General features: G+C 59.1%; 55 protein-coding genes (2 of these 55 only partly in view). 25 read left to right on the forward strand and 30 right to left on the reverse strand.

Annotated features, from left to right (window positions below; genetic code table 11):
- On the forward strand, positions 1–225 hold the 3' portion of the coding sequence (gene grxD, locus H8B20_RS06180; protein ID WP_042560740.1) for a Grx4 family monothiol glutaredoxin. 117 nt of this gene lie to the left of the window's left edge; only the last 225 of its 342 coding nucleotides appear in the window; its start codon lies beyond the left edge, outside the window; it ends in the stop codon at positions 223–225.
- A gap of 177 nt (positions 226–402) precedes the next feature.
- Here the strand turns inward: grxD and bfr are convergent, their stop codons facing one another.
- The gene (bfr, locus tag H8B20_RS06185) at positions 403–876 is read right to left on the reverse strand and encodes a bacterioferritin (RefSeq protein ID WP_042560739.1); all 474 of its coding nucleotides are present in this window, start codon (positions 874–876) and stop codon (positions 403–405) included.
- 200 nt (positions 877–1,076) lie between these two features.
- Positions 1,077–1,295 carry a bacterioferritin-associated ferredoxin gene (locus tag H8B20_RS06190; protein WP_003227725.1) on the reverse strand — a complete coding sequence of 73 codons (219 nt, stop codon included), beginning with the start codon at positions 1,293–1,295 and terminating at the stop codon, positions 1,077–1,079.
- Positions 1,296–1,608: 313 nt separating this feature from the next.
- On the opposite strand from H8B20_RS06190, the gene H8B20_RS06195 reads away from it, so the two are divergent.
- Positions 1,609–2,211, forward strand: coding sequence for a peroxiredoxin (locus H8B20_RS06195; protein WP_003227723.1), 603 nt, complete (start codon positions 1,609–1,611; stop codon positions 2,209–2,211).
- A gap of 71 nt (positions 2,212–2,282) precedes the next feature.
- On the opposite strand, the gene rnt is transcribed toward H8B20_RS06195, so the two are convergent.
- Both rnt and pyrC read right to left on the reverse strand, forming a co-directional pair.
- Positions 2,283–2,960, reverse strand: coding sequence for a ribonuclease T (gene rnt / locus H8B20_RS06200; protein ID WP_042560738.1), 678 nt, complete (start codon positions 2,958–2,960; stop codon positions 2,283–2,285).
- The gene (pyrC, locus tag H8B20_RS06205) at positions 2,957–4,003 is read right to left on the reverse strand and encodes a dihydroorotase (RefSeq protein ID WP_042560737.1); all 1,047 of its coding nucleotides are present in this window, start codon (positions 4,001–4,003) and stop codon (positions 2,957–2,959) included. Before pyrC ends, rnt begins: the two co-directional genes overlap by 4 nt.
- A 160-nt stretch (positions 4,004–4,163) precedes the next feature.
- Between pyrC and H8B20_RS06210 the strand changes: the two genes are divergently transcribed.
- Both H8B20_RS06210 and H8B20_RS06215 read left to right on the forward strand, forming a co-directional pair.
- Positions 4,164–5,072, forward strand: coding sequence for a flagellar protein MotY (locus tag H8B20_RS06210; protein WP_210622641.1), 909 nt, complete (start codon positions 4,164–4,166; stop codon positions 5,070–5,072).
- 129 nt (positions 5,073–5,201) lie between these two features.
- Positions 5,202–6,419, forward strand: coding sequence for an argininosuccinate synthase (locus H8B20_RS06215; RefSeq protein WP_042560735.1), 1,218 nt, complete (start codon positions 5,202–5,204; stop codon positions 6,417–6,419).
- Between the two features lie 132 nt (positions 6,420–6,551).
- Here H8B20_RS06215 and H8B20_RS06220 read toward each other — a convergent pair whose 3' ends face one another.
- Positions 6,552–7,268, reverse strand: coding sequence for a hypothetical protein (locus H8B20_RS06220; protein WP_210622642.1), 717 nt, complete (start codon positions 7,266–7,268; stop codon positions 6,552–6,554).
- 179 nt (positions 7,269–7,447) lie between these two features.
- On the opposite strand from H8B20_RS06220, the gene H8B20_RS06225 reads away from it, so the two are divergent.
- Entirely contained in the window at positions 7,448–7,609 is a 162-nt protein-coding gene (locus tag H8B20_RS06225; protein ID WP_210622643.1) for a hypothetical protein, read from the forward strand.
- Positions 7,610–7,784: 175 nt separating this feature from the next.
- The gene (locus H8B20_RS06230) at positions 7,785–8,411 is read left to right on the forward strand and encodes a response regulator transcription factor (protein WP_042560733.1); all 627 of its coding nucleotides are present in this window, start codon (positions 7,785–7,787) and stop codon (positions 8,409–8,411) included.
- A 90-nt stretch (positions 8,412–8,501) separates the two neighbouring features.
- On the opposite strand, the gene H8B20_RS06235 is transcribed toward H8B20_RS06230, so the two are convergent.
- The 8 genes from H8B20_RS06235 to metG form a co-directional block, all read right to left on the reverse strand.
- The gene (locus tag H8B20_RS06235) at positions 8,502–8,675 is read right to left on the reverse strand and encodes a PA3496 family putative envelope integrity protein (RefSeq protein WP_115147783.1); all 174 of its coding nucleotides are present in this window, start codon (positions 8,673–8,675) and stop codon (positions 8,502–8,504) included.
- A gap of 108 nt (positions 8,676–8,783) precedes the next feature.
- Positions 8,784–9,422, reverse strand: coding sequence for an endonuclease III (gene nth, locus H8B20_RS06240; protein ID WP_047302889.1), 639 nt, complete (start codon positions 9,420–9,422; stop codon positions 8,784–8,786).
- Positions 9,419–10,000 carry an Rnf-Nqr domain containing protein gene (locus tag H8B20_RS06245; protein WP_210622644.1) on the reverse strand — a complete coding sequence of 194 codons (582 nt, stop codon included), beginning with the start codon at positions 9,998–10,000 and terminating at the stop codon, positions 9,419–9,421. Before H8B20_RS06245 ends, nth begins: the two co-directional genes overlap by 4 nt.
- Positions 9,997–10,602, reverse strand: coding sequence for an RnfABCDGE type electron transport complex subunit G (locus tag H8B20_RS06250; RefSeq protein WP_210622645.1), 606 nt, complete (start codon positions 10,600–10,602; stop codon positions 9,997–9,999). Before H8B20_RS06250 ends, H8B20_RS06245 begins: the two co-directional genes overlap by 4 nt.
- A complete protein-coding gene (locus H8B20_RS06255) occupies positions 10,599–11,582 on the reverse strand; it encodes an RnfABCDGE type electron transport complex subunit D (protein WP_210622646.1) in 984 nt (327 codons plus the stop codon). Before H8B20_RS06255 ends, H8B20_RS06250 begins: the two co-directional genes overlap by 4 nt.
- Positions 11,569–12,777 carry an electron transport complex subunit RsxB gene (rsxB, locus tag H8B20_RS06260; protein ID WP_210622647.1) on the reverse strand — a complete coding sequence of 403 codons (1,209 nt, stop codon included), beginning with the start codon at positions 12,775–12,777 and terminating at the stop codon, positions 11,569–11,571. The genes H8B20_RS06255 and rsxB overlap by 14 nt, the downstream gene beginning before the upstream one ends.
- Positions 12,774–13,343 (reverse strand): electron transport complex protein RnfA, encoded by a 570-nt coding sequence (locus H8B20_RS06265; protein WP_047302879.1) that lies wholly within the window; start codon positions 13,341–13,343, stop codon positions 12,774–12,776. Before H8B20_RS06265 ends, rsxB begins: the two co-directional genes overlap by 4 nt.
- Before the next feature lie 130 nt (positions 13,344–13,473).
- Positions 13,474–15,525 carry a methionine--tRNA ligase gene (metG, locus tag H8B20_RS06270; protein WP_210622648.1) on the reverse strand — a complete coding sequence of 684 codons (2,052 nt, stop codon included), beginning with the start codon at positions 15,523–15,525 and terminating at the stop codon, positions 13,474–13,476.
- A gap of 133 nt (positions 15,526–15,658) precedes the next feature.
- On the opposite strand from metG, the gene apbC reads away from it, so the two are divergent.
- Positions 15,659–16,753 (forward strand): iron-sulfur cluster carrier protein ApbC, encoded by a 1,095-nt coding sequence (gene apbC, locus H8B20_RS06275; RefSeq protein WP_042560723.1) that lies wholly within the window; start codon positions 15,659–15,661, stop codon positions 16,751–16,753.
- A gap of 130 nt (positions 16,754–16,883) precedes the next feature.
- On the opposite strand, the gene H8B20_RS06280 is transcribed toward apbC, so the two are convergent.
- Positions 16,884–17,642, reverse strand: coding sequence for an SDR family oxidoreductase (locus H8B20_RS06280; RefSeq protein ID WP_210622649.1), 759 nt, complete (start codon positions 17,640–17,642; stop codon positions 16,884–16,886).
- Positions 17,643–17,803: 161 nt separating this feature from the next.
- On the opposite strand from H8B20_RS06280, the gene H8B20_RS06285 reads away from it, so the two are divergent.
- From H8B20_RS06285 to groL, 4 genes are all read left to right on the forward strand, one after another.
- Positions 17,804–18,535 (forward strand): HugZ family pyridoxamine 5'-phosphate oxidase, encoded by a 732-nt coding sequence (locus H8B20_RS06285; RefSeq protein WP_210622650.1) that lies wholly within the window; start codon positions 17,804–17,806, stop codon positions 18,533–18,535.
- A 65-nt stretch (positions 18,536–18,600) separates the two neighbouring features.
- Entirely contained in the window at positions 18,601–19,077 is a 477-nt protein-coding gene (locus tag H8B20_RS06290; protein WP_042560720.1) for an FxsA family protein, read from the forward strand.
- Positions 19,078–19,335: 258 nt separating this feature from the next.
- Positions 19,336–19,629: a co-chaperone GroES gene (locus H8B20_RS06295; RefSeq protein ID WP_007916610.1), complete on the forward strand. Its 294-nt coding sequence runs from the start codon at positions 19,336–19,338 to the stop codon at positions 19,627–19,629.
- 50 nt (positions 19,630–19,679) lie between these two features.
- Positions 19,680–21,326: a chaperonin GroEL gene (gene groL, locus H8B20_RS06300; protein WP_210622651.1), complete on the forward strand. Its 1,647-nt coding sequence runs from the start codon at positions 19,680–19,682 to the stop codon at positions 21,324–21,326.
- A gap of 200 nt (positions 21,327–21,526) precedes the next feature.
- On the opposite strand, the gene H8B20_RS06305 is transcribed toward groL, so the two are convergent.
- Positions 21,527–22,270 carry a phosphatase PAP2 family protein gene (locus tag H8B20_RS06305; RefSeq protein WP_200612414.1) on the reverse strand — a complete coding sequence of 248 codons (744 nt, stop codon included), beginning with the start codon at positions 22,268–22,270 and terminating at the stop codon, positions 21,527–21,529.
- Between the two features lie 218 nt (positions 22,271–22,488).
- Between H8B20_RS06305 and colR the strand changes: the two genes are divergently transcribed.
- The 5 genes from colR to H8B20_RS06330 all read left to right on the forward strand — a co-directional run bounded on the left by colR (position 22,489) and on the right by H8B20_RS06330 (position 26,216).
- Positions 22,489–23,172: a response regulator transcription factor gene (gene colR, locus H8B20_RS06310; RefSeq protein WP_210622652.1), complete on the forward strand. Its 684-nt coding sequence runs from the start codon at positions 22,489–22,491 to the stop codon at positions 23,170–23,172.
- Positions 23,162–24,445 (forward strand): sensor histidine kinase, encoded by a 1,284-nt coding sequence (locus H8B20_RS06315; protein WP_042560716.1) that lies wholly within the window; start codon positions 23,162–23,164, stop codon positions 24,443–24,445. The genes colR and H8B20_RS06315 overlap by 11 nt, the downstream gene beginning before the upstream one ends.
- Positions 24,446–24,597: 152 nt before the next feature.
- Entirely contained in the window at positions 24,598–25,266 is a 669-nt protein-coding gene (locus tag H8B20_RS06320; RefSeq protein ID WP_210622653.1) for a class I SAM-dependent methyltransferase, read from the forward strand.
- Positions 25,267–25,269: 3 nt separating this feature from the next.
- On the forward strand, positions 25,270–25,986 hold the full coding sequence (locus tag H8B20_RS06325; RefSeq protein ID WP_210622654.1) for a lipopolysaccharide kinase InaA family protein: 717 nt from the start codon (positions 25,270–25,272) through the stop codon (positions 25,984–25,986).
- Positions 25,987–25,988: 2 nt separating this feature from the next.
- The gene (locus tag H8B20_RS06330) at positions 25,989–26,216 is read left to right on the forward strand and encodes a hypothetical protein (protein WP_042560713.1); all 228 of its coding nucleotides are present in this window, start codon (positions 25,989–25,991) and stop codon (positions 26,214–26,216) included.
- A 196-nt stretch (positions 26,217–26,412) separates the two neighbouring features.
- Here the strand turns inward: H8B20_RS06330 and H8B20_RS06335 are convergent, their stop codons facing one another.
- The 10 genes from H8B20_RS06335 to H8B20_RS06380 all read right to left on the reverse strand — a co-directional run bounded on the left by H8B20_RS06335 (position 26,413) and on the right by H8B20_RS06380 (position 40,516).
- Positions 26,413–29,442, reverse strand: a complete 3,030-nt coding sequence (locus H8B20_RS06335) for a multidrug efflux RND transporter permease subunit (protein ID WP_210622655.1) — start codon at positions 29,440–29,442, stop codon at positions 26,413–26,415.
- Between the two features lie 13 nt (positions 29,443–29,455).
- Positions 29,456–30,604 carry an efflux RND transporter periplasmic adaptor subunit gene (locus H8B20_RS06340; protein ID WP_210622656.1) on the reverse strand — a complete coding sequence of 383 codons (1,149 nt, stop codon included), beginning with the start codon at positions 30,602–30,604 and terminating at the stop codon, positions 29,456–29,458.
- Positions 30,605–30,784: 180 nt separating this feature from the next.
- Positions 30,785–31,885, reverse strand: coding sequence for a DUF1513 domain-containing protein (locus H8B20_RS06345; protein WP_210622657.1), 1,101 nt, complete (start codon positions 31,883–31,885; stop codon positions 30,785–30,787).
- 14 nt (positions 31,886–31,899) lie between these two features.
- Positions 31,900–32,964: an imelysin family protein gene (locus H8B20_RS06350; RefSeq protein ID WP_210622658.1), complete on the reverse strand. Its 1,065-nt coding sequence runs from the start codon at positions 32,962–32,964 to the stop codon at positions 31,900–31,902.
- Between the two features lie 27 nt (positions 32,965–32,991).
- Positions 32,992–34,419 (reverse strand): di-heme oxidoreductase family protein, encoded by a 1,428-nt coding sequence (locus H8B20_RS06355; protein WP_200612405.1) that lies wholly within the window; start codon positions 34,417–34,419, stop codon positions 32,992–32,994.
- Positions 34,420–34,711: 292 nt separating this feature from the next.
- Positions 34,712–36,064 (reverse strand): imelysin family protein, encoded by a 1,353-nt coding sequence (locus H8B20_RS06360; RefSeq protein ID WP_047302845.1) that lies wholly within the window; start codon positions 36,062–36,064, stop codon positions 34,712–34,714.
- Between the two features lie 234 nt (positions 36,065–36,298).
- Positions 36,299–38,350 carry a putative bifunctional diguanylate cyclase/phosphodiesterase gene (locus H8B20_RS06365; protein ID WP_210622659.1) on the reverse strand — a complete coding sequence of 684 codons (2,052 nt, stop codon included), beginning with the start codon at positions 38,348–38,350 and terminating at the stop codon, positions 36,299–36,301.
- A 384-nt stretch (positions 38,351–38,734) separates the two neighbouring features.
- A complete protein-coding gene (locus tag H8B20_RS06370; protein ID WP_042560704.1) occupies positions 38,735–39,331 on the reverse strand; it encodes a superoxide dismutase in 597 nt (198 codons plus the stop codon).
- 175 nt (positions 39,332–39,506) lie between these two features.
- Positions 39,507–40,109, reverse strand: a complete 603-nt coding sequence (locus H8B20_RS06375) for a LysE/ArgO family amino acid transporter (RefSeq protein WP_210622660.1) — start codon at positions 40,107–40,109, stop codon at positions 39,507–39,509.
- A gap of 5 nt (positions 40,110–40,114) precedes the next feature.
- Positions 40,115–40,516 carry an ACT domain-containing protein gene (locus tag H8B20_RS06380; protein WP_210622661.1) on the reverse strand — a complete coding sequence of 134 codons (402 nt, stop codon included), beginning with the start codon at positions 40,514–40,516 and terminating at the stop codon, positions 40,115–40,117.
- 96 nt (positions 40,517–40,612) lie between these two features.
- On the opposite strand from H8B20_RS06380, the gene H8B20_RS06385 reads away from it, so the two are divergent.
- The 4 genes from H8B20_RS06385 (at position 40,613) to H8B20_RS06400 (ending at position 44,579) form a co-directional block, all read left to right on the forward strand.
- On the forward strand, positions 40,613–41,512 hold the full coding sequence (locus H8B20_RS06385; RefSeq protein ID WP_047302841.1) for a LysR family transcriptional regulator ArgP: 900 nt from the start codon (positions 40,613–40,615) through the stop codon (positions 41,510–41,512).
- A gap of 94 nt (positions 41,513–41,606) precedes the next feature.
- Positions 41,607–42,599: an NAD-dependent epimerase/dehydratase family protein gene (locus H8B20_RS06390; protein WP_042560700.1), complete on the forward strand. Its 993-nt coding sequence runs from the start codon at positions 41,607–41,609 to the stop codon at positions 42,597–42,599.
- Between the two features lie 125 nt (positions 42,600–42,724).
- Positions 42,725–43,579 (forward strand): ATPase, encoded by an 855-nt coding sequence (locus tag H8B20_RS06395; RefSeq protein ID WP_210622662.1) that lies wholly within the window; start codon positions 42,725–42,727, stop codon positions 43,577–43,579.
- 151 nt (positions 43,580–43,730) lie between these two features.
- On the forward strand, positions 43,731–44,579 hold the full coding sequence (locus tag H8B20_RS06400) for a cache domain-containing protein (RefSeq protein WP_042560698.1): 849 nt from the start codon (positions 43,731–43,733) through the stop codon (positions 44,577–44,579).
- 94 nt (positions 44,580–44,673) lie between these two features.
- Here the strand turns inward: H8B20_RS06400 and H8B20_RS06405 are convergent, their stop codons facing one another.
- A complete protein-coding gene (locus H8B20_RS06405; RefSeq protein ID WP_210622663.1) occupies positions 44,674–46,191 on the reverse strand; it encodes an MDR family MFS transporter in 1,518 nt (505 codons plus the stop codon).
- A 72-nt stretch (positions 46,192–46,263) separates the two neighbouring features.
- Positions 46,264–47,457, reverse strand: coding sequence for a 4-hydroxybenzoate 3-monooxygenase (pobA, locus tag H8B20_RS06410; protein ID WP_200612391.1), 1,194 nt, complete (start codon positions 47,455–47,457; stop codon positions 46,264–46,266).
- Between the two features lie 178 nt (positions 47,458–47,635).
- Here pobA and H8B20_RS06415 point away from each other — a divergent pair, with 178 nt between their 5' ends.
- The gene (locus H8B20_RS06415; protein ID WP_042560695.1) at positions 47,636–48,520 is read left to right on the forward strand and encodes a helix-turn-helix domain-containing protein; all 885 of its coding nucleotides are present in this window, start codon (positions 47,636–47,638) and stop codon (positions 48,518–48,520) included.
- Between the two features lie 135 nt (positions 48,521–48,655).
- Here H8B20_RS06415 and H8B20_RS06420 read toward each other — a convergent pair whose 3' ends face one another.
- Both H8B20_RS06420 and H8B20_RS06425 read right to left on the reverse strand, forming a co-directional pair.
- Positions 48,656–48,832, reverse strand: a complete 177-nt coding sequence (locus tag H8B20_RS06420; protein ID WP_164488116.1) for a hypothetical protein — start codon at positions 48,830–48,832, stop codon at positions 48,656–48,658.
- A 133-nt stretch (positions 48,833–48,965) separates the two neighbouring features.
- Positions 48,966–49,871 carry a LysR family transcriptional regulator gene (locus H8B20_RS06425; protein WP_210622664.1) on the reverse strand — a complete coding sequence of 302 codons (906 nt, stop codon included), beginning with the start codon at positions 49,869–49,871 and terminating at the stop codon, positions 48,966–48,968.
- Between the two features lie 115 nt (positions 49,872–49,986).
- Between H8B20_RS06425 and H8B20_RS06430 the strand changes: the two genes are divergently transcribed.
- Together H8B20_RS06430 and H8B20_RS06435 are read left to right on the forward strand one after the other, a co-directional pair.
- The gene (locus H8B20_RS06430; RefSeq protein ID WP_210622665.1) at positions 49,987–50,865 is read left to right on the forward strand and encodes an MBL fold metallo-hydrolase; all 879 of its coding nucleotides are present in this window, start codon (positions 49,987–49,989) and stop codon (positions 50,863–50,865) included.
- A gap of 45 nt (positions 50,866–50,910) precedes the next feature.
- Positions 50,911–51,525, forward strand: a complete 615-nt coding sequence (locus H8B20_RS06435) for an NAD(P)-dependent oxidoreductase (protein ID WP_210622666.1) — start codon at positions 50,911–50,913, stop codon at positions 51,523–51,525.
- A 202-nt stretch (positions 51,526–51,727) separates the two neighbouring features.
- Here the strand turns inward: H8B20_RS06435 and H8B20_RS06440 are convergent, their stop codons facing one another.
- Positions 51,728–52,609 (reverse strand): LysR substrate-binding domain-containing protein, encoded by an 882-nt coding sequence (locus H8B20_RS06440; RefSeq protein WP_210622667.1) that lies wholly within the window; start codon positions 52,607–52,609, stop codon positions 51,728–51,730.
- A 228-nt stretch (positions 52,610–52,837) separates the two neighbouring features.
- On the opposite strand from H8B20_RS06440, the gene H8B20_RS06445 reads away from it, so the two are divergent.
- Both H8B20_RS06445 and H8B20_RS06450 read left to right on the forward strand, forming a co-directional pair.
- Positions 52,838–54,475: a 5-guanidino-2-oxopentanoate decarboxylase gene (locus tag H8B20_RS06445; RefSeq protein ID WP_210622668.1), complete on the forward strand. Its 1,638-nt coding sequence runs from the start codon at positions 52,838–52,840 to the stop codon at positions 54,473–54,475.
- Positions 54,475–55,766, forward strand: partial view of an aldehyde dehydrogenase family protein gene (locus H8B20_RS06450; RefSeq protein ID WP_210622958.1) — the 5' portion only. 157 nt of this gene lie beyond the right edge of the window; the window shows 1,292 of its 1,449 coding nt (coding positions 1–1,292); its start codon is at positions 54,475–54,477; the stop codon falls past the right edge of the window. Before H8B20_RS06445 ends, H8B20_RS06450 begins: the two co-directional genes overlap by 1 nt.

A 55,766-nucleotide genomic window follows, 5' to 3' on the forward strand; every position in this document is an offset into this window, starting at 1 on the left:
ATGGCGTGTGGTGAAAAGTTTGCGTACGTGGACATCCTGCAGAACCCGGAAATCCGCGCCAACCTGCCAAAGTACGCCAACTGGCCGACTTTCCCGCAACTGTGGGTCGGCGGTGAACTGGTCGGCGGTAGCGATATCATGACCGAGATGTCGGCAGACGGTTCGCTGCAAAGCACCATCAAGGCTGCTGTCGAAGCCGCCGCTGCGAACAAGTCCGAAGCCTGATGGCTTGTAGGGAAGCAAGCTTCTTTGCTTCCCCGCCGGTTCATTCGACACACGCTCCCCCTATAGGGGCTGTCGAGTGAAACGAGGCTGCGATCTTTTGATCTTCAGCCAATAAAAAGCCCCGCACCTCGAAAGAGGGCGGGGTTTTTTAATGTCTTGAATTTGGCGAGTGTTAAATCACTCTTCGCCCATCTGCGATTGCAGATAGTTCTCAAGACCGACTTTGCCGATCAGGCCCAGTTGGGTTTCCAGCCAGTCGATATGTTCTTCTTCGGATTCGAGGATATCTTCGAGCAGCTCACGGCTGCCAAAGTCGCCAACGGTTTCGCAATGCGCGATTGCAGCTTTCAGGTCAGCATGGCCGGTCTTCTCGATACGCAGGTCGCACTCCAGCATTTCCTGGGTGTGCTCGCCGATGTGCAGCTTGCCCAGGTCCTGCACGTTTGGAAGACCTTCGAGGAACAGGATGCGCTTGATCAGCTTGTCCGCGTGCTTCATCTCGTCGATGGATTCTTTGTACTCGTGCTTGCCCAGCTTGTTCAGGCCCCAATCTTCATACATGCGCGCATGCAGGAAGTACTGATTGATCGCGACCAGCTCATTGGCAAGGATCTTGTTGAGATGCTGGATGACTGTAATGTCGCCTTTCATGATCGGAGTCCTGCCCTGTAATAGCTGTATATAAGGCGGAGTTTGAGCTTCGTACTTATAAGTGTCAAACCTAAGTTGTTGAATAATATATGAAAATTAATCGGAATAAGAATGTTTGTGTTCCGCGTCTGGAGCCTAAGCGCTTGATTTACAGGCATAAAAAAACCGGACATAAGTCCGGTTCTTTGGAATAGGGGTAGTTACGCAGCAGTAAATTCTACTGGATAAGGAATCGCGGCCTGGGCGGTTTGCAGCTTGGTCAGGGTTTCGCGAACCACTTCCTTGGCAAGGCAGGCACATTTGCCGCACTGGCTGGCGACGCCGGTGGCCTGGCGGACTTCTTTATAGCTGCAGCAACCTTCATAGATCGCTTCGCGGATCTGTCCGTCGGTGACGCCAGTGCAGAGACAAACATACATAAGTGAGAACCGTCGCTGGTTGTGACTCAATTGCGATGGATCTTAATAATAACGAGAATGATTGTCAAAGTGCTTTGCGAGGCCTTTTCACCGAATTGGTCCATGACTGACGAACGGTGATTACTGGCTATCTGCCTGGCCCCGTAAATGCAGCCCTGTGATCGGCAACTGCGAAAAACCGTTAAGGACAGGCGAAAAACGCAGTGTATGATGGTCGGCCCTTGCGAAGGGGGTTCGTGTCACAGGGCTGTCGCTTGAGGGTGGCAGGCTGGCCCGGACCCTGAACTTCAAGTTTCTACACCAGGAGATATCAATGAGCGTACTCGTAGGCAAACAAGCCCCAGACTTCACCGTCCCGGCCGTACTCGGCAATGGCGAGATCGTTGACAGCTTCACCCTGTCCTCGGCCATCAAAGGCAAATACGGCCTGGTGTTCTTCTACCCACTGGACTTCACCTTCGTCTGCCCGTCCGAGCTGATCGCTCTGGACAACCGCATGGCTGACTTCAAGGCACGCAACGTTGAAGTGATCGCTGTGTCGATCGACTCGCACTTCACCCACAACGCATGGCGCAACACCCCAGTGAACAATGGCGGCATCGGCCAGGTGAAATACACCATGGCTGCCGACATGAAGCACGACATCGCCAAGGCTTACGACGTTGAATCCGAAGGCGGCGTGGCTTTCCGTGGCGCCTTCCTGATCGACGACAAAGGCGTTGTCCGCTCGCAGATCATCAACGACCTGCCACTGGGCCGTAACATGGAAGAGCTGATCCGTCTGGTCGATGCTCTGCAATTCCACGAAGAGCACGGCGAAGTCTGCCCTGCCAACTGGAAAAAAGGCGACAAAGGCATGAACGCTTCGCCAGAAGGCGTTGCTGCTTACCTGACCGAGAACGCTGCTGCCCTGTAAGGCGCAACGTTGCGGTAAAAAAACCGGCCCACGTGGCCGGTTTTTTTCGCGCGGGAGAAAACCGACCAGGATCAGTCGTTGAAGTCTTCCCAGCCGCCCATCTGTTTCCAGCGATTGACGATGCCACAGAACAGCTCGGCGGTTTTCTCGGTGTCGTAACGCGCGGAGTGCGCCTCACGACCGTCGAAATCGATGTCGGCCGCCTGACAGGCTTTCGCCAGTACGGTTTGGCCGTAAGCCAGACCGGCCAGCGTCGCCGTGTCAAAACTGGAGAACGGGTGGAACGGATTGCGCTTCATGTCCAGTCGCGCAACGGCGGCATTGAGGAAGCCAAGGTCGAAGCTGCTGTTGTGGCCGACCAGAATCGCGCGCTTGCAGCCGTTGGCCTTCAGCGCCTTGCGAATGCCACGGAAGATGTCGGTCAGTGCCGTCTCTTCGCTGACAGCCATGCGCAGCGGGTGGTCCAGCTTGATGCCGGTGAACTCCAGTGCTGCTGCTTCAATGTTGGCGCCTTCGAACGGCTCGACACGGAAGAAGTAGGTGTGATCCGGATAAACGAAACCCTTTTCATCCATGGCGATAGTAGTCGCGGCAATCTCCAGCAACGCATCGGTGGCCGAATTGAAGCCACCGGTTTCTACGTCGACAACAACCGGCAGGTAGCCGCGAAAGCGTGCTGCCATTGGGTGACGGGAACCGCCGCCGCCACTTTGACCGTCCAGTTCGTCGTCGAAATGGTCTTCACTCACGCGTGTTCCTCCAGCAGGCGCCAGCGCAGTTTTTCACCGGCGCGCAGCGGGATAACGGTCAGCTCGCCAAAGGGCAGGCTGGTTGGGGCGGTCCATTCGTCACGAACCAGGGTGATGCGATCGGTGTTCACCGGCAGGCCATAGAAGCGCGGGCCATTGAGGCTGGCGAACGCTTCGAGCTTGTCCAGCGCATTGCGTTGTTCAAAGGCTTCGGCATACATCTCGATGGCGGCGTACGCGGTGTAGCAGCCAGCACAGCCGCAAGCGGCTTCCTTTGCGTGCTGAGCGTGCGGCGCCGAGTCGGTGCCGAGGAAGAACTTCGCGCTGCCGCTGGTGGCGGCATCGAGAAGGGCTTCCTGATGGGTGTTGCGCTTGAGGATCGGCAGGCAGTAGAAGTGCGGCCGAATCCCGCCCACCAGCATGTGGTTGCGGTTGTACAGCAGGTGATGCGCGGTGATGGTCGCGCCAACGTTGGCCGGGGCCTCGTTGACGAACTGCACGGCATCGGCGGTGGTGATGTGTTCGAAAACAACCTTGAGCGTCGGGAAACGCTCGACAACGCGACGCATGTGCTCATCGATGAAGATTTTTTCGCGGTCGAACACGTCGACATCGCCACGGGTGACTTCGCCGTGAATCAACAATGGCATCCCGACTTCGGCCATGGCCTCGATTGCCGGGAAGATCTTGTCGATGCTGGTGACGCCAGAATCCGAATTGGTGGTGGCGCCGGCCGGGTACAGCTTGGCGGCGTGCACGAAACCGCTGGCCTTGGCCTCGCGAATTTCTTCGGGCTGGGTGCGGTCGGTAAGGTACAGCACCATCAACGGCTCAAAGCGACTGCCGGCCGGGCGGGCAGCGAGAATCCGCTGGCGATAGCCGTCGGCTTCAGCGGCGTTGCGCACCGGTGGTACCAGGTTGGGCATGATGATGGCGCGACCAAACGTGCGCGCAACATCGGCAACGGTATTGGTCAACACGGCACCATCGCGAAGATGAATATGCCAGTCGTCGGGACGCAGCAGGGTCAGGCGGTCGGACATGAGGGGATTCCAGGCGGGTCAAACTGAGGCGAATGCTACCGGAAAAGACTCTTGCAGGCACTCGCTATCAAGTTTTGCGGGAACCTTCCGATATCCCGTAGGTATGCCGTAAACGTAGTGTGAATCGGTCTTTGTGTTTCAGAAGCCAATGGAGCCTCCCGTGCGCCAGCGATATTTAGCCTTGCTCAGTGTGTTTGCCAGTTTTCCTGCGATGGCGCTTACGTACCAGACTCGCCTGGAGAACATTGAGTGGACGGTCGCCGGCGACAAGTTCGAGTGCCGCCTGACACAACCGATCACGGATTTCGGCTCGGGTGAGTTCGTGCGCAAGGCCGGCGAACAGGCGATTTTCCGTCTGAATGCCTACAACGCCATGCTCGGCGGCGGTTCGGCGACGTTGCTCGCCGCCGCAGCACCGTGGCAGCCAGGGCGCGGCGACATCAATCTGGGCACCGTAAGACTGGGCAGCGGCAACGTCCTGTTCAACAGCTCGCAGTCTCAGGCCGGCGGCTTGATCAGTGGTCTGATGGATGGGCGCAGTCCTGTCGTCCGTCGCGCCTCGAGCGATGGTCGGGTCTCGGAAGTGCGTTTGTTGCCGGTCAGGTTCAACAAGGCCTTCAACGATTACCAGGGCTGTGTGGCGAAATTGCTGCCGCAGAATTTCGAACAGGTTAAACAATCGCAGATCGGCTTCCCCGGCGAAGGTATCGAGCTCGATGCCGCTGCCAAGGCCAAGCTGCAAGTGATGCTCGAGTACATGAAGGCTGATCCGACGGTTAACCACATCGAACTCGATGGCCACTCGGACAACAGCGGCAATCGTCTGACCAATCGCGAACTGTCCCGTCGTCGGGCCTTGGCCGTGGTTGATTTCTTCAAGGCCAATGGCATTCAGGAATCGCAGATCACCGTACGTTTCCATGGTGAGCGCTACCCATTGGTTCCTAACACCAATGCGAGCAACCGCGCGAAGAACCGTCGGGTCAACGTGCACCTTGCGCGAGTAGCCCCGACGACCGCACCTGCACCCACTGCCAGCACGCCAGCGAACGCTGCGGCAACTTCCTGACCCGCCGGTCATCGTCGCGCCCTCGACAGATTCTGTCGCTTTGTCGTCTTAAGCTGTCGCGCCTCTGTAAATTATCGCGTTTGGGCGGTAGACTCCTCGGCTTTCCGTAGAACCCCGTGGAGTGATGGCATGGCGGACGTAAACAAGGTCGTTCTGGCGTATTCCGGCGGCCTGGACACTTCGGTGATCCTCAAGTGGCTGCAGGATACTTATAACTGTGAAGTGGTGACCTTCACCGCTGATCTCGGTCAAGGCGAAGAGGTCGAGCCGGCCCGCGCCAAGGCTCAGGCCATGGGCGTCAAAGAAATCTACATCGACGATCTGCGCGAAGAATTCGTGCGTGACTTCGTGTTCCCGATGTTCCGCGCCAACACCGTTTACGAGGGCGAGTACCTGCTGGGTACTTCCATCGCACGTCCACTGATCGCCAAGCGTCTGATCGAAATCGCCAATGAAACCGGCGCTGACGCCATTTCCCATGGCGCCACCGGCAAGGGCAACGATCAGGTGCGTTTCGAACTGGGTGCGTACGCGCTCAAGCCAGGCGTGAAAGTGATCGCGCCGTGGCGTGAGTGGGACCTGCTGTCCCGCGAGAAGCTGATGGACTATGCCGAGAAGCACGCGATCCCGATCGAGCGCCACGGCAAAAAGAAATCCCCGTACTCGATGGACGCCAACCTGCTGCACATCTCCTATGAAGGCGGCGTGCTGGAAGACACCTGGACCGAGCACGAAGAGGACATGTGGCGTTGGACCGTCTCCCCGGAGAAGGCTCCCGACACCCCGCAGTACCTGGAACTGACCTACCGTAATGGCGACATCGTTGCGCTGGACGGCGTCGAAATGACCCCGGCCACCGTGCTGGCGACGCTGAACAAGATCGGTGGTGCGCACGGTATCGGCCGTCTCGACATCGTCGAAAACCGTTATGTCGGCATGAAGTCCCGCGGTTGCTACGAGACTCCGGGCGGTACGATCATGCTGCGTGCTCACCGCGCCATTGAATCGATCACCCTGGACCGCGAAGTCGCTCACTTGAAAGACGAGCTGATGCCAAAGTACGCCAGTCTGATCTACACCGGTTACTGGTGGAGCCCTGAGCGTCTGATGCTGCAACAGATGATCGACGCTTCCCAAACCAGCGTGAATGGTGTGGTTCGCCTGAAGTTGTACAAAGGCAACGTGATCGTGACGGGCCGCAAGTCCGACGATTCGCTGTTCGATGCCAACATCGCGACCTTCGAAGAGGATGGCGGTGCTTACAACCAGGCCGACGCGGCGGGCTTCATCAAGCTCAACGCGCTGCGCATGCGCATTGCTGCCAACAAGGGCCGCAAGCTGTTCTGATTTTCAGACTGACGCGCAATAAAAGGGCGGCCCCGTCTTCGAGACGGGCCGCCCTTTTTTACAGAATTCTGTTGTCCAACACTTAGCTGCAATGTTCCTAGTCCATTTGCTTGCGGTGCAATGCCGCATTTTTCAAACTCTTCCCAACAGCGTGACCGTCTGTGAACACAGATTGTAAATAATACAGAGTGTTGTGCCTGAGCCTTTCTTCGCATGCCTGATCCGCAGTAGCGCTCTTTTCGTCAGTGAAGCGTCCGACACATGGTTGGAAAGAAATATGATGACCCGCACCGTTTTCCTGTCGGCTCGTCGGATTATTTCCAGGATTGTGGCGAGTTCTCTCGACGCATCAATATCTCGTGCATCAATGATGTGCAGGTTGCTGAAAGGCGCGGACAGCTGAAGGCTGTATTGAACCTTCAGGGTCGGCTTCGCACTGATGTCAGGCGGCGGGTCGGATGCATTATGAACTTTGCACGAGTCCCTGCGCTCTGCAGCAGAGGCTTCGCTGGCGACGATATGACTTGATATCCCGAAAGTCGTCTGTGAGTCGGGCTCGTGCGGTGGTGCGTTCCGTTTGCTGTCGCGGTCATCATTGTCGATGACTTTTAAAAAGCTTTTGTCCTTGCCGAAATCTGAGGGTGAATAAAGCGTGCGGTGATTGAAGTTCAAAGTGATGAAGAAAAGAAATAACAAGTAAAATGGGAAGATAATAAGAAACCAGACGTAAATCTCTCGATCTTTGTTGTCAAGAAATGGCAAAGATACCGCGGCGGATCCTTCCGAAATTGCGGCAAATATGGCGATAACCGTCATCGGATTAGTAATTCTTTTTCTGATTTTTAACATGCTCTTGCTCTCCTGTTGAGGTCGTGCGTCATGAGCGGGTTGTATGTTTTGGTTTGTGGGTAAGTTGGTGTTGGGTGTTTTCTATGTATAGCAAAAGTATTTGTTTGAATATAAATATCTTGTTTCAAGTGTTTATAGTTTTCTGACTTGTACAAGAGGTTTGTAGGAGATTGCCGTCATTGCTTGATGTTTCTGAATTGCGCAATATTTCAGGTGTTATGCAGGCATTTCGCACCGTGCTACCGATTGGCTTTCATGAAAAAGGTCTTCGAGGCTGCTGTTCGGCAAATATCGGTCGCGCACTGTTACAAGTGAAAATCGAAAGTTTTGCAGACTGCTGAAAGAGTTTTTTTGTCGGATGTTTATAGTAATACGGGTTTTTTGTAGGAATATTCCTCGATGGCTGTAGGGGATGTCTCTCGGTGCAAGTGCATGAGAGACCTGACATGCCATAGAGCAAATGGCTGGGCTATTGTGCGTGTTCTAAAAATTCGAACAGCGAAACTGGACTTGCCCATGAATAAAGTGCTGATCGTGGATGACCACCCCGTCATTCGTCTTGCGGTACGTATGCTGATGGAACGTCATGGCTACGAAGTCATTGCAGAAACGGATAACGGCGTGGATGCATTACAACTGGCTCGCGAACAAATGCCGGATATTGTCATTCTGGATATTGGAATACCGAAACTTGATGGTCTGGAAGTAATTGCACGACTAACGTCGGTCGCAATGCCTATTAAAGTCCTGGTATTGACTTCCCAGGCGCCGGGTCATTTTTCAATGCGGTGCATGCAGTCGGGGGCGGCGGGTTATGTATGCAAACAGCAGGATTTGACCGAGTTGCTAAGTGCCATCAAAGCTGTTTTATCTGGCTACAGTTATTTTCCCAATCAGGCGTTGCACACGGTACGTACCAGCCTGGGCAATGCCAGTGAAGCAGACATGGTGGATCGCCTTTCGGGGCGCGAGATGATGGTGCTGCAACAGTTGGCGCGGGGTAAGACCAACAAGGAAATCGCCGATGGAATGTTTTTGAGTAACAAGACAGTGAGCACCTACAAGACTCGCTTGTTGCTGAAACTCAATGCGCGTTCACTGGTTGATCTGATCGAGCTGGCCCAGCGCAACGGGCTTGTCTGAATACTTCAGTCGCTGACGGGGTCATGGGCCGATCGAATTCAGCTAGCCATCAAAAGCGAAAAAGCCTCCGTTTCGGGAGGCTTTCAAATATCAGAAATCAAAGTCGTAATCGGCCAACTTCTTTTGCAGTCGGCGCTCCTCCAGCAGATTGTCGATCGTGCGGCGTTTGCTCAGGTTGGTCTTGGCGACTTCAACCACGGGTTCGGCGTCGTCCGTGGGGTCATCATCCACTTCCAGTTCCAGTTCCTCTTTATCAGTACTCATCAGATTAACTCCCACCCTAAGACTGCCGTTGGCGCCCCTTATATCGACATTCCGGCGGCGGGTAAAAAAGATTTTTTCAATCGATCACTCATTTATTTCTATAACTGATCAATCGTCCGATGTTTTTTGTTTGTATTCGCACAAGTCTTCGATTCGGCAACTGCCGCACCGGGGCTTGCGGGCCAGACACACGTAGCGTCCGTGAAGAATCAGCCAGTGGTGGGAATCGAGCAGGAATTGCTTTGGTACAAACTTCATAAGCTTGTTTTCCACCTCGACCACATTTTTGCCCGGAGCGATGCCCGTGCGGTTGCTGACTCGGAAGATGTGCGTGTCTACGGCCATCGTCAGCTGACGGAAAGCCGTGTTGAGCACCACATTGGCAGTCTTTCGGCCGACACCGGGCAACGCTTCGAGCTCCTCACGCGTTTGCGGCACTTCACCGTTGTGGCGTTCGACCAGCAAGCGGCACGTTTCGATGACGTTTTTGGCCTTGCTGTTGTAGAGGCCGATGGTCTTGATGTATTCGGACAGCCCCTCGACGCCCAGCGCGTAGATCGCTGCCGGGGTGTTGGCGACCGGGTACAGCTTGGCCGTCGCCTTGTTTACGCCAACGTCGGTCGACTGCGCCGAAAGAATCACCGCAATCAGCAATTCGAAGGGCGAGGAGTAGGCCAGTTCGGTTTTCGGCTCGGGATTGTCTTCGTGCAGTCGGCGGAAAATCTCAAGACGTTTTGCGGCATTCATGGGCGATGCGTTTCCTTGGGGATAGAGTTCGAGCGAGTCCAGGCCTGACGGGCCGCGAGCAGCAGGCCCAACATAATCAGCGCGCCGGGAACCAGGGTTGCCAGAGGCAGGCCCTCGCTGAATAAAACCAGACCTTGCCAGTGTTCTAACAGTCCTCGGCCCAAGCGACCCTGGCCTGCGAGTTCACGCACCACGGCGAGTATCACCATCAAGGCGCTGAACATACCGCTTAGCTTGAGGCGCTCGCTCGATGTCTGGCGGAAAAATCCGTTGTGTTCGAGTACCAGGCACTGCAAGGCAGTCAACCCCGCATACAGACCAAAAGCCTGATGCCACGGAAGAAACCAAAGCTGCGCGAAAACCTCGGCACAACTGGTCAGCGTCGCGGCGAGCAGCAGCGCTGCTGACCAGGTGGCCGCAGGCGTCAGGCGCGAGCGTAAAAAAGACATGCACAAGCCATAGGCGCCCACTACCACCGCGAATATCAAGATCGCGCCCAGCGCGCCAGCCAACGAACTCGTCGTCCCGAGCAAAAGCATGAGCATCAATGAATTCGCCACGTGCGCCGTGCGGTTCATGGTGGGCTCCCCAGCAATGCCACACGATGTTGGTCAAAGTAACGCAGAGCGTCATGGACAGCGTTGATCACCGCGCGGGAGGTGATGGTCGCACCGGCCATTTGATCGAATTGCCCCTGATCCTTTTTCAGCGCCCAACCGGCATCTGTCGGCTCATCACTCGATTTCCCTACAAATACCGAAAGCCATGCATTCGGCCATTCGCCCAGATGCCCGCCAAGCGCGGGCGTTTCATTTTGCTTGAGGGTTTTTACCCCCAGCAATTTTCCATGGTTATCAATGGCAATCAGCAGTTCGATGCTGCCTGCATAACCCTTGCTGCGGCTGCGCAGCAACACTGCAACCGGTCGCCCGGCTTTGCTCGCGCGATAGCCACCGGTGAGTGTGCTGTGGCTCAAGGCAACGTCCGCCAGGGCCAGCGGTTGTTCGAGTGGTTGATTGTCGTAGCTGTCGGGTGCGAGCACGTCGAGCAGTTTGCGACTGTCGAGCAGACGCTGTTCGGCGGCAATCTGCGGCGCATTGCTGCGTTGCACAAGATACGTCGCCGTGATGCCGACGAAAGCCAACAGCAGCAGCGTAAGTGCGCTCTTTGTGCGGTTCATGGGCGCACCGGTTTCTGTCGGCTCAGAGCAAAACGCTCGAGTGCCGGCACGCAGAGATTCATTAACAGCACCGCGAACGCGACGCCGTCCGGGTAACCGCCCCAGGTGCGGATCAGGTAAGTCAGCAGCCCGACTCCGGCGCCGAACAGCACGCGCGCCAGCGCATTTTTTGCCCCGGATACCGGTTCGGTGATGATGAAAAACGCGCCGAGCATGGTGGCACCGCTCAGCAGATGTAACAGCGGCGAGCCGTGGGAGTCCGAGCCCGATCCGTTCCAGCACAGCAGGCTGACTAAAAACAGGCTGGCGAGCATACCGACGGGCGCGTGCCAGCCGAATACTCGCCGTTGCAGCAGAAACAGCCCGCCGGCGAGAAACGCCAGATTGACCCATTCCATGCCTCGCCCGCCGAAGCGCCCGAAGGCCGGGTTGGCGGCGAACAATTCATCGATGGTCAGGCTTTTATTGATGCGCAGGCTGTCCAGGGCCGTGGCCTGAACCCAGGCGTCCGGGACCTGCGCCGGATTGAATACCTGCTGCAAGGCGTCGAGCAGCGCCATGCCATGGGCTGGCCATTGGGTCATTGGCTGCGGGAACATCACGATGACCAAGGCAAAACCGAGCATGGCCGGATTGAACGGGTTTTTGCCCACGCCGCCGTACAGATGTTTGCCAAACAGCAGACCTGCGGCGGTTGCCGTCATCGTCAGCCACCAAGGGCAATAGGGCGGCAGGGCGACGGCCAACAAAGTCGCGCTGACCAGTGCGCTGCCGTCACCGAGCAGCGGCTGCAACGCTTGCCCGCGCAGGCGTGCCACGCCTGCCTCGACCGCCAGTGCGCAGGTGACGCAAAGGATCAGATTGATCAATACGCCCCATCCGTAAAACCACAACATGCTCAGCAGTCCCGGCAGCATGGCAAGCAGCACCAGTCTCATCGCCTGTTGCAGGCGATCGTCGGGTGTTTCAAGGGGCAACATGGTCTTGCACCTGGCGCTCGGCGTCTTGCAGGCGGGCGCGGGCCTTGTCGAGGGTTTCGGCCGGGGTGTCAGCGCGTCGTTCGAGTTTGTTCAGGTCAGCGCGGGCGTAGGCCAATTCGGTTTTCAACTGACGAAGTTGGCTGTCGATCGGGCGTTTTTCCACGCGCACCAAGTCAGGCACAGGCTGATCGCTGGCCGCTTCGGCGGCGTGAAGGGCTTGCTCGGCGTCACGTAACGCCTGTTCCAGCGTGGCAACCTGCTCGGTCGGCGTTTCGGCGGTCTGGGCCTTTTTCAGTTCGGTGCGGCGCATGGCCAATTGAATTTTTGCCCGTTTCAGGTCCGCGTCTTTCGCCGGCGCTGGCGCTGCCGGAGTGGCGGGTGCGCTGCTTTCGAGTTTGGCCAAAGCCTGTTCAGCCACTTCGAATTGCTGCTGCAATACGATCAATTGCGACTGCTGTTCAAAGGTCGGCGGATGACCAAAGGCTTTCAGCGATTTATGCAGTTGCGCGCGGCTCATCGCGACATCGATCTTGGCTTTTTTCAGTGCGGCGTCGGCGCCTGCGGATTTTTGCGCGCGCACGCGTTCCAGTGCAGCTTGCACCGGGTCGAGCGTTGTCACTTCAGATTGAGCGGCGCGTTTGGCTCGCGCCTCGCGCTCAGCCTGTTTGTGTTGTTCTTCGCGTTGCAGACGGGCATTGCGTCGTTCAAAGCGCTGGCGGGCGTGATCACGTTTTGCGGCGCGCGCGCGCTGTTCTTCAAGACTGAACGCGAGGCCACCGACCACCGGCAGTGTGCTCGGTGGCAGGGGATGCATTTCGATGCAGTCCACCGGGCAGGGCGCCACGCAAAGGTCGCAACCGGTGCATTCGTCGATCAGAACGGTGTGCATCAATTTCGCCGCGCCGACGATGGCATCAATCGGGCAGGCCTGAATGCACTTGGTGCAGCCGATGCATTCGGCTTCGCGGATGTAAGCCACCTGCGCTGGCGCCGAACCGCGACTGACGTCCAGTTCCAGCACCGGCACTTTCAACAGCTCGGCCAGCGCCGCGATGGTTTCATCACCACCCGGCGGGCATTTGTTGATCGGCTCGCCGTCGACGATGCCCTGTGCGTAAGGTTTGCATCCTGGATGCCCGCACTTGCCGCACTGTGTCTGCGGCAGAAGGGCGTCGATGCGTTGAATCAGACTCATGTTTTGATCAGTCCACTGAATCCGAGAAAAATCACTGCGATCAGTCCGGCGCCGATCAGGTCGATAGGCAGTCCGCGAAAGGGCAGGGGAATATCGTTGTCGGTTGTACGCTCACGCAAATCGCTGAACAGACTCAGCACCAGCCAGAAACCCAGCCCGGCACCGAGGCTCATTGCTGTCGCGTGCAGCAGGCCTTGATCGCTCTGCGCATTGATCAGCGCCAGCCCAAGCACGCCGGCGTTGCCCAGCAACAGCGGCCACAAACCCTCGAACGGCAGGTTCGGCAACCCGCGCGCCAAGAGTTTCAGCAACGGCGCGATCAGCAACACGCTCAATGGCAAAAACACGAACAGGCGCAGCGCTTGCAGTTGCAGGGGTACCAGCAACCAGTGCCAGACTGTGTAGCCAACCACGCCGACGATGACCATCAGGCATAACGTCGCCAGCCCCAGCGCATGCACCTGCCGACGACTGCCCGCCAACAGCGGATCGACGCCCAGCGGCCAGTGCAACACGAAGTTGTTGAGCAGCGCGGCACTGATAAGCGTAAGCACGAGTTCGGTCATGGGGCTGCCGGCAAAACGGGCGGATGTCTCATAAGGTTAGGCATTATCCGGCAGCGACGGTGAGTGGGCCAGATATGAAAAATCCCACAGGCATGCGCGCACGCCTGTGGGATCGATTTGCCGCAGAGTCTTACTTGATGCGCTGACCTGGCTTGGCGCCGCTGTCCGGGCTCAGCAGGTAGATTTCTTCACCGCCAGGACCTGCTGCCATCACCATGCCCTCGGAAATACCGAACTTCATTTTCCGCGGCTTGAGGTTGGCGATCATCATGGTCAGGCGACCGTCGAGTTTGGATGGGTCCGGATAAGCGCTCTTGATCCCGGAGAACACGTTGCGTTGCTCGTCACCGATATCCAGGGTCAGGCGCAGCAGCTTATCGGCGCCTTCCACGGCTTGCGCCTTGATGATCAGCGCAACGCGCAGGTCGACCGCAGCGAATGCGTCGAAGTCGATTTCCGGCGACAGCGGATCCTTGGCCAGCTCGCCGTTGCCCGCAGGGGCGGCTACGCCGGTATCGGTCTGGCTGGCGGTCAGGTCTTCTTTGGAGGCGTCGCTCATGGCTTGTACTTTTACCGGGTCGATGCGGGTCATCAACGGCTTGAATTCGTTGAGCTGATGATTGGCCAGCAGGGTGGTGTGGTCGTTCCAGGTCAACGGGGCGACGTTGAGGAACGCCTCGGCATCGGCGGCCAGCAGCGGCAGCACCGGCTTGAGGAAGATCACCAGTTGGCGGAACAGGTTGATGCCGGTGGCGCAGATCGCCTGGACTTCATCCTGTTTGCCTTCCTGCTTGTTCAGCGACCACGGTGCCTTGTCGGCGATCCAGGCGTTGGCGCGGTCGGCCAGAGCCATGGTTTCACGCATGGCACGGGCGAAGTCGCGGGCTTCATAAGCGTCGGCGATGCTTGGCGCGGCGGCGAGGAAAGCCTCGGTCAGCTCAGGCGCGGCATTGTTGTCGACCAACAGGCCGGCATTGCCCTTTTGAATGAAGCCGGCGCAGCGGCTGGCGATGTTGACGACTTTACCGACCAGGTCGGAGTTGACCTTCTGCACGAAGTCTTCGAGGTTCAGGTCGAGGTCGTCGACGCCACGGCCCAGTTTGGCCGCGTAGTAGTAGCGCAGGTATTCCGGCGACAGGTGATCCAGGTACGTGCGGGCCTTGATAAAGGTGCCGCGCGACTTGGACATCTTCTGGCCGTTGACGGTCAGGTAGCCGTGAACGTTGATTGCGGTCGGTTTGCGGTAACCGGCGCCTTCGAGCATGGCTGGCCAGAACAGGGCGTGGAAGTTGACGATGTCCTTGCCGATGAAGTGGTACAGCTCGGCAGTGGAGTCCTTGGCCCAGAATGCGTCGAAGTCCAGCTCCGGCGTGCGGTCGCACAGATTCTTGAAGCTGGCCATGTAGCCGATTGGCGCATCCAGCCATACGTAGAAATACTTGCCCGGCTCGCCCGGGATCTCGAAACCGAAGTACGGCGCATCGCGGGAGATGTCCCACTGCTGCAGGCCGGCGTCCAGCCATTCGGCGATCTTGTTGGCCACGGCGTCCTGCAAGGTGCCGCTGCGGGTCCAGCCTTGCAGCATTTCCTGGAAGTCCGGCAGTTTGAAGAAGAAGTGCTGGGAATCCTTGAGCACCGGGGTGGCGCCAGAGATTGCCGACTTCGGATCCTTCAGATCAGTCGGTGCGTAGGTCGCACCACATTTTTCGCAGTTGTCGCCGTACTGGTCTTCAGTGCCGCATTTCGGGCAGGTGCCCTTGATGAAGCGGTCGGCCAGGAACATCTTCTTTTCCGGGTCGAAATACTGGGTGATCGAACGTTGGGCGATGTGCCCTGCGTCACGCAGCTTGAGGTAGATCTGGCTCGACAGCTCACGGTTTTCTTCGGCGTGAGTGGAGTGGAAGTTGTCGAAGTCGACCAGGAACTCGGCAAAGTCGGCGCTGTGTTCAGCCTGCACGTTGGCGATCAGTTGTTCCGGGGTGATGCCTTCCTTTTCTGCGCGCAGCATGATCGCCGAACCGTGGGCGTCGTCGGCGCAGACATAGATGCATTGATTGCCGCGATGCTTCTGGAAGCGCACCCACATATCGGTCTGGATGTATTCCAGCATGTGGCCAAGGTGGATCGAACCGTTGGCGTAGGGCAGGGCGCTGGTGACGAGGATCTTGCGTGGCTCGGACATGTGGGGCTTCGCTACTTGATGAAACGGAGGTCGGCCACTATAAAGCGCTGGCGCATATTTTTCACCCTGTGCACCTGTTTCATTCAGGTACGATACTCGCCATCTTTTCCCAGTCTTGTTATCGGAGTTGCCCATGAGTGCCGTCACTCGCGCAGCGGTGGAAGCCGTCCTCAGCCAATACACCGACCCTTACCTGAACCAGGACCCGGTCAGCGCCGGTTGCGTGAAAAACATCGAGATCGTCGGTGACCGCGTCAATGTGCAGCTGGAAATCGGTTACGCCGCCGGCCTGTTCAAAAGCGGCTGGGCGCAATTGCTGCAACTGGCCATCGAAAACCTCGACGGCGTAGTGATTGCCCGAGTCGAGGTCAACACGGTGATCGCTGCGCACAAGGCTCAAGCGCAGATCCCGGGGCTGGCCAACGTCAAGAACGTGGTGGCCGTGGCGTCGGGCAAGGGCGGTGTCGGCAAATCGACCACCGCTGCCAACCTCGCGTTGGCGCTGGCCCGTGAAGGCGCCAAGGTCGGGATTCTCGATGCCGATATCTATGGCCCGAGTCAGGGAATCATGTTCGGCATTCCCGAGCGCACTCGCCCTGAAATCAAGGATCAGAAGTGGTTCGTGCCGCTCAAGGCCCACGGCGTCGAAGTCATGTCGATGGCGTTCCTGACGGACGACAACACACCAATGGTCTGGCGTGGGCCGATGGTCTCCGGCGCATTGCTGCAACTGGTTACGCAAACCGCGTGGGGCGATCTCGATTATCTGGTGATCGACATGCCGCCAGGCACCGGCGACATCCAGTTGACCCTGGCGCAGAAAGTCCCGGTGGCGGGCGCTGTGATCGTCACCACACCGCAGGATCTGGCCTTGCTCGACGCGCGCAAAGGCGTGGAAATGTTCCGCAAGGTCAACATTCCGGTGTTGGGCGTGGTGGAAAACATGGCCGTGCACATCTGCTCCAATTGCGGCCATGCCGAGCATCTGTTCGGTGAAGGTGGTGGTGAGAAGCTTGCGACGCAGTACGGCGTCGAGCTATTGGCCTCGCTGCCGTTGTCGATGCTGATCCGTGAACAGGCCGATGGCGGCAAGCCAACGGTGATCGCCGAGCCGGACAGCCAGATTGCCATGGTCTATCAGGAACTGGCCCGTCACGTTGGCGCGCGGATTGTGTTGCAGGAAGCGGCAACACCCGCGATGCCGAACATCACCATCAGCGACGATTGATAACTCGGCAACGCTTGGAAACCTGTGGGAGTGAGCCTGCTCGCGAAGAGGAAGTGTCAGTCAACGAAGAGGTTGTCTGACACGCGCTTTCGCGAGCAGGCTCGCTCCCACATTGGTTTTGTAGTGTCAGTCAGATACGCAACCCGCCATCCATCTCCAGAATCCGACCGGTGTAATAGTCGTTCTCGAAGATGTACGCCGCCGAATGGGCGATCTCTTCCGGTTTGCCCATGCGCTTGAGCGGAATTCCCGCGGTCATCTTCTCCAGCGCTTCCGGCTTCATGCCCAGGGTCATCTCGGTTTCGATGAAGCCCGGCGCAATGCCCGCTACGCGAATGCCATAACGCGCCAGTTCCTTGGCCCACGTCACGGTCGCCGCTGCCACACCGGCCTTGGCCGCGGAATAGTTGGTCTGGCCAACGTTGCCTGCGCGGGATATCGACGAGATGTTGATGATTGCGCCGCCGGTCTTCAGCTCGACCATTTTTGCTGCGACTTCGCGCGTGCAGAGGAATACGCCGGTCAGGTTGACGTCGATCACCGCCTGCCATTGGGCCAGGCTCATCTTGGTCATTTCGCCGTCCTTGACCTTCAGTAGCAGGCCGTCGCGCAGAATCCCGGCGTTGTTGATCAAACCATCGATCGCGCCGAAATCGGCGGCGACCTGCGCGACCATGTGCTCCACCTGTTCTTCATTGGCGACGTTGCACAGGTAGCTGCGGGCCTCGACCCCTTTGGCTTTGCAGGCGGCGACTGCGTCGTCGAGCTTTTCCTGGTTCAGATCGACCAGCGCCAGCTTCGCGCCTTTGCCGGCGAAATACTCGGCCATCGAACGGCCCAAACCCTGGCAACCGCCAGTGATAATGATTACTTTGTCGTTGAGTTGCATTCGCATGCCCCGATAGCAGGTCAGAGTGGATTTCCTTTAGAGAGCCTCTCGATCTGCGCCCGATGTGGCCTGGCTGCACATGAGAATTGCCCGATGGTGAGCGGAACATATCCCGCGCACCTGTCCGTTTTTTCGACGGATTCTATTTAAGGAGTCATAAATTGAGCGTTGAAGTGGCGAAGAATGCCCGAGAATTGCTTCTCAAGGAATACCGTGGAGTGCTCTCGACCCACTCTAAATCCATGCCCGGTTTTCCCTTTGGCTCCGTCGTGCCGTATTGCCTGGACGAGCAGGGCTGGCCGTTGATCCTGATCAGCCGCATCGCCCAGCACACGCACAATCTGCAAAAAGACCCGAAATGCTCGATGTTGGTGGGGGAGCGCGAGGCAGATGACGTGCAGGCCGTTGGTCGCCTGACCTATCTGGCCGAAGCGCTAAAGCTTGAAGACACCGCCAGCATCGAAGCGGCGGCCGAGCGTTATTACCGCTACTTCCCCGACTCGCAGAACTACCACAAGGCTCACGATTTCGATTTCTGGGTGCTGAATCCGGTGCGCCATCGCTACATCGGTGGTTTCGGCGCCATTCACTGGGTCGATCAACTGACCTTGGCCAACCCGTTCGCCGGCAAAGCCGAGATCAGCATGGTCGAACACATGAACAGCGACCACGCCAAAGCCATCGCGCACTACGTCGATCTGGCCGGACTGCCGAAAACCGTGCCTGCGCAACTGGCCGGAATCGACACCGAAGGCATGCACCTGCGCATCGGTCAGGCGCTGTACTGGTTGCCGTTTCAAGCACCATGTCATACGCCGATACAAGTGCGCGAAGCCTTGGTTTCTCTGGCTCACGCCGAGCATTGGCCAAAAAATGCAGTGGCCGACGCTTGAATTCACGAAAGGGCGACGTCATCTAAGGCTTACTGCAAGGCATTTCTTGCGTAGAGGAAAGTTAGATGCGCCCTTTTTTGTTGCTCTTTCTGCTGTTTCCGGTGCTGGAGCTGTTCGTATTCGTCAAAGTGGCAGGGGCTATCGGGTTTTTCCCGGCCTTGCTGCTGATCATTCTCGGCTCGATGTTCGGGGTGTTCGTGCTGCGCGTCGCCGGTCTGGCCACTGCACTGCGTGCCCGTGAAAGCCTGAACCGCGGCGAACTGCCTGCGCAAACCATGCTTGAAGGTCTGATGCTGGCACTGGCCGGTGGTTTGTTGATTCTGCCGGGCTTCATCAGCGACGTGGTCGGTCTGGTGATGCTGCTGCCGTTCACGCGTCGACTGCTGGCCAATAAAATGCGCCAGCGCGCCGAAGATCAGGCGATGCGCCAGCGTGCGTTCGCTGACGATCTGCAACCACGCGGCGGGCCTGCCCCACGCGATACGGTGGGCCGTGAGCCCAACGTGATCGAAGGCGAGTTCGAACACCGCGACACCAAGTGACATCTGGATCGACACGGCACCCTCGGGTGCCGGGTTTTTATGTGGGCTGCATCCGGGCGCTGCGATGAAAAATTTTCTGCGTTCGCCCTTGTAATAAGCTTATGCGCCCTTATGTAACGCTCACCGAAAGGTTTCTGGCATTTGCGCCAGTCAGACTTCCGCGTCTCGCTCGACGAGGCGCACCCGGCGAAGGCCGGATTTGTTAAACCCGCCGGGAATACACCGGCCGATGAAAACCACAATTAGGAGAGATCGACAATGAAGCTTCGTCCTCTGCATGACCGCGTCGTAATCCGTCGCAGCGAAGAAGAAAAGAAAACCGCTGGCGGTATCGTCCTGCCAGGTTCGGCTGCTGAAAAAGCCAACCACGGTGTGATTCTCGCTGTAGGCCCGGGCAAAGCTCTGGAAAACGGCGAAGTGCGCGCACTGTCCGTTAAGGAAGGCGACAAGGTTGTGTTCGGTCCTTACTCCGGCAGCAACACTGTGAAAGTCGACGGCGAAGACCTGTTGGTAATGAGCGAGAACGAAATTCTCGCCGTTATCGAAGGCTGATTACCCCGTCCATTTTCCCGCTACTACAAAGTATTTAAGGAATATCGATCATGGCTGCTAAAGAAGTTCTGTTTGGCGATTCCGCCCGTAAGAAAATGCTCAAGGGCGTCAACGTCCTGGCTGACGCAGTAAAAGCGACCCTGGGCCCGAAAGGCCGTAACGTGATCATCGAGAAGAGCTTCGGCGCTCCGACCATCACCAAGGACGGCGTTTCCGTCGCCAAAGAAATCGAACTCGAAGACCGTTTCGAAAACATGGGCGCGCAGCTGGTCAAAGACGTTGCCTCCCGTGCCAACGATGACGCAGGCGACGGTACTACCACCGCCACCGTTCTGGCTCAGTCGATCGTCAACGAAGGCCTGAAAGCCGTCGCTGCCGGCATGAACCCGATGGACCTGAAGCGCGGTATCGACAAAGCGACCATCGCTATCGTCAAAGAGCTGAAGAACCTGTCCAAGCCATGCGCTGACACCAAGGCAATCGCTCAGGTCGGTACCATCTCGGCCAACTCCGACAGCTCCATCGGCGAAATCATTGCCGAAGCCATGGAAAAAGTCGGTAAAGAAGGCGTGATCACCGTTGAAGAAGGCACAGGCCTGGAAAACGAACTGTCGGTTGTAGAAGGCATGCAGTTCGACCGTGGCTACCTGTCCCCGTACTTCGTCAACAAGCCTGAGACCATGGTTGCCGAACTGGAGAGCCCGCTGGTTCTGCTGGTCGACAAAAAGATCTCGAACATCCGCGAGATGCTGCCAGTACTGGAAGCCGTTGCCAAAGCCGGCCGTCCACTGCTGATCGTATCGGAAGACGTTGAAGGCGAAGCCCTGGCGACTCTGGTTGTGAACAACATGCGTGGCATCGTCAAAGTTGCAGCCGTCAAGGCTCCAGGCTTCGGCGACCGTCGCAAGGCCATGCTGCAGGACATCGCTGTTCTGACCGGCGGTACCGTTATCTCCGAAGAGATCGGCCTGAGCCTGGAAGCAGCCACCCTGGAAAACCTGGGTAGCGCCAAGCGCGTGACCATCTCCAAGGAAAACACCATCATCGTTGACGGTGCTGGCGTTGCAGGCGACATCGAATCGCGTATCGCTCAGATCCGTGCTCAGGTTGCCGAAACTTCCTCGGACTACGACCGTGAAAAACTGCAAGAGCGTCTGGCCAAACTGTCCGGCGGCGTTGCAGTGATCAAGGTTGGCGCTGGTTCCGAAGTAGAAATGAAAGAGAAGAAAGCCCGCGTTGAAGACGCCCTGCACGCAACCCGCGCAGCCGTTGAAGAAGGCGTGGTACCTGGCGGTGGCGTTGCGCTGATCCGTGCACTGGAAGCCCTGACCGAACTGACCGGCGACAACGCTGACCAGAACGTCGGTATTGCTGTGCTGCGTCGCGCTGTTGAAGCGCCGATGCGTCAGATCGCTGCCAACAGCGGCGACGAGCCAAGCGTAGTCGTCAACGAAGTCAAAAACGGCAAAGGTAACTTCGGTTACAACGCTGCGACTGGCGAATACGGCGACATGATCGAAATGGGCATCCTGGATCCAACCAAGGTTACCCGTTCGGCTCTGCAAGCTGCAGCCTCGATCGGCGGTCTGATCCTGACTACCGAAGCTGCAATTGCCGATGCACCGAAGAAAGACGGCGGCGCTGGCGGCGGTATGCCAGACATGGGCGGCATGGGTGGCATGGGCGGCATGATGTAACCCAGCCTTACCCCGTAACGCAAAAACCCCGCCTGCGATAAGCAGGCGGGGTTTTTTATTGCCGCTGATTTGAGGTTCACCTGAAACCTGGGCGCGGCCATCGCTGGCAAGCCAGACTCCCACAGGGATCTCCAGTGTTCACAGATGCCATGAGCAGCAGTGATCCCTGTGGGAGCTGGCTTGCCAGCGATGGCGTCAGTTCAGACGCTGACCGGTTGTGTATTGACCACCGATTCAGCCTTCACCGCCGGGCGATACAGCACCCAGTAATACGATCCCAGACAAATCAGCCAGCAGAAAATCGCCGTCCACACGTTGTGCGAAAAGAAGTGCGCGCCCTGCATCATCCGGCTGATCGAGAACACCGAGCCCAAGGCAAAGGCAAAGATAAATGCCTGTCGCGCCAGACGCGGACGCCGGTCACGCAACACGAAGAACAGCGCAAACAACGTGAACCCCGTGGCCGCATGACCGCCGGGCCAGCAACGGCCGGGCTTGTCGGTCGGCGGGCGATGATCCATCAGTTTGCTGTAGGTTTCATGGCCGCCGAATTGCTCCAGGCTCCAGGGGCATTGCACGGCCGTCACCGCTTTGACCGGCGTCACGAACGAAGTCGCCAGCCCAAGGGACAGCACCAGACAGCCCAGCTCGCGCTTGAACGGCTTGAGCCTGTTGATGAAGAACGCGCCGATGAAACCGAAAATGGCGAACACCGAAAATGCGATCACTACCTGCTTGGCGCGGTCGTGCAGGATGTCTTCGAGGAAGAAGCTGTGCCGGCCGATGAAGTCCCCCGCAACCGGATCGTAGAACAGCCTGGCCAGATCCATGTCCAGATCGGTCAGTTCGAGCAGCATCAGCACCAGTGCAGCCAAGGCGGGAATGCCCAGGCACAACCAGAAATTCAGAGGCCTTGAAACGGGGCGGGCAGAGGTCGACACCATGGCAATTCCTTGGTCGGCAAGTGTTGTGAGGGGCGTAATCGCGCGCAGTCTGCGCCCGCGTGCGTGGGTGATTTGTTAACCGAAGGTGAAAAAATCGTTGGCCGGCACAAACAAACGGTTTATCGATAAACATCCCGCTACATGCCTAGCCCTGAGCCACCGTTGGCCGTAAGCTGCGCGAGCCATGACGGCGGTAACCGTGTACGCAAGAGGTGCCCATGCGAATTCTATTGGTCGAAGACAACCGCGACATCCTGGCCAATCTGGCCGATTACCTGGGGCTCAAGGGCTATACCGTCGATTGCGCCCAGGACGGTCTGTCGGGTCTGCATCTGGCGGCCACCGAGCACTACGACCTGATCGTGCTCGACATCATGCTGCCCGGTATCGACGGCTACACCCTGTGCAAACGCCTGCGCGAGGACGCCCGCCGTGACACCCCGGTGATCATGCTCACCGCTCGCGATCAACTGGACGACCGTTTGCAGGGCTTCAAGTCCGGCGCCGACGATTACCTGGTCAAGCCCTTCGCCTTGTCCGAGCTGGCGGCGCGGATCGAAGCGGTAATGCGCCGAGCTCAGGGCGGCGGCCGGCGTGCCTTGCAGGTCGCCGATCTGAACTACGACCTCGACACCCTGGAAGTGACCCGCGAAGGCAAGCTGCTCAAGCTCAACCCGGTCGGCCTCAAACTGCTGGCGGTATTGATGCAGAAGAGTCCGCACGTGCTGCGTCGGGAAATTCTCGAGGAGGCGCTGTGGGGTGATGACTGCCCGGACAGCGACAGCCTGCGCAGTCACGTCCACCAATTGCGTCAGGTGATCGATAAACCGTTTGCCAAACCCTTGCTGCATACCGTGCACGGCGTCGGTTATCGCTTGGCCGAGGGGCGTGATGGAGTTTAAGCAAAGCCTTTCCCAACGGATCATTATCGCCTTTGCGCTGATGAGCGCACTGGTTGCCGGCGCTTTCGCCATGGGCATTGTCGCGACGGTGCATCTGGTCGAGGAAAAACTGATTTCGGCAGGGCTGGGCGGCGATCTGCAACGTCTGTTGCTGATGGACAATGTCTCCGACTGGAGCCATCGCCCGGAGCCGGATCAACTGTTCTACTTCAGTGGTGGCCCCGGCGACTTCGACTTGCCCAAGGATCTGCGTCATCTGGATGCGGGTTTTCACGAAGTCTTCCGCGAGCAGCTGTCATATCACGCCATGGTCGAAGTCGTTGATGGCCGGCGGTATGTGCTGCTGCAGGATCAAAGCGATTTCGAAGAGCGTGAGCGCGTGCTGTTTGCCGTGGTGCTGGTGGGCTTTGTACTCAGCCTCGCATTAGCGGTATTCCTTGGCTGGGTCCTTGCGCGCAAGGTCATGGCGCCCGTGGTGCGCCTCGCACGCCAGGTTCGCCATCGGGATCAATTGCTGGGTCTGGCGCCGCCGCTGGCGCCGGACTACGCGGCCGATGAAGTCGGTGAGCTGGCGGTGGCGTTCGATGCCACGCTGGGGCGTTTGCGCCAGGCTCTGACCCGCGAGCGGCTGTTCACCAGTGACGTCAGTCACGAGTTGCGCACGCCGTTGATGGTGCTGGCGAGCTCCTGTGAACTGCTATTGGAAAACCCGGGGATCGACCAGCGCGGCCGTTCTCAGGTCGAGCGTATTGCCCGCGCCAGCGAGGAAATGCGCGAGTTGGTGCAGACCTTCCTGATGCTCGCCCGCGCACAGAATGAAGAAGCCGGGGCGGCACCACAGCAAAACCTCACGCAAGTGGCAGAAAGTCTGGTGTGCCTGTGGCGCGAGCCGATCGAGCGCAAGGGACTGACCCTCACCCTTGACCCCGGTAACCCAGCGGATACCCGCTATAACGCAACCCTGCTGAATGCCGTGATGGGTAATTTGCTGCGCAATGCATTGCATTACACCGAGCACGGTTTCATTCGCCTGACGCTCACCGCCAACGGATTCGTCGTCGAAGACTCCGGCGTCGGCATTCCTGAAGAGAAACGTGAGGCCATGTTCGAGCCTTTCGTGCGTGGCAGCGAGAAGCGCGGGGAAGGTCTGGGGCTGGGCTTGTCACTGGTACAACGCATCTGCGAAAACCAGGGCTGGACTGTCAGCCTGAGCACGATGGAACCTAATGGTTGCCGCTTCGAGGTAGATCTTGGCCATTTCGGACGCAAATAGTGGCTCCAGGCTACTCCCGTCAACCTGTCTAAATCCTGTATAACGTTGTAATAATTTGTCGGTTTACCTGACATTTTTTTCACATTTGGACGACCTGCTGCTGACACGCCGCTCACTAAGGTGGTGCCATCAGTAATTCAGGAGTCCTGGTGATGACCGGCCCGATCAAGCTCGATTTTTCCGAAAAGTACGACGATCAACACGCTAAGAAATATCTGCGCAAACATAAAGAAAGCCTCGGACGTCGTCTTTCCCATCTGCGTGACGAGCAACTGGCGCGCAAGGCTCTGACACTGGCTGGCGAACCCGGTCTGGTGCTTGATTTGCCTTGCGGTGCCGGACGCTTCTGGCCGTTGCTGGCGGAAAAGCCCAATCGGGTGATTATCGGTGCGGACAACTCCGAGTCGATGATCAAGATCGCATTGGAAGGACAACCGGCGGATGTGGTGAAGCGGGTTAAACCCTTGCACACCTCCGCTTTCGATATTGCTCTGCCAGATAACGCCGTCGACAGCATTTTCTGCATGCGCTTGCTCCACCACATCGGAGAAGCCGAGCACCGTCTGGCGATTCTGCGCGAGTTCGAGCGCGTTACCCGTGACAGCGTGATCGTCTCGTTGTGGGTCGACGGCAATTTCAAGGCCTGGAAACGCAGGCGTGCGGAGAAGGATCGTCCCAACCGTGATTACCAGAATCGCTTTTTGATTCCGGCGGCTACGATCGAAAAAGAATTTGAAACCGCGGGTTTCCGCATTCAGGAACAACTCGACTTTATTCCGCTCTATGCGATGTGGCGAGTTTACGTATTACGCAAGAGGTAAAGGATGGCAGTGCAAATGGCAGCAGACGCGCAAGTGACGCCTCAGGACAGTTTCGACTACTACTGGAGTCAGCGCGGTGAGTGGGTCGAAGAACCCAATGTACGCCGTGGCGGCGAAAGTGGCGTGCAACGGATTGTCGGTCGCGATGGCCAGTTGCTGTATGCCAAACGCCAGACCGGTCACATTTATCGCAGTTGGCTGCATCCTTTCGGACGCCCGACTGTACTGCGCGAGCTGGATGCCCTGACCGGTGTCAGCAAACTCGGCGTGCGCGTGCCGCAAATCGTTTTCTGCGGTGCCCAGCCTGATCCGCAGCACAAGTGGCGCGCTCTGCTGGTGACCAAGTCTCTGGACGGTTTCCAGGAACTGGAACACTGGCTGGCGTCTGCCGGTGGTCGCGATCAGTGCGGCGACGCGATCTATGAGCGTGTGCTCAAGGATCTGGCCGAAAACCTGGCGCGTATGCACAAGGGCCGTTGGCAGCACAGCTGCATCTACATCAAACACGTTTTTGTACGGGTGACGGGCGAAGGCGAGTCGGCCACCGTTGAAGTGGCGTTGATCGATTTTGAGAAATGCCGCCAGCGTCTGACCGCTTATCGCGCCGCTTCCCATGACATGAAGCAACTGCGTCGCCACTCGTCGTTCCGCGACGCGGACTGGAAAAAACTCGTCTACTTTTACGAGACGGCGTTTGGCAGCGCTATCAAAGGTTTATAGCGATGAAACTCGAAATTGCACGAGGTTTGTTTTTGGTAGGAGCCTTGGCAGTTGCTTCACTGGCGGTGGCTGCCTGGGAGCAGCCGCGCATGCAGGTTCTCGGCGCGTCCACGACGGATGCGCACTGTGCAGTACCACGGGTGGCGAAAGCCTCCGTGGCAACTCAACCCGATCATGATTTGTTGTTGTTCATGTTCGGACTGACTCAAGGCATGAGGCCACAGAGTTGAACCGATTGAAGCCCAAATGAAAGGCCTCGCAGATGCGAGGCCTTTTTTTTGCAAATCCCTGTGTAGGAGCTGCCGAAGGCTGCGATCGTTTGATCTTGATTCTAAAAACAAGATCAAAAGATCGCAGCCTTCGGCAGCTCCTACAGGGTCAGGGTCAGGGTCAGGGTCAGGGTCAGGGTCAGGGGCAGAGTCAGGTTCAAGTTTTGGTATCGGGTTTCGCCAGCAGGGTGTAGATGCAGGGCAAAACGAACAGCGTAAACAGCGTCCCGATCGACATCCCCGTCGCAATCACCATCCCGATATCAAACCGGCTGACGGCCCCCGCGCCGGTCGCCAGAATCAGCGGCACCATGCCGAATACCATCGCTGCCGTGGTCATCAACACCGGGCGTAGCCGAATCGCTGCAGCCTCTTCGACCGCTTCACGCGCCGACAGGCCCTTGTCCTTGCGTAACTGATTGGCGAACTCGACGATCAGGATCCCGTGCTTGCTGATCAGCCCGATCAACGTCACCAAGCCGACCTGAGTGTAGATGTTCATGCTCGACCAGCCGAGGAACAGCGGGATCAGCGCGCCGCAGATCGACAGCGGCACCGTCACCAGAATCACCAAGGGATCACGGAAACTTTCGAACTGCGCCGCCAGCACCAGGAAAATGATCGCCAGCGCTAACGCGAACGTCACCCACAAGGCACTGCCTTCCTGCACGAATTGTCGCGATGCGCCGCCATAGTCGAACGCGAACCCGGCCGGCGCCTCTTCCCGGGCAATCTGCAATACGGTGTCGATCGCCTCGCCCATGCTCACCAACGGGAAACCAGAGATCTTCGCCGCGTTGAGCTGTTGAAACTGGTTGAGTTGACGCGGTCGTGCGCGGTCGCTGACCTTGATCAGCGTCGACAGCGGCAGCAACTCGCCCTGGGTGTTTTTCACGTAGTAGTTGTTCAGCCAGTCCGGGTTGTCACGGAAGGGGCGTTCGACCTGGGCGATGACCTTGTAGCTGCGCCCTTCGATGGTGAAACGGTTGATTTCCGCCTCACCGAGCAATGTCGCCAGCGTGCCGCCCAGATCCTGCATCGACACGCCCATCTGCGCCGCTTTGGCGCGGTCGATGTCGACCACCACTTCCGGTTTGTCGAACGCCAGATCGAGGTCGACGAAGGCAAACTTGCCTGACTCCATGGCGCGTTTCTTGATCCGGTCGGCCACTTGCAGCAGCAGTTCGTAATCGTTGGCAGTGTTGATCACGAACTCGAATGGCAAGCCTTCACCCGTGCCAGGCAGGGAGGGCAGGTTGAAGCCGAAAATCTGCAAGCCCGGAATGCTCTGCAGTTTGCCTTGCACCTCGGGCAGGATTTCCATCTGGGTACGGCTGCGCTCGTTCCAGGGCTTGAGCAGGAACCCGCCAATGCCCGCCTGTACGCCGTTGTAGCCGTTGATCTGGAACGAGGAGTAGTACTCCGGAAACTCCTTGAAGATCTTGATGAATTCGTCGGTGTAGGTGCTCAGGTAATCGAGGTTGGTCGGCTGCGGGGCGGTGGCAATCATGAAAATGATGCCCTGGTCTTCGTCCGGCGCCAGTTCCGATTTGGTGAACTTGAGGAACACCGGGATCAGGCACAGCACGATCAAGGCGAACACCAGCACCACCGGGCGGGTGTTCAACGTGCCATGCAGGGTGCTCTGGTAGCGGCGCTTGAGGCTGTCGAAGATGCGGTCGAGTCGATGCGCCAGGCCTGTGGGGTTTTCCTCGTGGCGCAGCAAAAACGCACACATCATCGGTGACAGGGTCAGGGCGACGACGCCGGAAATCACCACGGCGCCGGCCAGGGTCAGCGCGAACTCTTTAAACAGCGCTCCGGTCAGCCCGGTGAGAAAACCGATTGGCGCGTAAACCGCCGCCAGAGTGATGGTCATCGACACCACCGGCATGGCGATTTCACGCGCGCCCTCAAGCGCTGCGTCAAACGGGGTTTTTCCTTCCTCGATATGTCGGTGGATGTTCTCCACCACGACAATCGCATCGTCGACCACCAGGCCGATGGCCAGCACCATCGCCAACAGGGTCAGCAGGTTGATCGAGTATCCCATCATCTGCATGAAGAACATCACGCCGATCATCGACAGTGGAATGGTCACCACCGGAATCACCACCGAACGCAGCGCGCCGAGGAACAGGAACACCACGACGATGACGATCAGCACCGCCTCGAACAGGGTTTTCACCACTTCGTCGATGGAGGCCTGAATGAACAGCGTGGCGTCGTAGGCGATCTCGCTTTTGAGGTTCGGCGGCAGCTGCGCCTCCAGCTCCGGCATGATCTTGCGCACTTCCTTGATCACATCCAGCGGGTTGGCCCCCGGCGTGGCCTTGATGCCGATATACACCGAGGGCGTGCCGCCGAACGAGCTGATCGAGTCGTAGTTTTCCGCGCCCATTTCGACCCGCGCGACATCGCTGAGCAACACGCGGCTGTCGCCACTGACCTTCAGCGGAATCGCCGCGAAGGCTTCAGCGGACTTTAATTCAGTGTTGGCGTTGATGCTGGTGACCACGTACTCGCCTTTCACTTCGCCGGCGGCGGAGAGGAAGTTGTACTGGCGCACGGCGTTGGTCACGTCGCTGGCGCTGAGGCCGAAACCGGCGAGCTTCACCGGATCAAGCCACAGGCGCATGGCGAATACCTGATTGCCGAGGATCTCCGCTTCGGCCATGCCTGGCAGGGTTGCCAGTTTTGGCTGGATCACCCGTGACAAGTAGTCGGTGATCTGCGGGTTGCTCAGGTCTTTGCTGAAGAAACTGATGTACATCAGCGCCGAGGCGTCGGCGGACTCTTTGCTCAGCACCGGGTCTTCGGCGTCTTGCGGCAGTTTGTTTTTGACTTCGTTGGCCTTGGACAGCAACTCGGTAAACAGGCGGTCGGTATTGGAGCCGATGCGCGCGTAAATCGAAATCACCGAGAAGTTCTGGCGACTGACCGAGGTCATGTAGTCGATGCCCTCGGCGCTGGCCAGACTCTGCTGCATCGGCTGGGTGATATAGCCCTGAATGGTTTCGGCATTGGCCCCGGGGTAGGCGGTGGTCACCGTGATCAGGGCGTTTTCCATTTGCGGGTATTGGCGCAGCGGCAGCTTGCTCCAGGCCTGGAAGCCCAGTAGCACAATCAGCAGGCTGACCACGGTGGCGAGCACCGGGCGGCGGATGAACGGGTCGGTAAAAGCCATGGGGATTCCTTGATCAGTCGGCGCGGGGCGGACTGTTCTGCTCGCCGAGGGTCTTGTCGTCGCTGATGGCAATGTGTGCGCCGTTGTCCAGTTTGATCTGGCCGGCCGTCACCACGTGTTCGCCGCTCTGCACGCCCTTGTTGATCATCACCAGCCCATCGCGGCGCTCACCGGTTTCGATGAAGCGACGCTCGGCAATCAGCACTGGTTGGCCCTTGTCGTCTTTTTCGAGGCTGCCGTCCTCGGCTTTCTTCTGCCCGACCACGTAGATCGAGTTGCCGTAGAGGGTGTAGGTGATCGCGCTTTCCGGCACCACGATGTGTTTCTGCGGATCGGGCAGCAGCACTTCAAGGCTGGCGAACATGCCCGGCAACAGTTTGCCGTCGGGGTTGGCCAGGGTGGCGCGTACCAGCACGTTACGCGTGGTGCTTTCGACGAGCGGGTTGATCGCGCTGATCTTCCCCGTAAAAATCTGCCCGGGGTAAGCGGCGGCCGAGATATTCACCGGTTGGCCGAGGGCCAGTTTCGGCACCGATTGCTCGGGCACATAGAAGTCGGCGTAGAGGCTGCTCAGATCCTGCAGAGTGGCAATTTTGGTGCCGCTGGCGAGGTAGTCGCCGATGTCGACCTGACGGATGCCGATGGTGCCGCTGAACGGTGCGAGGATGCGTTTTTTCGCCAGCGCAGCGTTGAGCTGATTGACCGTGGCCCGCTCTTTTTGCAGAACCGCCGAGAGTCGGTCGTATTCACCTTTGGAAATGGCGCGACTGTCGATCAGTTGGCTGCCACGCCCGAAGTCCAGTTGCGCCAGACCCAGGTCGGCTTTGGCGGTCTCCAGCAGAGCGGCTTCAACGGCGCTGTCGAGTTGCAGCAGCGGTTGCCCGGCCTTGACCTTCTGTCCTGATTCGAATTTGAGCTCGGTGACGGTGCCGGAGGATTCCAGGCTCAGGTCGACGCCTTGCAGGGCCTTGAGGCTGCCGACGGTGGGCAAACGCATCTGCCACGGGCGCTCGCTGGCAGTGGCCACGGCAACGCTGATCGGCGGTGTCGGCTTGGAGAAGCCTTGAACCATGGTGTAAATCGAAAAGGCTTTGTAACCGCCCAGCACCAGGACAATCAGCAAAACAACACCCAACATGATCAGCATGCGGCGACGCAGCATATTTCCAGTTCCTTGGATAAATCAGGTGAGACAGGCGGGCAACATTACTCCGAGTTCAGGGGGGATTCCAACTGGCAGTTTTTACAGGTGATGTAAAAAGATCGCAGCCTGCGGCAGCTCCTACAGGGAGTTGCATTCCAATGTAGGAGCTGCCGCAGGCTGCGATCTTTTAAGGGCGTTTCACGCCATCAGATGAAGATGGTTGTCCCAGAGCCCTGCCGGTAATTCCAGCGGCTTGGCCAGCAGTTCATCCTGACGGCAATCGTAGTAGCGGCAACGCCCCTGACCCGAAGTCACGACAAAGCCGTCCTGCACCGCACCGACACCGGCGCAATCGGGCAGCGGTGCGTCGAGGCGGATTTCGCCGCTGTCCAGATCCCAGATGAAAAAGCGGTTACCACGCGGGGCGGTCAGCGCCACCAGACGCAGGTCGCTGTGCACCGCGACGCTGGCGGTGTAGTGACCCATCGACTGCAACTGATGCTCCGGCACCGGGAACGCCACGAACGGTTGCCCCGGACGTTTGATTGCCAGCAGCTCCGAGCGCTCGTGTGACGCGCCCATGAATTGCTGACCGGCGACGATGGTGCCGTCGCTGGCAATCCCCAGGTGGCGCACGCTGTTCATCTGTTGGGCGAGGGTTTCCTTGCTCAGCAGGGTGCCGTCGCGTTGCATCAGGACCAGGCTCGGCTCCATGGCGCTTAGGTTCATGTCGACGCGGCTTTCCGCCTCGGTCCGAATCCCGCCGTTGGCCACCACCAGCGTCTCGCCGTCGGGCATCCACGACACCTGGTGCGGGCCGAGGCCATGGGTGGAAATCTCGCCGCTGTGCACCAGCCGCTCGCCTTCGAACTTGTATACCCCGAGCAGGCCACGACCCGGATCGGTGGTGTCGTTCTCGGTGGCGTACAGGTATTCGCCATCCTTGTGCACCACGGCGTGGCCGTAGAAATGCCGGTTCGGCTGCGACGTCACGGTTTGCAGCAACGTGCCGTCACGCAGGTCGATCAGGTAGCTTTCGGTACCCGGCCGGCGGGCGACGAACAGCGCAATCGCAAGCGTCGGATGATTGATGATGTCGTGGCAGCGCTGACCCACCTCGGTGGCGAATACGCGCGTGCCATCCAGCCGATAGCCGACGGCGTAGTGTCTGCCGTCGGTATCGTCGCGAGCCGACAGCAGCAGCGGGCTCTGATCCTTGCGTTTGAACAGCGTCCAGCCGCCCAGCGTCACTGCTCCCAGCAGCAAACTACCTAAAGTCAGAGCCTGGCGTCGCAGCATGGCACTTGCCCTCATCAGTCACCGTCGTTGGCGTTGAAGCCCAGTTGAATGCCCAGCGCCTTGGCCAGTTCGCCTTCGTGCAGGCGATGGACGACGTTGAGGCTGTCGTAGATATCGTTGAGTTGCTGACGACCCGCGTCGTCTTCAAGCATTTCGCCGAGCGAACGCTGAGTGCTGTCGAACAGTTTCAGCGACGCGGCGTAGGCAGCATCGATCTTGTCCGCCAGTGGCTTTTGCTCAGCCGGCAACAGACCGCGCAGGCCTTTGTTGTCGACGCCTTCCCAAACGGTTTTGGCGGCGGCGAGGCTGGCTTCCAGCGCGGTCATTGACGACTGGCTGCGCCACGCATCAGCCTGGAATGGCTGCGGCACACCTTTGCTCTGACGGCCCATCGGCGTGCCGAGTTTTTTCTTCAGGGTGTCGAGTGCGGTGACCTGCACACGCAGCAGATCGGCGATCGCTTCGTGGGAGTCGGCGTAGCGCTGGTTGGGGAACTTGCTCATCTGCGCGAGCATGCCGTCGGTGTTGTTCCAGCCTTGCAGAATCTCTTCGGCCAATTGCTTCTGGCGTTCGCCGATGGCGATCAGCAGTGGGCAGTATTTGGCTTTCTGCTCGGCGTTGGCGACGTCTGGCTTGGCGTCGAACAGGATGTATTCGTACGCCGACAGGCCTTGCACCACTACGCTCGATTTGGCCAGTGCGGCGGCGTCGATCTGCGGTTGCGCGATGACCAGTTGCTCGACCTGACGGCCGACCAGGTTCTTCTTGTCTGGCCAGAATTGCACCTGCCAGGAACGGTTGCCCTCGGCCAGTGGCCCGATCAGCAACGGTTGCAGCTCGGCCCAGGCTTTCTGTGCGTGGAGGAAGTCGGCGCGGGCGGTTTCCAGCGTCTCTTTGCCCTGGCAGTAGGCGAGGGCGCTGACGGCCAGTTGCTTGTCGGCCTCTGCCCAGCGCGTGTAGGTCGGCAGGATCACCGATTTGGCGATGGCAGCCGAGGTAACCGCTTGCGGATCCTGCGGCGAGCAGGCGCCGAGGGCGATGGCGGCAAGGCTGGTGAACAACAGCTTGGGACGGAACATGTCGGGCTCCCGGATCTTTATCTGTATTTAAAGTGAGTTCAAAAACGCCAGCAGCGCGGCACGCTGCTCGGCATTGAAAGCTAAAACCTGTTGCTGCGCAGCTTGTGCTTCGCCGCCGTGCCAGAGCACCGCTTCGAGCAAATTGCGTGCGCGACCATCATGCAAAAACTGGGTGTGGCCACTGACTGCTTGCGTCAGGCCGATGCCCCACAACGGCGGCGTGCGCCAGTCGCGGCCGGAGGCCTGGAATTCCGTGCGGTTGTCGGCCAGACCGTCGCCCATGTCATGCAGCAGCAGATCGCTGTACGGGCGAATCACTTGACTGGCCAGTTCAGGTTCGGCCGCGTTGGCGGCGGTGGTGTATTTCGGTGTGTGACACGACTGGCAACCGGCCTGGAAAAACAGGTTTTTGCCGGCCAGCACTTGCTCGTCGTTAATGCCTCGGCGCGCGGGCACGGCCAGGTTGCGGCTGTAAAACAGCACCAGTCGCAGGATGTTATCGCTGACCTCCGGCTCGCCATTCGGGCCATTGCCGTTCGGTGCCTGTTTGCAGGCGGTTTGCGCGTCGGTGCAGTCATCGAACGGTCTCAGGCTGGTGGTGAGGCCCATATCACCTGAAAACGCGTGAACATTCTGTTGATTGAGGTTGGGTTGCCCGGCTTTCCAGCCAAATCGACCGATGACGGTTTTTTGCAGTTCGTCGTCCCAAACGCGGTTCGGCCGGCCATTGATGCCGTTTTTGTCTTTGGCCTGCGCGGCGGCGTTGGCGAGGATCGCGTCTTCGGGGATCGCTTCGAGCAGGCCGAGGCCGATCATCGGCGGGGCGACACGCGCCGAGAAACGCGTGTCGGGGTGCATGGGGCCGTAGCCGAGCTGAGTGATCTGCAACACCGGTTTGCGCAGTTCGACTTCCGTGCCGTCCTTGAAACGCACCGGAACCGGCGTGTACTCGACCCGCACCTTGCCTTCCGGCACAACGCCCGGCACGGCCATGTCCTGGAACTGCCCGCCGTACACCGGCTCCGGCACTACGCCGAGCTGCTCGATGACTTTGGCGTATTGCGGCGCATCGGGGATCGACAGGCGCACCAGCATCGACACCGAATTGGCCGCGTTCGGCAGTGGCGGATGACCGCGACCGTCCTTGATGTGGCAGTTCTGGCAGGCGTTAGTGTTGAACAGCGGGCCGAGGCCGTCGCGGGCGGTGGTGGTCGACGGCGCGGTCACCCATGGGCTGCGAAAGAAACTGTTGCCGACGCTGAAATCCACCCGCCGCGACGGCGGCAGGTTGGCCGAGGGCAGGGAGAATGCGTTCTGATCGGTCTTGCGCACGGTCGCCGCACCGCCCGAGCGTGCTTCACCGGGCTCAGCCTTGGTGAAACGCGGGGCGTCATCGCAGGCACTCAGGCCCAGGGCCAGAAACAGTGCGGACAAGCGAAGAGGCAGCGAGGGCATCAGACATCCTGCGAACGGGCGAAAACAAAGGCGCAAAGTCTAACAGGGCGAGGGAGTTTGAATAAGAGGAATTATCGTTTACTTGATGTGGCGCAGCTATTCGCTGGGTACCGAGGTGCTGCCATCGCTGGCAAGCCAGCTCCCACAGGTACAGCGGCGTTCGCAATATCTCTGTACACCAGCAATCCCTGTGGGAGCTGGCTTGCCAGCGATGGGGCCATCAGCATCACCACAGAAAGCAGGCATGAAAAAGGCGACCCGAAGGTCGCCTTTTTCAGTCAGACGCGCTTGATCAGAACTCGTGATCAGCGTTGTCCGGGTTCAGGTCGCTGATGCCCAGCTTGCCGGCAGCGGCTTCGATCGAACCGGTCTGCTTGACCAGGGAAGCGATGGCGTCACGCACGACCTGATTGCCGGCAGTGTTGCCCGCCGCGATCAGTTGGTCGTAGTGCTCACCCTTGTTGGCGTGATCAACCATGACCTGGATCTTGGCTTCGGTAGCGGCCAGATCGGCTTTCAGCGCAGTGTCGGCAGCCGGATCGGCCTTGGCCACCAGCGACGACAGGCTGGCGCCGGTCATCTTGGTGCCGTCAACACGGGTGTACTCGCCCAGGTAAACGTTACGAATGCCTTTGGCATCGTAGAAGTGCGAGTAGTGAGTGTTGTCGCTGAAGCAGTCCTGTTCGTCTTCCGGAGAGTTGGCTTCCAGAGAAACCTTCATGCGCTCGCCCGCCAGTTCGCCCAGGGACAGACTGCCCATGCCGAAGAGCATTTTGCGCAGACCGGTTTCGCCCGACTCGGCTTCCAGCGTGGCGCGGTAGTTGTCAGCCACGTTCGGCTTCCAGTTACCCACCATTTCTTGCAGGTCGTTGACCAGCAATTGGGTCACGGACTTCAGGTAAGCGCGGCGACGATCATTGTGACCGCCAGTGGCACCGGCGCCTTCCAGGTAGTCGGAAGCAGGACGGTTGCCAGCGCCAGGGCCGGTACCGTTGAGGTCCTGGCCCCACAGCAGGAATTCAATGGCGTGGTAGCCAGTGGCGACGTTGGCCTCGGAACCGCCCAGTTCATTCAGGCTGGCGAGTTTTTCCGGGGTGATGTCTTTGACGTCGACCTTGTCTTCGCCGACCTGTACTTCGGTGTTGGCGATGATGTTGGCAGCGGCACCCGGGTTACCCAGTGCGTGCTCGTAGGATTTGTCGACGTAGTCGATCAGACCCTCGTCCAGTGGCCAGGCGTTAACCTGACCTTCCCAATCGTCGATGATGGTGTTGCCGAAGCGGAACACTTCACTCTGCAGGTATGGAACGCGAGCGGCGACCCAGGCAGCCTTGGCGGCTTTCAGGGTGTCGGCATTCGGTTTGGCAAGGAAGGCGTCAATCGCAGTTTGCAGGGTTTTCGCGGTGGATTCGGCATCGCTGTAAACGGCGAAGACCATGTCGGCGTAATGCGCGACCACAGCCTTGGCGGCGGCATCGTCAACTTTACCGGCAGCAGGAGCAGGCGCAGCGGCAGGGGCTGGAGCAGCGCTGCTGGAAGCCGGCGTCATTTCGGAGGCTTTTTCTTTGTCTTTGCCTTCGCCGCAACCGGCGAGAGAAATAGCGATGGCCAGCAAACTGGCGGTAGCCAGAGGCATACGAATCATGGCGAACATCCTGCTTCGGTAGTTGAGTGGACTCGCGCTGGAAGCGCAAAACTGCGACATAATGCAAATCTTTCGCATTATGTGTAAAGGGTAGTGCTTGGAAATATTTCTTATTCGCGCATCAAGATCAAAAGATCGTCCGATCGCGGTCCGAGCCTGCGGCAGTTCCTGCAGGAGAACGCATTTCAAATTTAGGAGGTGTCGAGTGAAACGAGGCTGCGATCTTTTGATCTTCTAGAGGATTGCCGCGTTGCTGCGCTGCGCCTGCTTGAGATAAACGCTCAGCTCCCGCGCCGGCAGCGGTTTGCTGTAGTGATAGCCCTGACCTTCGTGGCAGCCTTCGGAGATGATGTAGCTCTCCTGCTCGGCGGTCTCCACGCCCTCGGCGATCACCTGCATGCCGAGGCTTTTGCCCAGCTGGATGATCGCGCGAACGATGGTCGCATCGTCGTCGTCATCCAGCAGATCCTGCACGAAGCTCTTGTCGATCTTGATCTTGTCCAGCGGCAGGCTTTTCAGATAACTCAGCGATGAATAGCCGGTGCCGAAGTCGTCGATGGCGATCAACGCCCCCGAGCGACGCAGGCTCAGCAAGTGCTGGGCAGCGGTGCTGATATCTTCCATCAGGCCGGTTTCGGTGACTTCCAGTTCCAGACTGCGCGGCGGCAGGCGGTACATCTGCATCAGGTTGTTGACCACCCGTGGCAGCTCGGCGTGGTGCAATTGCACGGTGGACAGATTGACCGCCATGCGCAGATCGGCGAAGCCCTGATCGTGCCATTCGCGCAATTGCTTGCAGGCCTGATCGAGTACCCATTCACCGATGGCGATGATCGTGCCGTTCTGTTCGGCCAGCGGGATGAACAGGTCTGGCGGCACCAGGCCGTGTTCCGGGTGCTGCCAGCGAATCAGCGCCTCGACACCGACCACGCGGTGATCGCGATAGCTGATCTGCGGCTGATAGACGAGGTAGAACTGGTCACGCAGCAACGCATCGCGCAGGTCTTTTTCCAGTTCACGCCGGCGGCGCATCTCGCTGTCGACACTGGCGATGTAGAACTGATAACGGTTGCGCGAGCGGGTCTTGGCCAGCGTCATGGTCTGTTCGGCCTTCTGCAACAGCTTCTCGGTGCTGTCGCCGTCCTCCGGGAACAGGGTGATGCCGATGGTCGCGCGCAGGCGGATTTCCTGATGATCAAGGGCGAACGCCGCTTCCAGGTCATCGAGAATGCTTTGCGCCAGTTCCGCCGCTTCGTAGGGTTGTTCTATATCGGCTTGCACCAGAGCGAACTGATCGCCGCCCAAACGGGCGAGGGCGCCGAGGCGACCGCTGTGGGCGCGCAGTCGATCGGCCAACGCCAACAGCAATTGGTCGCCGGTCTGATAGCTGAACTGCTCGTTGATGCCCTTGAAATCGTCCAGCCCCACGCATAACACCGCGACCCGGCGTTGCAGTTTGCCGGCGTCGACCAGAATCTTGTCCAGTTGCTGCTGCAATTGCTGGCGGTTCGGCAGACCGGTGAGGAAGTCGTACTGGGCCATGCGCAGCAGGCTGTTTTCCGCCTCGTGACGCAGATGCGTATTGCGCTCGATGGATTCGAGCAACTGGTTGGCGGTATTGATCCAGATGCCCAGCTCGTTTTTCTCGTGGCCCTTGAGCTGCGGGATCTTGTGCTCGCTGGGACGGTCCGGATTGATCTCGGTAAGGTGCCCGATGATCCGCGACAGCGGTTTGGTCAGCAGCCAGTGATAAACCAGATACAGCACCAGGCCCATGGCCAATGCACGCAGAACGCCAGAGATGAAGATGATCACGGAGCTGACGATAAAACCTTCGCCGTAGGTGGCGGTGTCGAGGGTGATGCTCAGGTCGCCGTAATATTCGCTGTAGGGGCCGCGTCCCACCAATTGCGTGGTGAACGTGCGCTCCTGACCCAGGATCAGGTCGGTCAACCAGCGGCTGCTGGAATGCTGCAATTCGCGAGACTTTTGCGCGAGCATGGCTTCGTTGGGATGGCCGATGGACGCCTGGCGCACGGCCTCATCCTGGAACAGGCCTTCGATTACCTGCATGCCCATTTCCCGATCAAGGCTGTAAACGGCCTGAGTCGACGGATCGCGGAACATGTCGAGGATCCGTTCGGCGTCACCAGCCACCGCCTGACGGGTCTTGTAGGCGTCGAAAACAATCTGCGCGCAGCTCAAGACAACGCCGACGATCAATGCTGACAGGAGCACGACCCGGAGCAACTTCACCGACAAGCTGTTCTTGAGTTCCAGCTTCAAAGGGTTATTCCTTGTTCCGTGCGGGTAGCGTCAATTTGCCATGAGTATTGGCAATCCCGTGTTGGCAGTCAAAGGGACAATCGGGCACAGGATAATTTGCCTGAAGGCTTGGCCTGCACCCTGCCATCTGGAGTATTAGCCCTATTTGCACTATGTCGGTAGTTTTAGCCCTCAACTTGAGCGATGCGGGGCAAATTTTTCCTCTGTTGGATGTTAATCCACTGTGGCGCGGCGGCAAGCGGCTGGTGGCGGCTTTTGGCGTGAGAACAACGCTATTCTCCTGCAGGCGCTGCTGAAGGCCGCCCGAACCTGCGGTAGCTCCTATATAAATCGCAGGCATAAAAAAAACCCGGCCATGGCCGGGTTTTTTATCTGGCGCGCAGCTTAAGCAGTGAAGGTTTTGCCTTCGAACTGCTCAGCAACAAACTTCCAGTTGACCAGGTTCCAGAACGCTTCGACATACTTCGGACGAACGTTGCGGTAGTCGATGTAGTAAGCGTGTTCCCAGACGTCGCAGGTCAGCAGCGGGGTGTCGCCGCTGGTCAGCGGGTTGCCGGCGCCGATGGTGCTGGCCAGAGCCAGGGAACCGTCAGCCTTCTTCACCAGCCAGCCCCAGCCGGAACCGAAGGTGCCGATCGAGGTTTTGCTGAACTCTTCCTTGAACTTGTCGAACGAACCGAAGGCTGCGTTGATGGCTTCAGCCAGTGCGCCGGTTGGTTGACCGCCAGCGTTTGGCGCCAGGCAGTTCCAGTAGAAAGTGTGGTTCCAGACCTGAGCGGCGTTGTTGAAGATGCCGCCCGAGGAAGTCTTGACGATTTCTTCCAGGGTCTTGCCTTCGAACTCGGTGCCTGGCACCAGGTTGTTCAGGTTCACGACGTAGGTGTTGTGGTGCTTGTCGTGGTGAAATTCCAGGGTTTCCTTGGAAATGTGCGGCTGCAAGGCATCGTGTGCGTAAGGCAGCGGCGGCAATTCGAAAGCCATGATGATTCTCCTAATCAGGTCTGTTGCGGTGAGCGCAAGGCCGATCACGGGCGGCCAGAAATGCACCGACGAGTTTTTACTCTTTGCGGCGCAGGGTTCGGATCATAGCACCGGGGTTGCGGCTTAACCACGCAACAACTGTGTGGGATAGAGGTTCCAGAGCGGTTTGGAATAATCAGGAGGCAAGTATCAACTGTCCCGCCACCGTGAACATCATCACCGCCACCAACAGATCGAGAATCCGCCACGTGCCTGGTCGAGCCAGCCAGGGCGCCAACCACGCAGCCCCCATGGCCAAAGTGAAAAACCACAGCAGTGACGCACTCGCCGCGCCCACCACGTATGCGCCAGGCACCGACTGCTGAGCACCGAGCGAGCCGATCAGCAACACCGTATCCAGATAAACATGCGGGTTGAGCAACGTCACCGCCAGCGCACTGAGCATCACCGCCCGCAGCGAACGCACGGTCTGGTTCCCGCCCTGATCCAGGCTTTGCTTCGAGAACGCCCGGCGCAGTGCCTGGCTGCCGTACCAGATCAGGAAGGTCGCGCCGCCCCAGCGGGCGATCCCCAGCAGCGTCGGACTTTGCGCCAGAATCGTCGCCAGACCGAAAACCCCGGCCGCCACCAGCAGCGCATCGCACACCACGCACAGCGCCGCCACCGGGAGGTGGTGTTCACGTCGCAGGCTTTGCGCAAGGACAAAAGCGTTTTGCGTGCCGATTGCCATGATCAGCCCCAACGCCACCAGCAAACCGTTCACATAGCTTTGCCACATAAGATTCACTCCGCGTTGGCTGCGAGATCGCGCAGCACCTGCATGGCGCGTTCGGCGTCGGCCTGGCCGACAAACAAATGATCGTGGTAGTAACCGGCGATCACGTTGCAACTGATGCCGGCCGTGCCCAGTGCGGTGGCGAACGCGGCGGTGAGACCGACTGCTTCCAGCGCCGAATGCACGTTGAGGGTGATCCATGCGGCCACATAGTCGAAGCTGAAACCGGCCTGCTCGGCGTGAGAACGTTCGAGAATCACGGTCAGCCCTTCCTGTTCACGAAAGCTGCCGACAATCTCCAGACCACTCGGCAACTGGCTGTCGCGCAGGGTGCAGAACACGTATTCGCCGGCATTGAGTTGCGGACTCATGCTGCGCAGCAAGGTCTTGAGTGAAGTTTCGCCAGCCATTGGGGTAGTCCTTGATAAAGAGTGCTTGCTGGCTATTGTCCGGTCGAAAGCTGTATAAGAAAAACCAATAATGCTGATCGCTCATTAGGAAAACTGATGTTCGACTATAAATTGCTTTCCGCTCTGGCCGCCGTGGTCGAGCAGGCTGGATTCGAACGCGCAGCGCAGGTGCTGGGTTTGTCGCAATCGGCGATCTCGCAGCGCATCAAACTGCTGGAAGCGCGGGTCGGCCAACCGGTGCTGGTGCGCGGCACACCGCCGGCGCCCACCGAGATAGGCCGGCGTCTGCTCAACCATGTACAGCAGGTACGCTTGCTTGAGCGCGACTTGCAGACCCTCGTGCCTGCATTGGATGAAGAAGGGCTGCCGGAACGCCTGCGTATTGCCCTCAACGCCGACAGCCTCGCCACGTGGTGGGCGTCAGCGGTGGGGGATTTCTGCGCCGAACAACATCTGTTGCTCGATCTGATCGTCGAAGACCAGACCGTCGGCCTCAAACGCATGCGCGCCGGTGAAGTGGCCGCTTGCCTATGCGCCAGCGAACGTCCGGTAGCAGGCGCGCGCAGTGTCTTGCTCGGCGCCATGCGCTATCGCGCATTGGCCAGCCCGGCGTTCATCGAGCGGCATTTCCCCGATGGCGTGCGCGCTGAACAACTGCCGCGCACCCCGGCGCTGGTGTTTGGCCCGGACGATTTCCTTCAACATCGCTATCTGGCATCGCTGGGTGTGGATGGCGGCTTCGAGCACCATTTGTGCCCGTCCTCCGAAGGTTTTATCCGGCTGACTGAGGCCGGTCTGGGCTGGGGCTTGGTGCCGGAACTGCAAGTGCGTGAGCAATTGCAACGCGGCGTATTGCGCGAACTGTTGCCAGATAAACCGATCGATGTGCCGTTGTACTGGCATCATTGGCGCAATGGCGGTCAACTGCTGGGCTTGCTGACCGAGCAATTGGTACGTTCTTCAGCGCAATGGCTCGTGCCCTTGAAGCAGCTGTAAGCGTCAAGCTGCAAGCGACAAGTGAAGCTTGCGCACTGTTTTTATCTTGCAGCTCGAAGCTTGAAGCTCGCAGCTGGTTTTGTTGGAGCTCTACATGAAAATTCTGGTCACCGGCGCAAGCGGCTTCATTGGCGGGCGCTTTGCGCGTTTCGCCCTTGAGCAGGGCCTGGATGTGCGGGTCAACGGGCGCCGGGCCGAAAGCGTCGAGCATCTGGTGCGTCGTGGTGCCGAGTTCGTCCCGGGTGATTTGACGGATCCGCAACTGGTGCGCGACCTCTGCGCCGACGTCGAGGCCGTGGTGCATTGTGCTGGCGCCGTCGGATTGTGGGGCCGTTATCAAGACTTCCATCAGGGCAATGTGCAGGTCACCGAGAACGTCGTCGAAGCGTGCTTGAAACAACGGGTGCGCCGTCTCGTGCACTTGTCCTCGCCATCGATTTATTTCGATGGTCGCGATCACCTGGGCCTGACTGAAGAGCAGGTGCCCAAACGCTTCAAGCATCCCTATGCCGCGACCAAGTACCTGGCCGAGCAAAAAGTCTTCGGCGCACAGGAATTCGGCCTGGAAACCATCGCCCTGCGCCCGCGCTTCGTGACTGGCGCCGGCGACATGAGCATTTTTCCGCGCCTGCTGAACATGCAGCGCAAGGGCCGTCTGGCGATCATCGGCAACGGCCTGAACAAGGTCGATTTCACCAGCGTGCACAACCTCAACGAAGCGCTGCTCAGCAGTCTGCTGGCGGCCGGCTCCGCGCTGGGCAAGGCCTACAACATCAGCAACGGCGCGCCAGTGCCGTTGTGGGATGTGGTCAATTACGTGATGCGCAAAATGGACGTTCCACAGGTCACCAGATACCGGTCCTACGCTCTGGCCTACAGCGCTGCAGCGCTGAATGAAGGTGCCTGCAAACTCTGGCCGGGGCGTCCCGAGCCGACGCTGTCGCGCTTGGGTATGCAGGTCATGAAGAAAAACTTCACCCTCGACATCAGCCGCGCACGGCATTATCTGGACTACGATCCGAAAGTCAGCCTGTGGACGGCCCTCGACGAGTTCTGCGGTTGGTGGAAAGCCCAGGACATTCGCTGAAACGCGTGGATACCAATCGGCCGGCCGGCAATGAACCGCATCGCCGCTTGAGGGTCAATCCCAGCGGCTGCGCGGTTATACTTCGCAGCATTTAGCCATCACCGCGATTCACAAAGGTTGCCTCAATGTCCATGCGTAATGATGCCCACGACGATTTCGATGATGTACCGAGCCTGCGTGCCGACACCTTCGACGACGATGACATTCCGACCACTTCCCGCACCACCGTGCACTCGCGTACACCGCCGGTGGTCAAGGTCAAGGCCGCCAGCACCGGGCCGCTTTGGGCGTTGGTTGGCGCACTGTTCTTCGCGTTCATCGGCTTGGCATGGTGGAGTTTTCAGCAGATCTCGCTGATGGAACAGCAACTGGTGGCCACCCAGGAAAGTTTCGCGCGGATCAGCGAGGAAGCGGCGGGGCGCTTGCAGGATATTTCCGGCAAGGTCGTCGCCAGCCAGACCAACGTCAGCACCGACAGCGAAGCCTTGAAGCTGCAGATCAAACAGCTGGAGGGCAAGCTGCTCGATCAAAGCAAACAGCAGCAGGGTGTGGCGGGGCAGGCCAGTGATCTGGACAAGCGTCTGGCGCAGATGGGTGCCCAGACCACCGAGCAGCAGGCTGCCAATACTCAACTGCAAGCGCAGGTAAAAGCCCTGGGTGCAGAGCTGGCAACCATTAAAAGCACGCCGGCCGACACCAGTAAGGTCGACGCTCAACTAAAGGCTTTCGATGCGCAGTTCAAGAGCCTTGGCGCGGATATCGCGGCGTTGAAGAAGCAGGGTAACCCGAGCGCCGAGATTGATCGTCTGGCGCAGGAGATCGTCGTCCTCAAAAGCATGCAGGACAACCGTCCGGCCACGCCACAGGGTGGCGGCAACACCGCCGAGTTCGATGCGTTTCGTGGCCAGATGACCCGCAACCTCAACACGCTGTCGGCGCAGATCCAGAACCTGCAGCAGCAGATCAATGCGCGGCCGTAACGCTTGATCAAATGCCGGAAGAGCCCTTGCGGTGATGGAGTTGTCCCCTCACCGCACTGGGCTCTGCAATCCCCTGCATCATTCTGAATATCCATACATAACCCCAACCCGTCTACGCTCTTGTAACACCAACAAGAACGAGGGATGCGTCATGGGGTTTTTGCATAAAGTGGCCTGGCTCGGCGTGATGCTGTTAGTGGGGTTGGGACAAGCCAGCGCCGCAACGACGGAGAAGGATGACAGCAAGGCGGCTATTGCCCTGCTGGAAAAAGCACTGGCCTATTACCACGACAACGGTGACAAGGCGTTCGCCGCGTTCAGTCGCCAGGGCGAGTTTGTCGACAAGGACCGCTACGTGTTTGTGCTCGACACCCAAGGCGTGATGCTTGCCAGTGGCGGCCCGTCATCGGCGTTGATCGGCCGCAATGTCAGTGAAGTGCTCGGTCCTGATCTGCAAAAAGCCTTCAAGGAAGCGTTGCGGGTACCGGAAGGCAACGGCATTCAGCAAGCCGAATACCGTTGGCAGAACTGGTCCGACGGCAAGGTCGAACGCAAGCACGTGTTTTATCAGCGCATCGGCCAGCGCATCCTCGCGGTCGGTTACTACCTGCCCCGTGCGTCGGCAGAACAAGCCAAGGCGTTGCTCGACAAAGCCGCCACCGATCTTGGCAAAGACGAAAAAGGCACGCTGACGGCGATCAATTCGCTCAAGGGCGGCTATCTGCAGGATGACCTGTATGTGTTCGTGGTCGATCTGAATACCCAGCGCTATGTCGCCCACGGCACCAATCTGCGCCTGATCAATACCGACTTCGGCAAGATCAAGGACCCGGAGGGCAAGCCGGTGGGCGAGCCGATTCTGGCGCTGATTGGCAAGCAGGATGACGGCGAATACGAATACCGCTGGAAGAACCCTGTGACCGGCAAGATTGAAGACAAGCATGCGTACCTGAAGAAGGTCGGGCATTTTCTGGTGGCGGTGGGGTATTACAGTCCTTGAAAGTCAAAAGATCGCAGCCTGCGGCAGCTCCTACAAGGGGGCAGTGTTTACCGAAACTCCCTGTAGGAGCTGCCGCAGGATGCGATCTTTGCTGTTAGCGGACGCCGTGCTCACGCCCGCGCAGCAGGTTGTTCGGCATCGCAATCGCCGCCGCCAGCCCCAGTAGCGATACCGCCGCGCTGACCCACAGCAAATGCCGGAAGGTCACCGCAAGCTCCGCGCGCAAGGCGTTCTGTGCATCACCCGGCGCCGCGTTCAAACCGTCCAGCAGCACGTTGCCGGAATGTCCCTCGTTGATCAGCGAACTGCTCGCCAAATGGGCGAAATTCGAATCCTGCAGCAATGCAAGCAACAGCGCCGACATCAACGCCACGCCCACCGCGCCGCCCAGCGAACGGAACAGGTTGGTGGTGCTGGTGGCGACGCCAATGTCGCGTTGCTCCACCGAGTTCTGCGTGCCGACCAATGAAGTCGGGAACTGCATGCCGCCGGCAATACCGCTGAGTACCATGAACAACCCGCTCATCAGCGTCGCCTCGGGCGGGCTGAACGCCATGCCGACAATCGAGATCGGCATCAGGATCGCACCCGTCAGAATTTGCGGTTTGTAGCGCCCGGTGATGGACGTGCGCCGGCCGGCAAAAAACGCCCCGATCGGCAGCCCCATGGCCAGCGGCAGCAAGTGCAGCGCGGCGCTGTCGGCGCCGGCACCGGTGACGGTTTGAAAGCGCAGCGGCATCAAGACGATCAGCGAAATCGCCTGGAAACTGGTAAAGAAAATCGTGCACCAGCACAGCAACGCATTACGGTTGGCGAACAAATGCATCGGCAACAGCGGCTCCCGTGCGCGACGCTCGTGCCAGACGAAAATCGCCAACACCACGACCGCACAAGCGAACAACCCCAGCACTTCGCTGCTGCGCCACGAATGGCCCTGACCGACCTGCGTGATGCCAAGCAACAACGCTGTCAGGCCAATGATCATCAGTACTGTGCCGAGGTAATCGATGATCGGTTTGCGCTGCGGAATCGGCAGCCCGCGCAGATTGCGATTGGCCACCCACCAGGCCCCGAGGCCCAGCGGCAGGTTGATCAGAAACACCCAGCGCCATGACAGGTACTCGGTCATGTAGCCGCCCAGCACCGGACCGGCGACGCTTGCGACGGCGTACATACTGCTGAAGTAACCCTGATAGCGGCCGCGTTCGCGCGGCGGCACGATGTCGCCGATGATCGCCTGGCTGACCGAGATCATCCCGCCCGCACCGATCCCCTGAAGGATCCGCGCCAGCACCAGTTGTTCCATGCTCTGGGCCATGCCGCAAAACAGCGAAGCCAGTGTGAACAGGCCCATGCCGAACAGCATCAGTTTGCGCCGCCCGTACAGATCGCCGAGCTTGCCGTAGATCGGCACCGCAACGGTCATCGCCACCATGTACCCGGAAATCACCCAGGCCAGCAGGCTGACATCCTTGAACTGTGCGGAGATGGCCGGCATCGACACGGCAACGATGGTCTGATCCAGCGCACCCAGAAAAATCGCCATCATCAGCGCGACCAGCACGCTGCGAATGGCCGGTTTGGGCGTTTCAGGCTGGTTGAGATTGGACACGGACAGAACCTGCGGGCAGAGATGAACCCGCTGGCGAGCGGGGGATGCTCGCCAGTGTAAGTCGATAGCAGGCTATTCGATAGCCTCGTACGGAAGTCCGACGTAATTTTCTGCAATGGTTTTTCGGCCGGCTTCTGAACTGACGAAGTAGTCCAGTTCCGAGGCGCTGATGCGTTGGCTGAAAGCATCGTGATCGTCGAAGCGATGCAGCATCGAGGTCATCCACCAGGAAAAACGCTCGGCCTTCCACACCCGGCGCAGACAGATCTCGGAGTATTTCTCCAGTAGCTCCGTGCGACCGTCGCGATAGACCTTCAGCAGAATGTTGAACAGTGTGCTGACGTCGCTGGCCGCCAGATTCAAACCCTTGGCACCGGTGGGCGGGACGATGTGCGCGGCGTCGCCGACCAGAAACATCCTCCCGTACTGCATCGGCTCGACGACAAAACTGCGCAGCGGCGCGATGCTTTTTTCAATCGACGGGCCGGTGACCAGTTTCTCTGCAAGCTCTGCGGGCAAGCGACGTTTCAGTTCATCCCAGAAGCGCTGATCGGACCAGTCGTCGACGTTTTCGTCTGCGGGCACTTGCAGGTAATACCGGGTGCGAGTCGCCGAGCGCATGCTGCACAGGGCAAAACCCCGCTCGTGGCGGGCGTAGACCAGCTCGTCATGCACGGGCGGAGTGTCGGCAAGAATCCCCAGCCAGCCGAATGGATACACCCGCTCGAACACCTTCAGGCAATCAGCCGGAATCGACTGGCGGGCGACACCGTGGAAACCGTCGCAACCGGCGATGTAATCGCAATCGACACGCCAGGTTTCGCCATCCTTTTCGAAGGTGACAAAAGCTTCGTCGCTTTTCATGCCGTGAGGAACGACATCGCTCGCAGCGTAAATCGTCGTCGCCCCCGCCTCCCGACGAGCGGCCATCAGGTCGCGGGTGACTTCGGTCTGGCCGTAGATCATCACGCTCTGGCCGCCGGTCAAAGCATGCAGATCGATGTGCACCTGGCGCCCGTTCAAAGCCAGATCGAACCCTCCGTGCACCAACCCTTCGGCATCCATTCGTTGACCGACGCCCGCCTCACGCAACAGCTCTACCATGCCTTGTTCAAGCACACCGGCGCGGATCCGCCCGAGCACATAGTCAGGTGTCTGACGCTCGATGATGAGGGTATCGATGCCGGCGTTATGCAGCAGTTGGCCGAGGAGCAATCCGGACGGACCGGCGCCGATGATGGCGACTTGGGTTTTTAGCGTTTTCATTGTTTTTATGACTCGCAAGCTTCACGCGACATTCGCCGGTGAATGATTTTTATGGATCGAGTGCTTGCATTTTTCCCTTGCGGGTCTGTCAATTGAAGGTGAAAACTGAGCCGATACCTGTACATTCTGCCAATCGGGGCGATTATCGCCCGCAACACAAGAGGCCTGGATTGAAGTGATGAACAAGCCCGAGCTGCCTTCGATTCCAGTGTTCAAGCTCTACGGTGAAAGCCTGGACTGGCCGACCCCTGACTTGCTGCATTGTGAAACCATTTCCTCACGCAGTCGCGAACATCAATGGGAAATCAAACCCCACCGCCACGCCGATTTGTGTCAGTTGCTCTTCGTATTCAAAGGTCAGGCAGAGCTTGAAATCGAAGGCCAGCGCACGCAGCTCGAAACACCCGCGATTCAAGTCCTGCCGCCGCTGTCGGTGCATGGCTTTCGTTTTTCCGAGGACGTTGAAGGGTTCATCGTTACTCTCGCAACGCCGCTGATCCATCACTTGCAGGCGCAACTGGGCGACGCGGTGCACGCGTTGGCGCAGGCGCATGCCTATTCGGCGGGCAACGATGGCGATTATCTGAACAGCCTGTTTTCAGCGTTGCAGGCTGAGTACAACGGCCATCAACCGGCGCGTGAAATGCTCATGCATGCGCTGGTCAGCGTGATCATGGTTTGGGTCAGTCGTCAGGCAATTGTTCGCCACAAGGCCAGCCAACGGCCACAGCGCCAGCGCGAATACCTCAATGGCTTTATCCAACTGGTGGAAGAGACTTATCGCCAGCATGTGAAGGTTGAGGATCTGGCGCATCGGCTAGGCATTTCGGTGTCGCACCTCAACGGCACATGCCGTGAGCTGGCGGGGCAACCGGCGTTGCAGATCATGCACGAGCGTCAGTTACTGGAAGCCAAGCGCTTGCTGACCTACACCAGCATGACGATTTATGAGATGTCTGAATTGTTGGGGTTTTCCGATCCGACCAACTTCACGCGTTTGTTCAGGCGTCGGGTGGGGATATCGCCAAAGGCGTTTCGCGACCGGTTAAAAGCCGAGCAGTAGCCTCATAAACGCTGCAAAAACCTGTGGGAGCTGGCTTGCCAGCGATGGCGGTGCCTCAGTCGACATCAATGTTGAATGTGAGTCCGCAATCGCTGGCAAGCCAGCTCCCACAGGATCGCATTCCAGTCAGCTGAATCAGCGCAACGCGTTCAGCGTGGCATTGTGCGGAATGCAGCGCTCGAAGTTGCAACTCGCGTATTCACGGGGCAGTTGTCGCTGCTGCTCGACCCGCCAGGCCGCAGTGCCATACAGCGCGAGCGTGGCGGCGCAGGTGATGAAAATCGCGCAGTACCTTCTTGTTTTGATGTTCATGGTGTTCGACCTCTGAACGAATACTCTGCGGTATTACTTTCAGCATAGGTCAGCGCCAAGGACTTGCCAGCTAGCGCGATGGCACATGTAACGCGACATTCAGAACAGTGATGGATCCCTGTGGGAAATGGGTTTAGAGGCCCACATCCCATTCAGGACTCTCGGGAAACCTCACCACCAGAAAATCCAGCAGACTGCGCAACGCCGTCGGCATGTGCTTGCGTGAGGCATAGACCGCGTAGATGTTCATCTGGCGCGGCTCGGCATGAGGCAGCAGCCGAATCAATTCACCCGCATGAATATGCCCCCCGGCCTGATACGTCGGCAGCATCGCCACCCCGGCGCCGGCCAGGGTCGCGCGTAACAGCGTGCTGGCCTCGTTGGCGCTGATGTTGCCCTGCACCGGCACGGACACCTGCTCGCCGTCCTCCTCGAAGTGCCACAGACTCTTGCCGAAATACGAGTGGGTCAGGCAGTTGTGCCGGCTGAGCTCTTCGACGCGCTGTGGCGGCGGATTTTCGCGCAGATACGCCGGGGTCGCGCAGACCACCGAACGGCACACCGTCAGGCGCCGGGCAATCAGGTTGGGGTCCAGATCATTGCTGGTGCGAATCGCCAGGTCGATCCGTTCATCCACCAGATTCACCGTGCGATCGAGCATCTGCAGGTCAATGCTCACGCCCGGATAGCGCTTGACGTAAGCCGCCATCGCATCGGCCAGTTGCGCCTGGCCGAACGAGGTGCTGACGCTGATCCGCAGCAACCCGCGCGGCGCATCGTCGGGTTCGCTGACGGCGGCTTGCATGTCGCTGGACAGTTCGATCATCTGCCGGCAACGCGGCAGGATTTCACTGCCGGCAGCGGTCAGGCTCAATTTGCGCGTGGTGCGGTGCATCAAGCGTGCACCGACCCAGTCTTCCAATTCTGCCAGATAACGCGAGACCACCGGGCGCGACAGGTCCAGATGATCGGCGGCGGCCGACTGGCTGCCCAGATCCACTACCGTGACGAATACTCGCATTGCTTGGAGACGATCCATGATTTGCCCGCTTTCAGAAACAAACTATGTTCAAGCATCGCATTTTTTGTACTGACTCAGGCAACTAAGCTCTGTCCCATCGCCAGACACGGCATTTCGGACACTGGAGCAACAGATGATCGGCTTCACCACAATCAAACGCGTTTTACTCGCCACGGCCTCCCTCGGCTTCGCCGCCCACGCGGCCGCTGCCAACCTGACCCTTGATGTCTATAACCCGGGCACCCAGGCAATCTTCCCGGTGACCTCGGTACTGGTCAGCGGTGAGAAAGACGCCATTCTGGTCGACGCGCAGTTCGGCAAATCCCAGGCTGAACAGGTGGTGGAAAAGATCCGCGCCAGCGGCAAGCACCTGACCACCATTTACATCAGCCACGGTGATCCGGATTACTACTTCGGCCTCGATACCCTGACCAAAGCCTTCCCTGACGCCAAGGTGCTGGCCTCGCAGCCGACGGTCGATCACATCAACAAAACCGTCGAAGGAAAACTCGCGTTCTGGGGCCCGAAAATGGGCGCCGACGTCCCTGCCAAAACCATCGTGCCGGGCGTCCTCAAGGGCGACAGCCTGATGCTCGAAGGGCAGAAGTTGCAGGTGATCGGGCTGGACGGCAAACAACCGGATCGCAGCTTCGTATGGATTCCGTCGCTCAAGGCCGTGGTCGGTGGCGTGGTCGTCGCCGAGAACATCCACGTCTGGATGGCCGACACCCAGACCGCGCAATCCCACGCAGATTGGCTGGCAACGTTGCACTCGATCGAAACCCTGAAACCGAAAACCGTGGTGCCGGGACATTACCTGGGTGATGGCAGCCGTTCGCTGGCGAGCGTTAAATTCACCGCCGACTACATTAAAGCGTTCGACGCAGAAACCGCCAAAGCCAAGGACTCCGCCGCACTGATCGCCGCGATGAAAAAGCGCTACCCGACGCTGGGCGAGGAAAGCTCGCTGGAACTGAGCGCGAAAGTCGCCAAGGGTGAGATGCAGTGGTAACCCGATTCTGAACAAGCAGCACTCTCAAGCCAACTGGAGAATGTCATGAGCAAAATCGCAATCATTGGTGCCACCGGTCGTGCCGGTAGCCAACTGCTGGAAGAAGCCCTGCGTCGCGGTCATAGCGTCACTGCCATTGCCCGCGATACATCGAAGATCGGTTCGCGTGTCGGTGTGGTCAGCAAGAATGTCGATGTGCTGGATTCAGCAGCGCTGCAAGATGCGGTGGCGGGACACGATGTGGTGATCACCGCCGCGCATTTCGCCACGGTGCCGGCCAGCGCCATTGTCGGGCCAGTGAAGCAGGCGGGTGTGAAACGCTTGTTGGTGGTCGGCGGTGCCGGCTCGCTGTTGCTGCCGGACAACACTCGGGTGATCGACAGTGCAGGTTTCCCGGCGGAGTACAAAACCGAGGCCAGTGCCGGTGCTGCGTTTCTTGAGGCGTTGCGCCAGGAGCAGGATCTGGACTGGGCCTTCCTTTCACCGTCGGCGGAGTTTGTCGAAGGTGAGCGCAGCGGCAAGTTCCGCGTCGGCCGGGACCATTTGCTGGTGAGTGAAGAGGGGCGGAGCTGGATCACTTTTGCCGATTACGCGATTGCGCTGATCGACGAGGTGGAAACACCGAAGCATTCGCGTCAGCGGTTTACTGTCGGCTACTAAACCGACGCACAGCCCCGTGCTGTCGGCTTCTGAACCGAAGCACATTCCCCGTGTTGTCGGCTTCTGAACCCACACACACATCCCGTGTAGGAGCTGCCGAAGGCTGCGATCTTTTGATCTTGTCTTTTAAAAACAAAAGTCAAAAGATCGCAGCCTGCGGCAGCTCCTACAGGGGATTAGGGTTCCTGGTTTGACGAGGTGTTCAGCGGGTGTGCGCCTGCTCAACCAGCCACAGCATCAACTCCTCAAGTGGCGGCGAAGTTTCCCCGCCCTGCGGCACCACCAGGTAGTAAGCCAGCCCGGTCTTCACCTTTAGCTCAAACGGCATCACCAGTCTTCCCGCGTGCAGGTCATCACCGATGAGTGACCAATCACCGATTGCCACCCCTGTCCCGTGGGACGCCATCGACATCGCCTGATCCAGCGTTTCAAAATGCTGACCGCTGCTGACATTGTTCAATTGAAGTGCGGCGGCGCTCAGCCACACCGACCAGTCCTGCACATCGTGCGTCGGATGCAGCAGCAGATGTTGTTGCAGGTCGACGGGTGTCTTCAGCGCCGGCGAGCCTTTGAGCAGCAGTGGCGAACAGACCGGCGTCAGTTGTTCATCGAACAGATGCAACGCCCCCGGCGAGTTGTCTGGCGGTGTTCCATAAATCACCGCCGCGTCGAACTGCTCACGTTGAAAGTCGACGCCATGTTGCAAAGACGCGGTCAGTTTCACCGGCACGTCCGGGCGCTCCTTCTGCCATTGCAGCAACCGTGGCAAAAGCCAGCGCATCACACAACTCGGCGCCTTGAGTTGCAGGGTCTGACGGCGCACGCCGATCTGCTCAACGGCCTCGCCAAGCAGGCCGAACATCTGTTGCGCGCGCAACATCCATTCCCGACCTTCAGCTGTCAGCTTCAACCCTCGGGCCAGGCGGATGAACAGCGGATAACCCAAGTGCTCTTCCAGCCCGGCGATCTGTCGGCTGACTGCACCCTGCGTGATGTGCAACTGCTCGGCAGCCCGGGTGAAGTTGCAGCACTGGGCGGTGATCCAGAACGTGTGCAGGGCGGGCAGGGGCGGCAGTCGTTTCATGTGGATCCAAGCTATGACCTGAGGACATGGCTAGTATGACTTTTAATCGATTGTTGCCGCTACCTGCCGACCGTTCAATGAGCCCATTCCCCCGAATCAATGTGGGAGCGAGCCTGCTCGCGAATACGGTTTCACATTCAGTAACCCTGTGACTGAAACACCGCTTTCGCGAGCAGGCTCGCTCCCACATGCAGTTCGGCGTATCGATCAAACAAGAAGGGCAATGACATGGCGACGTGTGGCGAAGTACTGGTCAAGTTACTCGAAGGTTACGGGGTCGAGCAGGTGTTCGGCATTCCCGGGGTGCACACCGTGGAGCTGTATCGCGGGCTGGCCAGTTCGAGCATCAACCACGTCACCCCTCGGCATGAACAGGGCGCCGGATTCATGGCTGACGGCTATGCGCGCACCAGCGGCAAACCGGGGGTGTGCTTCATCATTACCGGCCCGGGCATGACCAACATCACCACCGCCATGGGCCAGGCCTATGCGGACTCGATTCCGATGCTGGTGATCTCCAGCGTGCAATCGCGCAGTCAGTTGGGCGGCGGTCGCGGCAAACTCCACGAACTGCCGAACCAGAGCGCACTGGTCGGCGGCGTTGCCGCGTTCTCTCATACGCTGATGTCGGCGTCGGAATTGCCCGGCGTCCTGGCTCGCGCCTTCGCGCTGTTCCAGGCCGGCCGTCCGCGTCCGGTGCACATCGAAATTCCATTGGATGTGCTGGTAGAAGAGGCTGATGAACTGCTTGCCAGCGTCCCGGTCAGCATCGACCGCGCGGGTGCTGCTCCAACGGCCGTGAGCCGCATGACCGAGCTGCTGGCCGGCGCCAAACGTCCGCTGATTCTTGCCGGCGGTGGCGCCATTGATGCCGCCGCCGAACTCACCGAATTGGCCGAGTTGCTCGACGCTCCGGTGGCGCTGACCATCAACGCCAAAGGCATGCTGGCGTCCCGTCACGCGCTGCTGATCGGCTCGACGCAAAGCCTGGTCGCCACCCGCGCATTGGTCGCCGATGCCGATGTGGTTCTGGCGATCGGCACCGAACTGGCCGAGACCGATTACGACGTCACTTTCGCCGGTGGCTTCGAGATTCCCGGCAAGCTGCTGCGCATCGATATCGACGCCGACCAGACCGTGCGCAACTATCCGCCGCATGTCGCCCTGGTCGCCGACTCGCGCAATGCCGCGCAAGCATTGCTGAGTGCGCTGTCGCACAAACCACTGGCCGAGCGCAGCAGCGATTGGGGTCAGGTTCGTGCTGGGCGTCTGCGCGATGATCTGGCCGCCACCTGGGACGCACCGACGCGGGCCCAGACGCGTTTCCTCGAAACCGTGCTGCACGAATTACCGGACGCGGTGTTTGTCGGCGATTCCACGCAACCGGTGTACACCGGCAACCTCACGTTCAACCCGGAGCGCCCGCGTCGCTGGTTCAACTCGTCGACCGGTTACGGCACCCTCGGTTACGCACTGCCTGCGGCCATCGGTGCGTGGCTCGGCGGCAGCACCGAGAGCGGGGCTCGCCCGCCAGTGGTGTGCCTGATTGGCGACGGTGGCCTGCAATTCACCCTGCCGGAACTGGCCAGCGCCGTTGAAGCACGCACCCCGGTGATTGTCCTGCTGTGGAATAACCAGGGCTACGAGGAGATCAAGAAGTACATGGTCAATCGCGCCATCGAGCCGGTTGGCGTCGACATCTACACCCCGGACTTCATCGGTGTGGCCAAGGCCCTGGGATGTGCGGCCGAAGCGATCAGCTCGGTTGAACAGTTGCGTGGCGCACTCAGGGCTGCAACCGATCGCCAAGGCCCGACGGTGATTGAAATCGACCAGAACCAATGGATGCAGGCGGTGGCCCAATGATGAATTTCCCCACCACACTCGACGGCCTCTACATCAACGGCCACTGGTCCGCCGGTCGCGAACATCTGCGGGTGATCAACCCGGCCACTGAGGCGCTGCTGACGACGGTTATCGGCGGTGACGAACGCGCAGTCGATCAAGCCGTCAGCGCGGCAACTGAAGCCTTCAAGAGCTGGTCGCAAACCACGGGCGCCGAGCGCGGCGCGATCCTGCGCAACATCGCCAACGGCGTGCGCGACGGTCGCGAGCACTTGATGACATTGCAGTCGAGCAACAATGGCAAACCGCTATTCGAAGCGGCCATCGACGTCGATGACGTGATCGCCACGTTCGAGTACTACGCCGAACTCGCCGAAGGCCTCGATGCGCAACAGGACAGCAACGTGCGGCTGCCCAGCGATGATTTCAGCGCACGTCTGCGCCGCGAACCGTGCGGTGTGGTCGGGTTGATCGTGCCGTGGAATTTTCCGATGGTCACCACGGCATGGAAACTTGCGCCAGCCTTGGCCGCCGGTTGCTGCGTGGTGCTCAAACCATCGGAAGTCACGCCGTTGCCGGAGCTGGAACTGGCGGCGATCATTGCTGAGTCCGGGTTGCCGAACGGTGTGTTCAATTTGGTCTGCGGCACCGGTCTGGCGGTGGGGGCGCCGCTGTCGGCAGATCCGCGTATCGCCAAAATCTCCTTTACCGGCAGCAATGCGGTTGGTGTGCAGGTGATGCAGAGGGCCGCCGAAACCGTGAAGGGCGTGAGCCTGGAGTTGGGCGGTAAATCCTCGCTGCTGGTGTTGGCGGATGCTGACATTGAGCTGGCAGTTGAACTGGCCTGCGGCGGCGCGTTCTTCAACGCCGGGCAAATGTGCTCGGCCACCAGTCGCGTGCTGGTCGCCGAAGAGTTGGAGGAACAATTCCTCATTCGCCTGCAAAAACGTGCACAAGCGATTCGCGTGGCCGATCCGTTCGACCCGGAAGTAGAAATGGGCGCACTGGTCAATCAGGCGCAATACCAGCGAGTGCTTGGGCATATTGATCGTGGGCTGAGTGCTGGCGCGAAGTTGCTCTGCGGCGGCAATCGTCCTGAGCATTTGCCGCGTGGATATTTCTTGCAGCCGACCGTGTTCACTGACGTGCCGCTGGACAGTGCGCTGTGGTGCGAAGAGATTTTCGGACCGGTGGTGTGTGTGCGCAGTTTCAGCAATGAAACCGAGGCAATCGCGCTGGCCAACGACAGTCAGTTCGGTCTGGTCGCCAGTGTGGTGACCCGTGATGCTGACACGGCGGATCGAGTGGCCAA

The organism is Pseudomonas sp. P42, assembly GCF_017973755.1.
In the GTDB taxonomy this organism is placed as follows: Bacteria; Pseudomonadota; Gammaproteobacteria; order Pseudomonadales; family Pseudomonadaceae; genus Aquipseudomonas; species Aquipseudomonas iridis.

Coding starts and splice junctions, on each gene's coding strand:
- groL (WP_210622651.1), top strand. CDS start 19,680: ATGGCTGCTAAAGAAGTTCTGTTTGGCGATTCCGCCCGTAAGAAAATG.
- pobA (WP_200612391.1), bottom strand. CDS start 47,457: ATGAAAACGCTAAAAACCCAAGTCGCCATCATCGGCGCCGGTCCGTCC.
- H8B20_RS06325 (WP_210622654.1), top strand. CDS start 25,270: ATGGCAGTGCAAATGGCAGCAGACGCGCAAGTGACGCCTCAGGACAGT.
- H8B20_RS06290 (WP_042560720.1), top strand. CDS start 18,601: ATGCGCCCTTTTTTGTTGCTCTTTCTGCTGTTTCCGGTGCTGGAGCTG.
- apbC (WP_042560723.1), top strand. CDS start 15,659: ATGAGTGCCGTCACTCGCGCAGCGGTGGAAGCCGTCCTCAGCCAATAC.
- H8B20_RS06315 (WP_042560716.1), top strand. CDS start 23,162: ATGGAGTTTAAGCAAAGCCTTTCCCAACGGATCATTATCGCCTTTGCG.
- H8B20_RS06235 (WP_115147783.1), bottom strand. CDS start 8,675: ATGAGTACTGATAAAGAGGAACTGGAACTGGAAGTGGATGATGACCCC.
- H8B20_RS06190 (WP_003227725.1), bottom strand. CDS start 1,295: ATGTATGTTTGTCTCTGCACTGGCGTCACCGACGGACAGATCCGCGAA.
- H8B20_RS06375 (WP_210622660.1), bottom strand. CDS start 40,109: ATGTGGCAAAGCTATGTGAACGGTTTGCTGGTGGCGTTGGGGCTGATC.
- pyrC (WP_042560737.1), bottom strand. CDS start 4,003: ATGTCCGACCGCCTGACCCTGCTGCGTCCCGACGACTGGCATATTCAT.
- H8B20_RS06255 (WP_210622646.1), bottom strand. CDS start 11,582: ATGTTGCCCCTTGAAACACCCGACGATCGCCTGCAACAGGCGATGAGA.
- H8B20_RS06400 (WP_042560698.1), top strand. CDS start 43,731: ATGGGGTTTTTGCATAAAGTGGCCTGGCTCGGCGTGATGCTGTTAGTG.
- H8B20_RS06430 (WP_210622665.1), top strand. CDS start 49,987: ATGATCGGCTTCACCACAATCAAACGCGTTTTACTCGCCACGGCCTCC.
- H8B20_RS06445 (WP_210622668.1), top strand. CDS start 52,838: ATGGCGACGTGTGGCGAAGTACTGGTCAAGTTACTCGAAGGTTACGGG.
- H8B20_RS06280 (WP_210622649.1), bottom strand. CDS start 17,642: ATGCAACTCAACGACAAAGTAATCATTATCACTGGCGGTTGCCAGGGT.
- H8B20_RS06305 (WP_200612414.1), bottom strand. CDS start 22,270: ATGGTGTCGACCTCTGCCCGCCCCGTTTCAAGGCCTCTGAATTTCTGG.
- H8B20_RS06250 (WP_210622645.1), bottom strand. CDS start 10,602: ATGAACCGCACAAAGAGCGCACTTACGCTGCTGCTGTTGGCTTTCGTC.
- H8B20_RS06195 (WP_003227723.1), top strand. CDS start 1,609: ATGAGCGTACTCGTAGGCAAACAAGCCCCAGACTTCACCGTCCCGGCC.
- H8B20_RS06415 (WP_042560695.1), top strand. CDS start 47,636: ATGAACAAGCCCGAGCTGCCTTCGATTCCAGTGTTCAAGCTCTACGGT.
- H8B20_RS06230 (WP_042560733.1), top strand. CDS start 7,785: ATGAATAAAGTGCTGATCGTGGATGACCACCCCGTCATTCGTCTTGCG.
- H8B20_RS06420 (WP_164488116.1), bottom strand. CDS start 48,832: ATGAACATCAAAACAAGAAGGTACTGCGCGATTTTCATCACCTGCGCC.
- colR (WP_210622652.1), top strand. CDS start 22,489: ATGCGAATTCTATTGGTCGAAGACAACCGCGACATCCTGGCCAATCTG.
- nth (WP_047302889.1), bottom strand. CDS start 9,422: ATGAATGCCGCAAAACGTCTTGAGATTTTCCGCCGACTGCACGAAGAC.
- H8B20_RS06380 (WP_210622661.1), bottom strand. CDS start 40,516: ATGGCTGGCGAAACTTCACTCAAGACCTTGCTGCGCAGCATGAGTCCG.
- H8B20_RS06265 (WP_047302879.1), bottom strand. CDS start 13,343: ATGACCGAACTCGTGCTTACGCTTATCAGTGCCGCGCTGCTCAACAAC.
- H8B20_RS06425 (WP_210622664.1), bottom strand. CDS start 49,871: ATGGATCGTCTCCAAGCAATGCGAGTATTCGTCACGGTAGTGGATCTG.
- H8B20_RS06245 (WP_210622644.1), bottom strand. CDS start 10,000: ATGAACCGCACGGCGCACGTGGCGAATTCATTGATGCTCATGCTTTTG.
- H8B20_RS06395 (WP_210622662.1), top strand. CDS start 42,725: ATGTCCATGCGTAATGATGCCCACGACGATTTCGATGATGTACCGAGC.
- H8B20_RS06320 (WP_210622653.1), top strand. CDS start 24,598: ATGACCGGCCCGATCAAGCTCGATTTTTCCGAAAAGTACGACGATCAA.
- H8B20_RS06295 (WP_007916610.1), top strand. CDS start 19,336: ATGAAGCTTCGTCCTCTGCATGACCGCGTCGTAATCCGTCGCAGCGAA.
- H8B20_RS06340 (WP_210622656.1), bottom strand. CDS start 30,604: ATGCTGCGTCGCCGCATGCTGATCATGTTGGGTGTTGTTTTGCTGATT.
- rsxB (WP_210622647.1), bottom strand. CDS start 12,777: ATGAGTCTGATTCAACGCATCGACGCCCTTCTGCCGCAGACACAGTGC.
- H8B20_RS06435 (WP_210622666.1), top strand. CDS start 50,911: ATGAGCAAAATCGCAATCATTGGTGCCACCGGTCGTGCCGGTAGCCAA.
- H8B20_RS06335 (WP_210622655.1), bottom strand. CDS start 29,442: ATGGCTTTTACCGACCCGTTCATCCGCCGCCCGGTGCTCGCCACCGTG.
- H8B20_RS06360 (WP_047302845.1), bottom strand. CDS start 36,064: ATGATTCGTATGCCTCTGGCTACCGCCAGTTTGCTGGCCATCGCTATT.
- bfr (WP_042560739.1), bottom strand. CDS start 876: ATGAAAGGCGACATTACAGTCATCCAGCATCTCAACAAGATCCTTGCC.
- H8B20_RS06370 (WP_042560704.1), bottom strand. CDS start 39,331: ATGGCTTTCGAATTGCCGCCGCTGCCTTACGCACACGATGCCTTGCAG.
- H8B20_RS06385 (WP_047302841.1), top strand. CDS start 40,613: ATGTTCGACTATAAATTGCTTTCCGCTCTGGCCGCCGTGGTCGAGCAG.
- H8B20_RS06350 (WP_210622658.1), bottom strand. CDS start 32,964: ATGTTCCGTCCCAAGCTGTTGTTCACCAGCCTTGCCGCCATCGCCCTC.
- H8B20_RS06215 (WP_042560735.1), top strand. CDS start 5,202: ATGGCGGACGTAAACAAGGTCGTTCTGGCGTATTCCGGCGGCCTGGAC.
- H8B20_RS06440 (WP_210622667.1), bottom strand. CDS start 52,609: ATGAAACGACTGCCGCCCCTGCCCGCCCTGCACACGTTCTGGATCACC.
- H8B20_RS06355 (WP_200612405.1), bottom strand. CDS start 34,419: ATGCCCTCGCTGCCTCTTCGCTTGTCCGCACTGTTTCTGGCCCTGGGC.
- H8B20_RS06220 (WP_210622642.1), bottom strand. CDS start 7,268: ATGTTAAAAATCAGAAAAAGAATTACTAATCCGATGACGGTTATCGCC.
- H8B20_RS06345 (WP_210622657.1), bottom strand. CDS start 31,885: ATGCTGCGACGCCAGGCTCTGACTTTAGGTAGTTTGCTGCTGGGAGCA.
- H8B20_RS06390 (WP_042560700.1), top strand. CDS start 41,607: ATGAAAATTCTGGTCACCGGCGCAAGCGGCTTCATTGGCGGGCGCTTT.
- metG (WP_210622648.1), bottom strand. CDS start 15,525: ATGTCCGAGCCACGCAAGATCCTCGTCACCAGCGCCCTGCCCTACGCC.
- H8B20_RS06330 (WP_042560713.1), top strand. CDS start 25,989: ATGAAACTCGAAATTGCACGAGGTTTGTTTTTGGTAGGAGCCTTGGCA.